This window comes from Bombilactobacillus bombi (assembly GCF_013607485.1).
GTDB lineage: Bacteria > Bacillota > Bacilli > Lactobacillales > Lactobacillaceae > Bombilactobacillus > Bombilactobacillus bombi_A.
Genome location: NZ_SCHP01000005.1, coordinates 1 through 57,671, shown reverse-complemented (window position 1 = coordinate 57,671; position 57,671 = coordinate 1). Strand labels below are relative to the sequence as shown.

51 protein-coding genes and 1 pseudogene (1 of these 52 running past the window's edge) are annotated in these 57,671 nt (G+C 35.6%); 34 read left to right on the top strand and 18 right to left on the bottom strand.

Annotated elements, in window-relative coordinates:
* A protein-coding gene (locus tag EQ827_RS02515; RefSeq protein WP_181189406.1) for a YhgE/Pip domain-containing protein crosses the window boundary here: on the top strand, window positions 1-1,507 show its 3' portion. It extends 962 nt beyond the left edge of the window; 1,507 of the gene's 2,469 nt are visible here — the last part of the coding sequence; its start codon lies off the left edge, out of view; it ends in the stop codon at window positions 1,505-1,507.
* 81 nt (window positions 1,508-1,588) lie between these two features.
* On the opposite strand, the gene EQ827_RS02510 is transcribed toward EQ827_RS02515, so the two are convergent.
* On the bottom strand, window positions 1,589-2,284 hold the full coding sequence (locus tag EQ827_RS02510; RefSeq protein WP_181189405.1) for a GTP pyrophosphokinase: 696 nt from the start codon (window positions 2,282-2,284) through the stop codon (window positions 1,589-1,591).
* Between the two features lie 379 nt (window positions 2,285-2,663).
* Between EQ827_RS02510 and EQ827_RS02505 the strand changes: the two genes are divergently transcribed.
* Together EQ827_RS02505 and EQ827_RS02500 are read left to right on the top strand one after the other, a co-directional pair.
* On the top strand, window positions 2,664-3,851 hold the full coding sequence (locus EQ827_RS02505) for an amidohydrolase family protein (RefSeq protein ID WP_219912616.1): 1,188 nt from the start codon (window positions 2,664-2,666) through the stop codon (window positions 3,849-3,851).
* Window positions 3,835-5,184: a uracil-xanthine permease family protein gene (locus tag EQ827_RS02500; RefSeq protein ID WP_181189404.1), complete on the top strand. Its 1,350-nt coding sequence runs from the start codon at window positions 3,835-3,837 to the stop codon at window positions 5,182-5,184. The genes EQ827_RS02505 and EQ827_RS02500 overlap by 17 nt, the downstream gene beginning before the upstream one ends.
* Window positions 5,185-5,362: 178 nt before the next feature.
* Here the strand turns inward: EQ827_RS02500 and EQ827_RS02495 are convergent, their stop codons facing one another.
* The 4 genes from EQ827_RS02495 to EQ827_RS02480 form a co-directional block, all read right to left on the bottom strand.
* Window positions 5,363-6,133, bottom strand: a complete 771-nt coding sequence (locus EQ827_RS02495) for a class II aldolase/adducin family protein (RefSeq protein ID WP_181189403.1) — start codon at window positions 6,131-6,133, stop codon at window positions 5,363-5,365.
* 214 nt (window positions 6,134-6,347) lie between these two features.
* On the bottom strand, window positions 6,348-7,712 hold the full coding sequence (locus tag EQ827_RS02490) for a PTS galactitol transporter subunit IIC (RefSeq protein WP_181189402.1): 1,365 nt from the start codon (window positions 7,710-7,712) through the stop codon (window positions 6,348-6,350).
* Between the two features lie 36 nt (window positions 7,713-7,748).
* On the bottom strand, window positions 7,749-8,066 hold the full coding sequence (locus EQ827_RS02485) for a PTS galactitol transporter subunit IIB (protein WP_181189401.1): 318 nt from the start codon (window positions 8,064-8,066) through the stop codon (window positions 7,749-7,751).
* On the bottom strand, window positions 8,066-8,533 hold the full coding sequence (locus tag EQ827_RS02480) for a PTS sugar transporter subunit IIA (RefSeq protein WP_181189400.1): 468 nt from the start codon (window positions 8,531-8,533) through the stop codon (window positions 8,066-8,068). Before EQ827_RS02480 ends, EQ827_RS02485 begins: the two co-directional genes overlap by 1 nt.
* A gap of 156 nt (window positions 8,534-8,689) precedes the next feature.
* On the opposite strand from EQ827_RS02480, the gene EQ827_RS02475 reads away from it, so the two are divergent.
* The 5 genes from EQ827_RS02475 to tnpA all read left to right on the top strand — a co-directional run bounded on the left by EQ827_RS02475 (window position 8,690) and on the right by tnpA (window position 13,676).
* Complete coding sequence (locus EQ827_RS02475; protein WP_181189399.1) at window positions 8,690-9,433, top strand: DeoR/GlpR family DNA-binding transcription regulator; 744 nt, start codon at window positions 8,690-8,692, stop codon at window positions 9,431-9,433.
* Between the two features lie 13 nt (window positions 9,434-9,446).
* A complete protein-coding gene (locus tag EQ827_RS02470; RefSeq protein ID WP_181189398.1) occupies window positions 9,447-10,394 on the top strand; it encodes a 1-phosphofructokinase family hexose kinase in 948 nt (315 codons plus the stop codon).
* A 257-nt stretch (window positions 10,395-10,651) separates the two neighbouring features.
* Entirely contained in the window at window positions 10,652-12,115 is a 1,464-nt protein-coding gene (locus EQ827_RS02465; RefSeq protein ID WP_181189397.1) for an FAD-dependent oxidoreductase, read from the top strand.
* Between the two features lie 79 nt (window positions 12,116-12,194).
* Window positions 12,195-12,965 carry a (S)-acetoin forming diacetyl reductase gene (locus tag EQ827_RS02460; RefSeq protein ID WP_181189396.1) on the top strand — a complete coding sequence of 257 codons (771 nt, stop codon included), beginning with the start codon at window positions 12,195-12,197 and terminating at the stop codon, window positions 12,963-12,965.
* A gap of 240 nt (window positions 12,966-13,205) precedes the next feature.
* On the top strand, window positions 13,206-13,676 hold the full coding sequence (gene tnpA, locus EQ827_RS02455; protein ID WP_181189423.1) for an IS200/IS605 family transposase: 471 nt from the start codon (window positions 13,206-13,208) through the stop codon (window positions 13,674-13,676).
* 134 nt (window positions 13,677-13,810) lie between these two features.
* Here the strand turns inward: tnpA and EQ827_RS02450 are convergent, their stop codons facing one another.
* Complete coding sequence (locus tag EQ827_RS02450; protein WP_309109325.1) at window positions 13,811-14,641, bottom strand: aldo/keto reductase; 831 nt, start codon at window positions 14,639-14,641, stop codon at window positions 13,811-13,813.
* Window positions 14,642-14,775: 134 nt separating this feature from the next.
* Between EQ827_RS02450 and EQ827_RS02445 the strand changes: the two genes are divergently transcribed.
* A complete protein-coding gene (locus EQ827_RS02445) occupies window positions 14,776-15,243 on the top strand; it encodes a hypothetical protein (RefSeq protein ID WP_181189395.1) in 468 nt (155 codons plus the stop codon).
* Window positions 15,244-15,270: 27 nt separating this feature from the next.
* Here EQ827_RS02445 and EQ827_RS02440 read toward each other — a convergent pair whose 3' ends face one another.
* On the bottom strand, window positions 15,271-15,969 hold the full coding sequence (locus EQ827_RS02440) for a GntR family transcriptional regulator (protein WP_181189394.1): 699 nt from the start codon (window positions 15,967-15,969) through the stop codon (window positions 15,271-15,273).
* 197 nt (window positions 15,970-16,166) lie between these two features.
* Here EQ827_RS02440 and EQ827_RS02435 point away from each other — a divergent pair, with 197 nt between their 5' ends.
* The 4 genes from EQ827_RS02435 to EQ827_RS02420 are packed head-to-tail and all read left to right on the top strand — an operon-like array spanning window position 16,167 to window position 21,136.
* A complete protein-coding gene (locus EQ827_RS02435) occupies window positions 16,167-17,801 on the top strand; it encodes a mannitol dehydrogenase family protein (protein WP_181189393.1) in 1,635 nt (544 codons plus the stop codon).
* Window positions 17,802-17,815: 14 nt separating this feature from the next.
* A complete protein-coding gene (uxuA, locus tag EQ827_RS02430; RefSeq protein WP_181189392.1) occupies window positions 17,816-18,892 on the top strand; it encodes a mannonate dehydratase in 1,077 nt (358 codons plus the stop codon).
* A gap of 15 nt (window positions 18,893-18,907) precedes the next feature.
* The gene (locus EQ827_RS02425; protein ID WP_181189391.1) at window positions 18,908-20,239 is read left to right on the top strand and encodes a gluconate:H+ symporter; all 1,332 of its coding nucleotides are present in this window, start codon (window positions 18,908-18,910) and stop codon (window positions 20,237-20,239) included.
* Between the two features lie 15 nt (window positions 20,240-20,254).
* Window positions 20,255-21,136 carry an aldose 1-epimerase family protein gene (locus EQ827_RS02420; RefSeq protein WP_181189390.1) on the top strand — a complete coding sequence of 294 codons (882 nt, stop codon included), beginning with the start codon at window positions 20,255-20,257 and terminating at the stop codon, window positions 21,134-21,136.
* 50 nt (window positions 21,137-21,186) lie between these two features.
* On the opposite strand, the gene cls is transcribed toward EQ827_RS02420, so the two are convergent.
* From cls to EQ827_RS02405, 3 genes are read right to left on the bottom strand one after another with little or no spacing between them, the layout of a single operon-like run.
* Window positions 21,187-22,647 (bottom strand): cardiolipin synthase, encoded by a 1,461-nt coding sequence (gene cls / locus EQ827_RS02415; protein ID WP_181189389.1) that lies wholly within the window; start codon window positions 22,645-22,647, stop codon window positions 21,187-21,189.
* A 59-nt stretch (window positions 22,648-22,706) separates the two neighbouring features.
* Window positions 22,707-23,099: a hypothetical protein gene (locus tag EQ827_RS02410; RefSeq protein WP_181189388.1), complete on the bottom strand. Its 393-nt coding sequence runs from the start codon at window positions 23,097-23,099 to the stop codon at window positions 22,707-22,709.
* A gap of 13 nt (window positions 23,100-23,112) precedes the next feature.
* Window positions 23,113-23,940, bottom strand: a complete 828-nt coding sequence (locus EQ827_RS02405) for an alpha/beta hydrolase (RefSeq protein WP_258231777.1) — start codon at window positions 23,938-23,940, stop codon at window positions 23,113-23,115.
* A gap of 81 nt (window positions 23,941-24,021) precedes the next feature.
* Here EQ827_RS02405 and EQ827_RS02400 point away from each other — a divergent pair, with 81 nt between their 5' ends.
* Both EQ827_RS02400 and EQ827_RS02395 read left to right on the top strand, forming a co-directional pair.
* Window positions 24,022-24,678, top strand: a complete 657-nt coding sequence (locus tag EQ827_RS02400; RefSeq protein ID WP_181189387.1) for a ribonuclease H family protein — start codon at window positions 24,022-24,024, stop codon at window positions 24,676-24,678.
* 68 nt (window positions 24,679-24,746) lie between these two features.
* Window positions 24,747-25,616, top strand: coding sequence for a CAP domain-containing protein (locus EQ827_RS02395; protein ID WP_181189386.1), 870 nt, complete (start codon window positions 24,747-24,749; stop codon window positions 25,614-25,616).
* Between the two features lie 106 nt (window positions 25,617-25,722).
* On the opposite strand, the gene EQ827_RS02390 is transcribed toward EQ827_RS02395, so the two are convergent.
* Window positions 25,723-26,664: a DUF1002 domain-containing protein gene (locus EQ827_RS02390; RefSeq protein ID WP_181189385.1), complete on the bottom strand. Its 942-nt coding sequence runs from the start codon at window positions 26,662-26,664 to the stop codon at window positions 25,723-25,725.
* Between the two features lie 213 nt (window positions 26,665-26,877).
* Here EQ827_RS02390 and EQ827_RS02385 point away from each other — a divergent pair, with 213 nt between their 5' ends.
* The 5 genes from EQ827_RS02385 to EQ827_RS02365 all read left to right on the top strand — a co-directional run bounded on the left by EQ827_RS02385 (window position 26,878) and on the right by EQ827_RS02365 (window position 33,157).
* The gene (locus EQ827_RS02385; RefSeq protein ID WP_181189384.1) at window positions 26,878-27,933 is read left to right on the top strand and encodes a D-alanine--D-alanine ligase family protein; all 1,056 of its coding nucleotides are present in this window, start codon (window positions 26,878-26,880) and stop codon (window positions 27,931-27,933) included.
* 121 nt (window positions 27,934-28,054) lie between these two features.
* The gene (nagA, locus tag EQ827_RS02380) at window positions 28,055-29,212 is read left to right on the top strand and encodes an N-acetylglucosamine-6-phosphate deacetylase (protein WP_181189383.1); all 1,158 of its coding nucleotides are present in this window, start codon (window positions 28,055-28,057) and stop codon (window positions 29,210-29,212) included.
* 191 nt (window positions 29,213-29,403) lie between these two features.
* Window positions 29,404-30,675, top strand: a complete 1,272-nt coding sequence (locus tag EQ827_RS02375; RefSeq protein ID WP_181189382.1) for an MFS transporter — start codon at window positions 29,404-29,406, stop codon at window positions 30,673-30,675.
* A gap of 25 nt (window positions 30,676-30,700) precedes the next feature.
* Complete coding sequence (locus EQ827_RS02370) at window positions 30,701-32,140, top strand: glycoside hydrolase family 32 protein (RefSeq protein WP_181189381.1); 1,440 nt, start codon at window positions 30,701-30,703, stop codon at window positions 32,138-32,140.
* 42 nt (window positions 32,141-32,182) lie between these two features.
* Complete coding sequence (locus EQ827_RS02365) at window positions 32,183-33,157, top strand: LacI family DNA-binding transcriptional regulator (RefSeq protein ID WP_181189380.1); 975 nt, start codon at window positions 32,183-32,185, stop codon at window positions 33,155-33,157.
* A gap of 135 nt (window positions 33,158-33,292) precedes the next feature.
* Here EQ827_RS02365 and EQ827_RS02360 read toward each other — a convergent pair whose 3' ends face one another.
* Window positions 33,293-34,060 carry a tyrosine-protein phosphatase gene (locus tag EQ827_RS02360; RefSeq protein ID WP_181189379.1) on the bottom strand — a complete coding sequence of 256 codons (768 nt, stop codon included), beginning with the start codon at window positions 34,058-34,060 and terminating at the stop codon, window positions 33,293-33,295.
* Between the two features lie 96 nt (window positions 34,061-34,156).
* On the opposite strand from EQ827_RS02360, the gene EQ827_RS02355 reads away from it, so the two are divergent.
* Genes EQ827_RS02355 through EQ827_RS02345 form a run of 3 tightly spaced genes read left to right on the top strand, consistent with a single transcriptional unit; the run spans window position 34,157 to window position 35,770 of the window.
* A complete protein-coding gene (locus tag EQ827_RS02355) occupies window positions 34,157-34,924 on the top strand; it encodes a glycosyltransferase family 2 protein (RefSeq protein ID WP_181189378.1) in 768 nt (255 codons plus the stop codon).
* The gene (locus EQ827_RS02350) at window positions 34,917-35,297 is read left to right on the top strand and encodes a YueI family protein (RefSeq protein WP_181189377.1); all 381 of its coding nucleotides are present in this window, start codon (window positions 34,917-34,919) and stop codon (window positions 35,295-35,297) included. The genes EQ827_RS02355 and EQ827_RS02350 overlap by 8 nt, the downstream gene beginning before the upstream one ends.
* Before the next feature lie 17 nt (window positions 35,298-35,314).
* Complete coding sequence (locus EQ827_RS02345; RefSeq protein WP_181189376.1) at window positions 35,315-35,770, top strand: 8-oxo-dGTP diphosphatase; 456 nt, start codon at window positions 35,315-35,317, stop codon at window positions 35,768-35,770.
* A 13-nt stretch (window positions 35,771-35,783) separates the two neighbouring features.
* On the opposite strand, the gene EQ827_RS02340 is transcribed toward EQ827_RS02345, so the two are convergent.
* Window positions 35,784-38,099, bottom strand: a complete 2,316-nt coding sequence (locus EQ827_RS02340) for an HAD-IC family P-type ATPase (protein WP_181189375.1) — start codon at window positions 38,097-38,099, stop codon at window positions 35,784-35,786.
* Window positions 38,100-38,187: 88 nt separating this feature from the next.
* On the opposite strand from EQ827_RS02340, the gene EQ827_RS02335 reads away from it, so the two are divergent.
* The 4 genes from EQ827_RS02335 to EQ827_RS02320 all read left to right on the top strand — a co-directional run bounded on the left by EQ827_RS02335 (window position 38,188) and on the right by EQ827_RS02320 (window position 42,184).
* Window positions 38,188-38,832 carry an HAD hydrolase-like protein gene (locus EQ827_RS02335; protein ID WP_181189374.1) on the top strand — a complete coding sequence of 215 codons (645 nt, stop codon included), beginning with the start codon at window positions 38,188-38,190 and terminating at the stop codon, window positions 38,830-38,832.
* Window positions 38,832-39,752, top strand: a complete 921-nt coding sequence (locus EQ827_RS02330; RefSeq protein WP_181189373.1) for an alpha/beta hydrolase — start codon at window positions 38,832-38,834, stop codon at window positions 39,750-39,752. The genes EQ827_RS02335 and EQ827_RS02330 overlap by 1 nt, the downstream gene beginning before the upstream one ends.
* 256 nt (window positions 39,753-40,008) lie before the next feature.
* A complete protein-coding gene (gene fba / locus EQ827_RS02325) occupies window positions 40,009-40,875 on the top strand; it encodes a class II fructose-1,6-bisphosphate aldolase (protein WP_181189372.1) in 867 nt (288 codons plus the stop codon).
* 205 nt (window positions 40,876-41,080) lie between these two features.
* Window positions 41,081-42,184 carry a glycerol dehydrogenase gene (locus EQ827_RS02320; protein ID WP_181189371.1) on the top strand — a complete coding sequence of 368 codons (1,104 nt, stop codon included), beginning with the start codon at window positions 41,081-41,083 and terminating at the stop codon, window positions 42,182-42,184.
* Window positions 42,185-42,502: 318 nt separating this feature from the next.
* On the opposite strand, the gene EQ827_RS02315 is transcribed toward EQ827_RS02320, so the two are convergent.
* Window positions 42,503-43,867, bottom strand: coding sequence for a hemolysin family protein (locus EQ827_RS02315; RefSeq protein ID WP_181189370.1), 1,365 nt, complete (start codon window positions 43,865-43,867; stop codon window positions 42,503-42,505).
* A 113-nt stretch (window positions 43,868-43,980) separates the two neighbouring features.
* A complete protein-coding gene (locus tag EQ827_RS02310; protein WP_181189369.1) occupies window positions 43,981-45,474 on the bottom strand; it encodes a glucosaminidase domain-containing protein in 1,494 nt (497 codons plus the stop codon).
* A 177-nt stretch (window positions 45,475-45,651) separates the two neighbouring features.
* On the opposite strand from EQ827_RS02310, the gene EQ827_RS02305 reads away from it, so the two are divergent.
* From EQ827_RS02305 to EQ827_RS02280, 6 genes are all read left to right on the top strand, one after another.
* Window positions 45,652-46,377 (top strand): GntR family transcriptional regulator, encoded by a 726-nt coding sequence (locus EQ827_RS02305; protein WP_181189368.1) that lies wholly within the window; start codon window positions 45,652-45,654, stop codon window positions 46,375-46,377.
* 90 nt (window positions 46,378-46,467) lie between these two features.
* A complete protein-coding gene (locus EQ827_RS02300; protein WP_181189367.1) occupies window positions 46,468-48,834 on the top strand; it encodes a phosphoketolase family protein in 2,367 nt (788 codons plus the stop codon).
* Between the two features lie 270 nt (window positions 48,835-49,104).
* Window positions 49,105-50,127: a BMP family lipoprotein gene (locus EQ827_RS02295; protein ID WP_181189366.1), complete on the top strand. Its 1,023-nt coding sequence runs from the start codon at window positions 49,105-49,107 to the stop codon at window positions 50,125-50,127.
* Between the two features lie 11 nt (window positions 50,128-50,138).
* The gene (locus EQ827_RS02290) at window positions 50,139-51,686 is read left to right on the top strand and encodes an ABC transporter ATP-binding protein (protein WP_181189365.1); all 1,548 of its coding nucleotides are present in this window, start codon (window positions 50,139-50,141) and stop codon (window positions 51,684-51,686) included.
* Between the two features lie 28 nt (window positions 51,687-51,714).
* On the top strand, window positions 51,715-52,749 hold the full coding sequence (locus EQ827_RS02285) for an ABC transporter permease (RefSeq protein ID WP_181189420.1): 1,035 nt from the start codon (window positions 51,715-51,717) through the stop codon (window positions 52,747-52,749).
* Between the two features lie 7 nt (window positions 52,750-52,756).
* Entirely contained in the window at window positions 52,757-53,716 is a 960-nt protein-coding gene (locus EQ827_RS02280) for an ABC transporter permease (protein WP_181189364.1), read from the top strand.
* Between the two features lie 1,083 nt (window positions 53,717-54,799).
* Here the strand turns inward: EQ827_RS02280 and EQ827_RS02275 are convergent.
* Window positions 54,800-55,108 carry an AtuA-related protein gene (locus EQ827_RS02275; protein WP_181189363.1) on the bottom strand — a complete coding sequence of 103 codons (309 nt, stop codon included), beginning with the start codon at window positions 55,106-55,108 and terminating at the stop codon, window positions 54,800-54,802.
* A 1-nt stretch (window position 55,109) separates the two neighbouring features.
* Complete coding sequence (locus EQ827_RS02270) at window positions 55,110-56,450, bottom strand: acyclic terpene utilization AtuA family protein (RefSeq protein ID WP_181189362.1); 1,341 nt, start codon at window positions 56,448-56,450, stop codon at window positions 55,110-55,112.
* 210 nt (window positions 56,451-56,660) lie between these two features.
* Between EQ827_RS02270 and EQ827_RS02265 the strand changes: the two genes are divergently transcribed.
* Window positions 56,661-57,542 carry a LysR family transcriptional regulator gene (locus EQ827_RS02265; RefSeq protein WP_181189361.1) on the top strand — a complete coding sequence of 294 codons (882 nt, stop codon included), beginning with the start codon at window positions 56,661-56,663 and terminating at the stop codon, window positions 57,540-57,542.
* Window positions 57,543-57,554: 12 nt separating this feature from the next.
* Here the strand turns inward: EQ827_RS02265 and EQ827_RS09305 are convergent.
* Window positions 57,555-57,671: pseudogene (locus tag EQ827_RS09305) on the bottom strand (IS982 family transposase); the annotation flags it as partial.

Sequence of the window (57,671 nt, the reverse complement as noted above, 5' to 3'; positions counted from 1 at the left end):
TGGTGCTAACTTAAAAGAAGCTGGTACAACCTTACAAAATATCAGTCAAAGTGCGGGCGCAACATCAGCAAGTGATCCGCAAGCTGCGGCTAATGGTATTGCCCAAGCTGTTATCAATGCCTTAGGTCCCGATACTTTAACAGCTGATCAACAAGCAACAATTACCAGCACCGTTCAACAAGCAGTTGCACAGTCCGCTAGCCAAGGTAATCAAACTGATATAGCAGCGGCTTTACAAAGTGTGGCCGCTAACTTACAGAATGCGAGTGCTGCCGATCAGCAGATTGCTGCTCATTTACAAGAAATTCAACAAGCAGCACCACAATTACAGCAAGTTAATACGCAAATTACGCAATTACAATCAAGTGTCGCTCAGTTAGCTAAAGCTTCAAGTGTTGCTTTGCCAGGAGCTAATCAAGCTATTAATCAATTGAATTCTGGTTTAGCTAATATTCAAGGTGCTGTTAATGGTACCAGTTCTCAACCTGGTTTAGCAGGTGGCGCGCAACAATTGTCCTCAGGTTTAAACCAAATGAATCAAATGGTGCCAAATCTGACTTCTGGAATTAGTCAATTAAGTTCTGGTGGGGATCAATTAACTAATGGTATTCAACAGTTAGCTAATGGTACTTCAGCTTTGCAGGCCAATTCTGCAGCTTTAACAGGTGGTGCCCAACAATTAGCTAATGGTAGTGATCAATTAGGCTTAGCCTTAAATGATGGTGCCCAACAGGTTAACGGTATTAAGGTTAATTCCAAAAATATTGACATGTTTGCTGCACCAACTAAATTACAACATCGTAATTACAGCTATGTGCCCAATTATGGTCATGCGTTAGCTCCATATGTACTATCAGTAGCCTTATACGTTGGCGCTTTAGTCTTTAACTTTGCTTACCCAATCCGTAAAGTATCACAAACAGGTAAGTCGGCAACACAGTGGTTCTTAAGTAAAGTTAGTGTCGGAGCAGTTGTTGCTTTAGCAATGGGAATTATTGAAGCTGGCTTAATTATGGTTGGCGGGTTAAAAGTTGACCATGTTGTTCAGTTCTTTGTGACGGCGATAGCCTTCTCCTTCTGTGCTATGTTTTTAATTATGCTCTTATCTATGACTTTTGATAATCCAGGACGTTTTGTAGCAATGGTTCTCTTGATGTTACAATTAGGTGGTTCTGGTGGTACTTTTCCAATGGAAGTTACTAATCGCTTCTTCAACATTATTCATCCATATCTACCAATGACGCACTCAATTATGGCCTTTCGGGAGGCAATTACGTCCGGCTTAGGTACTAGTACCTTTACGAATGCGGTACTTGTCTTAATAGCAATTACACTAGTATGTTTGGCCTTATTGTGGTTAGCAATGGTGGGATTGCAAAAGATCCATTTAAATGGCATTTCGCAATTGGATGACAATCAAAAATTGCAAGCTGTTGAAGAATATGATACACCCAAACATTTAGCTGTTGACGATACTCAGCGGATTGAAACTGGTAACGAAGAATAATTAGAAGTTTTATAACTGTTTAATCTATTAAAAAATCCGTAAAGGTTTGAAATATAACCTTTACGGATTTTTTGTTTATATTTATTCTCCTTTTTCAATATCTTTAGATATTTGCTGCATACCAACTTCAATATCATAAAGCTTTTGTGAGTAATCTTTTAGTTTAGCGGCATGTTGGTTAGCGGTATCTTTACTTTGAAAATTCTTATAGCGTAATTTATGTTCTAGGCTAGACCACATTTCCATACCAATGGTGCGAATTTGTATTTCTACAGGAACATCTTTATGAGTGTTGTTGGCTAAGAAGACCGGCACAGTTACTACTATGTGGACACTGCGATAGCCGTTTTCTTTGGGATGGTTAATATAGTCTTTACGCTTGAGTAATTTAACATCGTCTTGATCGATTAAGGTTTGTTCCACCTGAAAAATATCATCTAAATAGTTAGTAATAACGCGAATACCCGCGATATCAAGTATATTCTTATTAATACTTTCAATGGAAAAATCTAAGTTTTTGCGTTCTAATTTTTCAAATAAACTGACAGGACTTTTAATCCGTTCTTCAATAAGGTGAACAGGATTATGCTGATGAATCAAAGAAAATTCATCATCTAAATTTTCTAATTTGGTGCCAATCTCCTTAATAGCTGCCCGTCGCAGCATATAGAGGTAGGTTAGTTGCTTTAAATCTTGGATTTGAGCTTGTAAGGGTGAGTCTTTTAATTGAGATTCCAGTTGTGTGACATTAAACAGATTATTACGTTCTAGTATCATAAAATAACCTCCAAATATAGTGTTTATTATATAGCTTTTTAGTGCTAAGAACTTTAATTATTACATAAAAATAAGAACTGAAATTACTGAAAAATTAAAATTATTACTTTTATCTTGGAAATAATTTGTTACAATGTTAATATCACGAACATAAAATAAATTATTATAAATATAGTTCGCTAAAAAAGGAGGAAGAATAATCGAATTTGCAACTGTTATCCAAGGGAATTATTTCACATCTGTAAGTCCTGATGAGGTTGAATATCAAGAAAATGTTTTACTTTGTATTGATCATCAAGGCTATATTGCACAAATTGTTCAGCCGTCAAATTCTGACTATGAAGCAATTAAAACTGCAGCCAATAAGGCTGATTACTTAATGCAGCTATCTAATGATCAGCTCTTACTGCCAGGATTTATTGACCTGCATATTCATGCGCCTCAGTGGCCTAATGCTGGGGTAGCTTTAGATCTTCCTTTAGAAGATTGGTTAAATGTTTATACGTTCCCTTTAGAAAGTAAATTTCAAAGTTCGGATTTTGCTAAAAAAGTCTATGAGGACCTAGTACAGGAATTGCTAGCTCAGGGGACCACTACAGCACTTTATTTTGGTTCAGTTCACAATGCTGGTAATTTAGAACTGGTTAAAGCTTGTCTGAAATACCAACAGCGAGGCTTTGTTGGTAAAGTTGTGATGGATAACCCTCAGCAAACACCTGCTAATTATCGAGATGAATCTGCGGCTCAAGCATTAACAGATACCAAAACTTTTATTAATAGTGTATATGAATTAAATAAAAAAGCGCGTATTGCTGTTACTCCAGTAATTACACCTCGCTTTTTACCAAGTTGTACTTCTGAGGCTTTGGCAGGATTAGGGCGGTTGGCCAGACAATATAACTTACCTATCCAGTCACATTGTAGTGAAAGTGATTGGGAAAATGGGTACGCTCTTCAGCAATACCATCAACGAGATGCGGCTGTTTTAGATCATTTTGGTTTGTTAACTGATAAAGCAGTAATGGCACATGGAACGTTATTAAATGAAGCAGATTTAGACTTGTTTCACCGTCAAGAAGTCAGCCTAGCCCATTGCCCTATTTCAAATGTTTACTTTGGTAATGCGATTTTACCCGCGAAACAGATTTTAGAAAGAAATAATAAAATTGGTTTAGGAACTGATATTTCGGGAGGATTCAGTCCTAGTATTTATCAAAATATTCGTCAAGCTATTATTTCCTCTCATCAGCGTTATGAAGGGGTAGATGCGCAATTAGATCCACAAACTCGAGGTACAAAAGCACCTATGCTGACAATGCAAAATGCTTTTTACATGGCAACAATTGGTGGAGCCTTGAGTTTACACGTGCCTACTGGCCAGATTAAAGCTGGTTGTTATGCAGATTTGCAGATTGTACATCAAAATTGGAAAACTTTTCAAACGGAAACACCACAATTACGCTTTGAAAAATTGCTGTATCAAACGGATAAAGCAAATATTGATCAAGTATTAGTCCAAGGAAAAATTGTTATAGGTAAGGAGAAATATTGTGAAAACCACAAATAATGATTTGATTTATGGTCCCGAAGACAATTTGCCACTTTTAGAATCAGGTTTATTAGGTTTACAACATGTTTTAGCGATGGATGTGTACGTTCCGCCTTTAATTATTGCTGGATTATTATCAATGGGAACCGTCCAAAAAACAGGATTTTTGCAGGTGGCATTTCTGGCCTGTGGAATAGGGACTTTAATTCAAACAGGCTTGTTGATGAAAATGCCGATGTCACAAGGACCATCGTATGTACCTGTGGGAGCAGTAGTGGGCGTTTATTTAGCTAATGGCGGCGCTCATGGAGGAATGGCGACAGTAATTGGAGCTTGTGTTGTCGGAGCATTATTATTAGTGGCTTTGGGAGTTAGTGGAATCTATCAAAAAATTGTTAATAAATTAGTTCCACCTATCGTTGGCGGCACTATTATTGCTTGTGTAGGACTTTCATTATTGCCTTCAGCACTCAACGATAATATATTTCAAGCTTCAGGCAATGTGAATCAAAATATGATTTTAGCTGGAATTACCATGTTCGCTCTTCTATTAGTAATCATATTGAGTAATTATTTTGCACGTTTGCAAAAGTTTTTAAAAGCAAGCTCGATTGTCATTGCCATGTTTGTCGGAACCTTAACTGCTGCTAGTATGCACTTGTTTAGTTGGAAGAGTATTCAAAATGCAGCGTGGTTTTCTTGGCCACATTTTACAATTTTACATTATGGTATTAATTTTTCAGCAAGTGCCATCTTAACTTTTGTTATTATTTACATTGTGTTAACTACTGAAACAATGGGTACGTGGTTTGCTATGAGCAGTGTTACAGCATCAAAAATTACTAAAAAGCAATGGGATCGTGGACTTATCGGTGAAGGACTTAGCTGTTTAATCGCCGCTTTATTAGGAAGTACACCGATGACGGGTTATTCTACCAATGCAGGTGTAGTGTCGATTACTGGTGTTGCAAGTCGGAAAGTGTTTTTAGCAGTAGGATTTTGGTTTATTATATTAGGATTTGTTGGTAAATTATCCGCCTTTTTAGCAGCGATACCAAGTGCGGTAATTGGTGGTATTTTTTCAATTATATGTATTATTATCATGCTTAATGGCCTTAAATCTATTCCGAAAGCTGATGGTAATCAAATTTATATTATTGGTATTCCTATGGTCTTAACTTTTGCTTTGGTATTGATACCAGCCAAGATTATTAATCAGGCACCACAATTTTTGCAATACTTTTTAAAGTCCCCGATTACGATTGCAGCTTTAGCAGCAATCATTTTAAATCTTGTCTTGAATTGGCAGCCACAAATAATGAGAAATAAAGTCAATTTGCAAGATGAATAATGGAATTAAGGCACATGTACAGTATTAATTTATAAAAGTTCCTTAATTACACAAATATTGTCCGGAATTTTTAAAATTCCGGACAATATTATGCGTATAACTTATCTAGATGTTGTATTTTTATAAAAAATAGTATATGGTCTTATTGTATAAGTTTTTTAGAAGGTGATTATATTGGTTAGTCACCTTTTTTATTTTGGGAAGTTTTATGATTATAGAGTGCTTTCCCTTCTCTAACATCTTCTAAAGTACCAATCTTAGTATCTTCAGAGTAATAACCATCTAAAATACCAATTTTTTGGAAAACGGTTTGATCATAGGCTACTTGTGCATTATATTCAGTAATATCAACGTCGGCTAAAGACTTATGCAGAGCAGTCAATGGGTCCATATCTTTTCCGCCTGATGTGAATAAGGTGCCATGAGAATTCAGTAAAAAGCCATTACGTAAAGCTTTATCTCCTAATTTTTTAATTTCATCTGCAACATATTGTGCTAATTCTTCAGTACACATTGGATGCCAATCTAGAGTTTTGATTTCTTTTAATTTCTGTGTGGCTTCGGTAACATTAGGCATGTTTAAACCACTTGTTGCCCAAAACATAGCTCGATCAGCATGAGAGTGAAATACACATTTAATGTCTGGATTAGCATCGTAAATTGCTTCATGCATGTTAATCTCTCGTGTAACTTTACCATTTCCTGAGATAACTTTGCGAGTATGAGGTTCAATTACTAAAATTTGATCAGCTGTTAAATGTCCTAAATATGCTTCTGACATCATAGTAGGAGTCATTACATAATAATTATTGCCCGTTTCATCTTGAACTTTGATACTAATGTTGCCACCAACAATATTAGTATCACGTCTTTCCATTACTTCACGAACTACTTTTGCTAGATCTTCTCTTTCATATTCAAATGGAATGCGTCCTGCTGGAAATTTCATAATAAATTTAAATACCTCCTAATTTTTGTCTATTTTCTTTTTTTATTATTGGGAAATAAAACAGATGTTCCTTTTCGATCAATAAGAAGTCCTAATATAATTACAAAAATATTTAACCAATACCATTTACTAATAATTGCAATAATGAATATAGCAAAAGTTATAAATGCAATAAAAGTCCATCTTGTTTTACTATTCATTATTAGTAACCTCTTTAATTTTTTTCAGTAGTTGGATGTTTATACTTTATTGAAGGTATTGGATTTTTCTTAAAGTAACGATAAAGAAGGAAAAAGAGTACCAATAGTACAACTAATCCACCAATAGCTAAGATGTTGCCCTTGCCTGCCCAAGCCATTAGGAATCTTAAATCAGGAGCTTCTATAGAACTCCAGGAAACCTGAGATCCTTGAGGCACTTTAATAGCTTTAGATTCTTTGGCTAATTTTGTAAAAATATTTGCAAAATAAGAAGCTCCATATAAGAACAATGGTTCATAGATAATTCCTAATACTAACATTCTTAGTAAATTCCCACCTGTTAGTAAAAGACCTCCGACGCCAATACAATAATTGATTACACCAGCAATAGGTAAGATCGTATTTCCAGGAAGAATAGCAGCAAAAATTATTGAAATAGGAATCATTAATACCATTGTTACCCATAATTCAGTACTTTGTCCTAAAATAGGCCAATCTAATCCAATTACAAAGGTTCTATTTTTGACATGTTTTTTCATAAAATCACTCATGGTAGAACCAAAGGGTGTTAAAGCATCCATAAAAAACTTAGCCATTACTGGGAAAATAGCCATAACAGCTCCAACAGTGACTGAAAGGTTAAGGGCGTCTCCTATGTTATATCGTCCAGCTAGCGCTAGTATCAAACCAATAATAGCTCCCATTACAACTGGTTCACTTAAGACACCTATTTTACGCTTAAGAGCTGAAGCATCCCATTCTCTATTAAAAAGTGGAATATAATCCATTAATTTATTGACTGGGAACATCAATATAGCTGTAAATGCTTCAATGTGAGTAACAGTAACACCTTCATATCCCAACATATCAGCTATTTCTTTACTCCACATATCCCCTAATTTCAAACAAATAATTACCTGAATGCCCCCACATATGAATCCCCAAATTAGACTTCCTGAAATTTGATAGACCATATATGCTGTTAATGCAATACCCCAGACGTTCCACATATCTGCATTCATAGTATCTGTTAATTTAGTTAAAAGCATAATTAAGTTAATTACAATTTCAACAAGAAAGAAAACAAATGCTAAGGTCCAGCCCCAAGTAATTGCTGCTGCACCTGTCCATCCAAAGTCCACAGCAGGCAAATTTATACCTGTATATTTTGCTAGAGATTTGGCCGCTGGACTAACTGTTTGGGTTAGTTGATTTATTGCCATGGACATTCCAATAAATCCAGTACCAAGGTATAACCCAGACAAAAATGCTTTTGATGGTTTCATGCCAAATATTAAGCCTAAAATAATAATTAAAATAGGAATCAATACTTGGGCACCAACTCCTAAAATTGCTTGTACAATTGAATTCCAATCCATAATTAATCACCTCAACTTGTTTAAGGAATGGATATATTAAGCTTTGATAACAATATTAGCAACTTTTTGGTTAGCTTCATCTTGCCCCATACCTGTTAGCCAAGGTAAACCTACCATTCCTACTACGTTATGGTCGTCTAATACTTCTTGCAATTCATCATCAGCAGGAGCAATACCAACGTAGATAATAATGCTAGGATCATTTTCTATTGTTGATTTAGCAGTTTCTATAGGTTTTGGTGTTGCCTTGGCTTTATCACTTAAATCTTTATCATTTAAATAGTCGTTGATTTTATTAGCTACTTGAGGACTCGTTGCCACACCTGAACCACAACAAACAAGAATTGTTTTCATTATTTTTCTCCTAAAATTTTTTTCTTTACCAATTTATACATGGCATTTTCGTTATTAGTGCATAAAAATTTATTAGCAAATATGTCATCTTGAAAAGCCGCCATAATATTTGCTAAAAGTTCGGGTTGCTTTTTACTATCTTTAATTCCTAAAAACAAAAAATTGCTGGCGTCCATTTCAATAGAATCACCCATTTGCCTAAGTGACAAAGGATGCCGAGTTCTGGCAATATATATAAATGGTTTTTCGATATATAAACTATCTACATGTGGTAATGCTAAAGAAATGTTTTTAAATTTTAATCCAGTTGGATATGATAGTTCGCGTTTTGCTAAATTAGATATGTACCCCAATTTTGCAAATTTTGATTCAATTACACGGCTCCCTATTAAATCAAATAATTGTAGCTCTTCATTAACATCAATTGATAAATCTATCAAATTTGGTTGAAACATATTGTTTTCCATAATTTCCCTCCTTTCTTTGGATACGATTACAGTATAGCATTATTTATAACAATGTCAACCATATGTAAACAAAGTTAAACAAAATATATCTTAAAATGTTTATCTTTGTTATAATTTAAACCATAAGTAACAAATATTAATAAAAGAAGTGATAAAATGGGATTACAAGAAGAGCGTCTAAGTAAGATACATGCTTTAGTTGACCAATCTGGTTTTATGTCTACTAATGACATTGCTAAAGCTTTACAAGTTTCGTCGATGACTATAAGACGTGATTTAAAGAAATTAGAAAATGATGGTAAATTAACAAGAATATATGGAGGAGCCCAAAGTAATAAACAGATTGAATTTTCCACAAATGAAAAATTAAAACGTAATATTACAGAAAAAAAGGAAATTGCTCAACATTTGGCAACACTAATTCCTGATAATTCAACAGTTTATTTAGGAGCTGGGACAACCATTCTTTTAGCCGTTCCTTATTTATCTAAGAAAAAGGCAACTTTTGTAACAAATAGTCTACCTGCATTTACGGAACTTATTAATAGCGATTGTCGTATATTTCTAACAGGCGGTGAATTACATCGCAATACTGAAGAATTTTTAGGAAAAAAAGCCGAATCGATGTTTAAAGGATTGAATTTGGATTTTGCGATTTGTTCTACTAACGGTATTAATAATAATCATGTAACTACTAGTATGATGAGCGAAGGTAATATCCAGAACATAGCCTTTGATCACGCACAAACATCAGTTATTGTTGCAGATCATACAAAACTTAATCATTCAGATATTATTACTTTTCAAGACTTATCTAATTTTGATTTTTTTGTGACAGATAGTGGCATTAATGACATAGATTATAAAAAGTATTCACACTATGTAAAAATTATTCATTAGAGGAGAAGATTAAATGATATTAACTATTACAATTAATCCATCAGTAGATCGTTTATACAGTGTAAAGCACTTACATGTAGGAACTTTGAATAGAGTGCATTTAGTAAAAAAAATGGTAGGTGGAAAAGGAATTAACGCGGCAAGAGTTGCGTCTGAATTGGGTAGTAAAGCTATTGCAACAGGTTTTCTCGCAGGACAAAATGGTGAATATATTTTAAATGAAGCTAAGAATGATAAATACATTTCTGATTTTATTCAAATCGCTGGTGAAACGCGTAATTGCTATACTATTATTCAAAATGATAAATTAAAAACAGAAATTAACGAATCTAATACACAAATGAATCTATCCGATTTAGATCGTCTTTTAGATAAAATAAGATTAATTATAAATTCACAAAAAATAAACGTTGTTTCTATCAATGGTAGCTTCCCAAATAATTTACCGGTAAAATTTTATAGTAGTATCATGGAAATTATTAGAGCTATAAATCCGTCTATAAAAATTATTTTAGATACTTCCGGCACTGCTTTAAAAGACGTCTTAAGGGGATCAAAACAACCTGATTATATTAAACCTAATGAAATAGAACTTGCAGAGTTGCTTAATCAAAAAGTTACTACAAATCCTAAGAGATTAAAAGAATATTTAGAAGATACCTTGTTTAATTCTTTAGATAATATAATTGTATCTCTGGGAGGAGATGGAGCAGTAACTAAACATCATAATAATTATTACTATATTAATTTTGCTAAAGTACCAGTTATAAACACTGAAGGATCAGGTGATTCACTAGTTGGTGGATTATTATATGCTCTAGATAAAAATTTTGATTATCCAGACATAATTAAATATGCAATAGCCGCTGGTACTGCCAATGCTATGGAAACTAAAACTGGATTCATTAAGCAAAATAATGTTATGAAAGTAATGAAAACAGTTACTTTTAAAAAATTATAATAGATTGATTAATTTATTTGTTTTACTTGGTGAAATTAAAAGTGCATTTAACTAATAGAACTCAATTTAACTCCTGATAACATAGTTGGTTAAAATAGTAACTATGTATAGGGAGTTTCTTTGGATTTTTTAGATTAATATAAAGTCTGTAAAGTATAATTAAAATTGCTATTTTAGCAATTGACAATCTCAATATGTGATACTAAAATAATTTTGTAATATTTATTAATAATTTCACAATATCAAGGAGAATTATCATGGCAATTACTAAAGAAGCAAATTATGATTTAGTGATTATTGGAGCTGGTGCAGCAGGTTTTACTGCTGCTTATCAAGCAGCACACCGTGGCTTGAAAAAAGTTTTGTTGGTTGAAAAGGGCCGGCATACTGGCGGTAGTGGTGAATATATTGAAGGCGCTTTCGCAGTAAATTCTAAGCTGCAACAAGAAAAGGGCGTAAATATTGATCCTGAAGATGTTATCAATGAAGAGCTTGATTATTCACATTATGAAGCTGATGTAACTACTTGGAAACAATATGTTGCTGAAAGTGGAAAAATCATTGATTGGTTAGGAGACTTAGGCGCAAAATATATTGATGTTAAGCCGCTAGGATCTGGGGAGCGTACTTGGCACTTATTTGTCGGTTTAGGCAAAGAAGTAATTCATGGTGTTTTAGAACCAAAGGTAAAAGACTTAGGTGTTGAAATTATCACTTCAGTATCTGCTAAAAGTTTGAAAAAAGATGCAGATGGTAAAATAACAGGTGTTGTATTAGAAAGTGAAGCTGATCATTCAAATACAGAAGTTCAGACTAAAGCTGTTATTATTGCTACAGGCGGATATTTGAATAATAAAGAATTAATTGCCAATGAAACTGGCTATGACAGTGAACGTTTAATACCAGTAAACTCAGGTAAAAACACTGGCGATGGCTTAAAATTGGCTTGGGATATCGGTGCTCGTAAATATCGGATGGGGATGGCTATGCTTTTTGGCGGTTACTTAAAAGATCCTCTCACCCCGGCATTTGTTTATCGGTATTCTCAATTAAATGGTACCGCTGCTGAACAATCTTTACTCTGGGTTAATGAGAGCGGGAATCGTTTTGTAAATGAAGAAGTAGTTGATAATTTTGCCTATGCTGGTAACGCCTTGTTCACACAAAATAAAACCTTTAGTATCGTAGATCAAAATGCAATTGATCATTTGATGAATAATGGTTTACAACGGCCAATGTCTACTTGGCACACAGATTTAACTAAGTTAACTGATTTGCAAAAAAATATTGATGAGGCCTTGGATAAGGGATTACCTTATATTTATAAAGCAGATACTATTGAAGAATTGGCTGAAAAAATTAAGGCTCCTAATTTACCAGCTACAGTTCAAAAATATAATGAATTTGCAGATAAAGGCGAAGATGCTGACTTTGGCAAGCAAGCTAAATACATTCTGAAAGTCAACAAAGCTCCTTATTATGCTATGGAATTAGGTGTGGGTGCCTTTTGTACTATGGGTGGCTTAAAGGTTAATACTAACAATGAAGTCTTAGACACTAATGGCAGCGTAATTCCAGGTCTGTATGCTGCAGGTAATGACGCCGCAGGTAACTTGATTGGTGATACTTACGGACCTAATATGCCAGGTACTGAAGCTGGCTATTCATTCTATTCTGGTAAGCATTCAGCTGACTGTGTAGTTGATTATTTAAATAAATAAACAAGATTATAGGAGCGGGGCAATTACGGCCCGTTTCTTTTTTATTAAAAGATTTAGTTTTAACTAGGAGGATCTTAAAATGACTAATAAAGTAGCCTTTGTCACTGGAGCAGCCCAAGGTATAGGGGCTGCAATAGCTAGAAGATTGAGTAAAGATGGATTTAGTATTGCTGTGGCTGATTTAAATATTACAGGCGCTCAACAAATTGCCCAAGAAATTAATCAAACTGGTCAAGCTGTGGCTTTAAAGGTTGATGTTGCAGATCGGCAGCAAGTGTTTGACGCAGTAGATAAGACTCAGAAATTATTAGGAGATCTTAATGTGATGGTCAACAATGCTGGCATTGGGCCAACAACTCCTCTTGAAAGTATTACTCCAGAACAATTTGCTCAAGTGTATAAGATTAATGTTGGAAGTGTCTATTGGGGCATTCAAGCCGCTGTAAAAGCTTTTAAATCTCAAGGACATGGTGGAAAGATTATTAATGCTTCCTCTCAAGCAGGACAAGTAGGAAGTCCTAATTTAGGTCTTTATAGTGGTACAAAATTTGCAATTCGTGGTATTACCCAAGTAGCCGCTAAAGACTTAGCAAAGGATGGCATTACAGTAAATGCTTATTGTCCAGGAATTGTAAAGACGCCCATGCTGAAAGATATCGCGCATAAAAAAGCTCAAGTTCAGGGTAAAGATGACGCTTGGATGATGGATCAGTATGCTAAGAATATTACTTTAGGACGTTTATCCAATCCAGAAGACGTTGCTGCTTGTGTTTCTTATTTGGCAGGTCCTGATTCTGATTACATGACCGGACAGGCACTTTTAATTGATGGCGGGATGGTATTTAACTGATACCGCGTTGTTATTACTAATTTTTGTATGTATAAGAAAATTTTCTTTATTAAGATGATTATTCATTAAATGTTTAATGGGACTGGAATGATACTTTGATTCCAGTCCCATTATATTAATATGTTAAATAAACCACAAGTTTTACTTGTGGGGGACAGAAGAGCTTTAGCGAGAAAAACTTCCTTTCGATATAATAGTTTTCGGCCACCAACCAAAACTACCCGAAAGGAAGTTTTTGCACTGTCAAAAGACGATAATAGCTTAGCACACACTCGCTGGAATTGTAAATATCACATCGTGTTTACGCCTAAATACCGGCGAAAAGTAATTTATGGAAAATTAAGAGCAGATATTGGTCGCATCCTGAGAAGATTGTGTGAACTTAAAGAAGTAGAAATCATCGAAGCTCACGCCATGCCTGACCATATTCATATGCTAGTTAAGATACCACCAAAAATTAGTGTTGCCAGTTTTATGGGATATTTAAAAGGAAGAAGTGCCGTCATAATTCATGAACGGCATGCTCATCTGAAATACAAATATGGCAATCGTAGCTTTTGGGCCAGAGGATATTATGTCAGTACCGTTGGGTTAAATCAAAAGACAATTGAAAAATATATTCGAGAACAAGAAGCAGAAGATCGCTTACAAGATACAATTAGTAAAAGAGAGTACGTTGATCCATTTTCCAAGATTAAACCACAAAAATAATGAGAATAGTCGCGGTTGGTAGGCTTTTGTTGGGCCCCTTGAAGGGGCTTTTTGTGTGGGACAAGCCCTTCTAGGGCTAATAAAAAGCCACCAGCTATGCTGGTGGATGATTACTGTGACTGTAAAAATAAAGCTTAGAATTCCTCATATTCTGCAGGATCTTGGTTTTGCAGACGGCCATTAGGACGATCTAAATTAGTAATTGTCTGCATTTGTGCTTCAGATAATTCAAAATCAAAAAGGTTAAGATTCTCAATTTGCCTGGCGGTATGGTTAGATTTAGGTATTGGCAACACTCCTAATTGAAATTCCCAGCGCAAGATCACTTGGCTGATACTGCGTTGAACCTCAGCAGCAATACCTGCAATAATTGGGTCCTTTAAGACGGAACTTGCCCGCCCTAAGGGACTCCAAGCCAAGGTGATTATGTGTTTTTGTTGGTCATATTCACGTAGTTGTAGTTCAGAAAAATAGGGATGTAACTCTATTTGATTAACAGCAGGAATAACGCCTGTTTCGGTGATTAAACGATCAATGTGTTCCGGCAAAAAATTGGAAACCCCAATTTCTCTTACTAAGCCTAATTTTTGAGCTGTAATTAAGGCTTGCCAAGCTTCTACATAGAGATTTTCCTTGGGATTAGGCCAATGAATTAAATAGAGATCATAATAGTCTAAACCAGCCCGATAAAGTGATTCTTGAATAGTGGTCAAGGCTTCATCATAATGGTGGTGGCGTCCCGGTAATTTAGAAGAAATAATAATTTGCTCCCGCGGAATACTACTACGGCGCACAGCTTCGCCAACGGCACCCTCATTTTCATAATTAAATGCAGTATCAATTAAGCGATAGCCCACGTTTAACGCACTGTTAATGGTATTCACACCACTGGCTCCGTTGAGCTTATAGGTGCCAAAACCGACAGCGGGTAAATCTAACCCCTTTAGAGTTTGTAATGATGGTATTGCCAAATAAATCTACCTCCCTTTACTTCTATTTTCCAGCAAACGATTGCAAAGTGCAATTATTATGAATTAAGAACTATTTTACTTCAAATTAAGTAAATCATGGTAAAATTCAATTAGTGGAGGTCTAATATATGACAGGACTATTAATCTTCTTAGATGTTATGTTTATCGCAGTCTTTATTTTTAATTTATACTGGCAGGCGCAAATTATTGTTCCTGCTAAATATAAAATTTCTTGTGTTATTTTAGCGACTATTTTTGCGATGTGGGTTTGGGCTGGGCCAATTAGCTCTTGGTCGTATATTATTATGGTAGCGTCCTTTTTGACTATCACTCTAATGCAAGGTACTGGTGGAATAGGTTCCAAACGCTTAGTTACTAATGGTTTTTTTGCAACGGTGATTAATTATCAAAGAATTTCTCATGTAACGCTGATTCCAGTTCAGATCCTAAATTCCTCTCCGCAGGTTATTTCGGTTTTTACCACCTCTAATCGACAAAATATTCAAATGACCTTTAATCGTTCAGTTGATGAATTGAAAAAAGAATTAAGGCGCGTGATTCCTAAGAATATTGAAATTGAAATTTCACAGTTATAGATGTTATTGAGGAAGCGAATAATAAGTTCATTCACTTCTTCTTTTGTCTGTAGGAATATTAGTAAAGTAATCAGGGAAGGCTTTTAAAAGATCATCTTCTTCATCGAGCATTAAATGCAAATGATTAGCAATTAGGCGGCGTGCTTCTTCGGGTTCATGATTTTTTACAGCGTTAAGAATTTGCATATGCTCTTTAATGAGCCCTTCCCAAGGTAATTCTTCCACTTTAAGGCGCAGCATCCGAAATCGATTTAGTTGCATATTGATAGTCTGTAGCCAATCCCAGACTTGCTGTCGATTAGTCATTTGATAGAATTCGCGATGAAAAGCCTCATCTTCTGCGAAGAATTTTTCAAACTGACGTTGCTGAGTAAAGAATTTTTGGTTGGCAACGATAGTATTTAGTGTATTAATTGCTAAAGGATTATTGCTGGCTGCGGCTTCTTTAATAACTCTAGTTTCAATACTTTCACGAACAAAACGAGCACTGGCAGCTACTTGCAAATCAATTTTGGTGATATAAGTTCCTGATTGTGGCACGGCTTCAATTAATCCTTCTTGACGTAAATGTAAAATTGCTTCACGCACTGGTGTCCGACCAATGTTTAGTTCATTAATTAAGTCTCTTTCAGAAATTTTTTGCCCTGGCTTATAAGTAGTGTTAATTATTTTTTTTAATATGATAGTGTAGGCTTGTAAATTAAGATTCATAGATGAATTGAGCAATAAGACCACTCTTTTCTTTTATAGTATTTATTTAGTATAGCGCTCTTTAGGGAAGCAGGGCAATATTGAGTTACCTTCTTCAGGATACTAGTGAAATTTATTTCAAAAAGCCTTGACATTCACTTAGAAAGCGAATACATTATAAATGTAAAACTAATATATTAGTGTATCAAATTTAAATTACAAAGGAGATTTATATGGTTAAGCTTACAGATGATTATTTGAACCAGGCAAATGAATTTACCAAGTCAAAAATTAAGCTTCCTAAGTATGACCAAACTGCCATAACAAAAAAAGCTCAAGAAGAACCAGTCTGGGTACATTTTGGCGGTGGTAACTTATTTCGGTGTTTTCATTCAGGTATTGCTCAGCAATTACTGAATAATAATCACATGACTAGTGGAATTGTCGTTGCAGAAACTTATGATGAACAAGTAATTGATGAAATTTATCAAGCTTATGACAATCGTATTTTAAGTGTCACAATGAAAAGTGACGGCTCTTTTGAAAAGGAATTAGTAGCTAGTGTGGGAGCCAGCGTTTATTTTAATCATGAAAATGAGACGGGTTGGAAATATTTAACTAATGTTTTTGAAAATCCTACTTTGCAGTTAGCAACTTTTTCGATTACGGAAAAAGGTTATTCTTTAACAGACATTCAAGGTGATTTAACACCGGCAGCACAAGCGGATATTAAAAATGGTCCTGAAGCTCCAGTAACGAATATGGGAGCAGTAGCCCATTTGTTATATGCGCGTTATTTACGAAACCAAGCGCCAATTGCCATGGTCAGCACAGATAATTTTTCTCAAAATGGTGAAAGATTAAAAAAGGCTATTTTAACAATTGCCCAAGGCTGGAAAGACAATAGGTTAGTGGAATCAGGTTTTCTTGATTATTTACAAGATCGGCAAAAAGTCACTTTTCCTTGGAGCATGATTGACCGTATTACGCCTAATCCTGCTGAAACAGTAGCTGAAAAGTTGAAAGCTGATGGATTTGAAGATTATCAAATTGTACATACGCGCAAACATACGAATATTGCACCTTTTGGTAATACCGAAGAAGTCCATTATTTAGTCATTGAAGATGATTTTCCAAATGGTCGGCCACCATTAGAAGAAGCTGGAGTTTTAATGACTGATCGGCAGACAGTTAATGATGCAGATCAAATGAAAGTTACAGCTTGTTTAAATCCACTTCATACTGCTTTAGCAATCTTTGGCTGCTTGTTGGGCTATAAGTCTATTGCTGAAGAAGTTGCTAATCCAGATTTGTTAGCGCTTATCAAAAATCTTGGTTATCAAGAAGATCTTCCCGTAGTTAAAGATCCAAAGATTATTAATCCTAAGGACTTTATTGATCAATTAATCAATAAGCGGCTACCTAATAAGAATATTCCTGATACTCCACAAAGAATTGCCAGTGACACTTCACAAAAAATTCCTATTCGTTATGGCGTAACCATTCAAAGCTACCTTGATGACTCTCAACGAAGTGTCGATGATTTAGAATTTATTCCATTAATTTTGGCAGGTTGGTGCCGTTACTTAATGGGTGTCGATGACCAAGGTGAGACCTTTACACCAAGTCCTGATCCAATGTTAGAACAGTTACAAGATCGAGTAGCAGATATTAAATTGGGAAAAAATACTGATGTTCATCAACATTTACAGCCAATTTTAAATAATAGTGAAATTTTTGGTAATGATTTATATGCTATTAACTTAGGTAATAAGGTAGAACAATATTTTGCGCAGATGATTACGGATAAAAACGCTGTCAAACAAACTATTAAAAACACAGTTGCTACTAAGGGCTGCTATAAGTAAGGAGAGACTGTTTAATGAAGAACATGGGTTTTCGCTGGTATGGATCAAAAGATGATGCCATTACTTTACAAAACATCCGTCAAATTCCTGGGACGACACAAGTAGTAGGAGCGCTTTTTGATATTCCCGTAGGAGAGGTTTGGCCAAAAGAAAAAATTGCTTCCTTGAAAAAAGAGGTCGAAGATGCCGGTTTAAAGTTAGAAGTTATTGAATCGGTTAATATTCATGACGATATTAAAATTGGATTACCTAGTCGCGATCAATATATTGCTAACTATCAACAAACAATTCGTAACTTAGCAGAATATGGTATTAAGGTGATTTGTTATAACTTTATGCCAATCTTTGATTGGGTAAGAACTGATTTACATTTTAAATTACCAGATGGTTCGACTGATTTAGCATTCGAACACAAAAAAGTTGAAGGCAATCCTGAAGATATTTTAAATTCGGTGCAAGAGAATTCCAATGGTTATATCTTGCCTGGCTGGGAGCCAGAACGTTTGGCACAGTTAAAAGAATTATTTGCTGCATATAAAGATGTTGATGCAAAAAAATTAACTGCTAATTTAAAATATTTTTTGGATGCTATTGTTCCTGTATGTGAAGAGTGTGATGTCCGGATGGCGATGCATCCAGATGACCCCCCGCGTCCGCTTTTTGGTTTACCACGGATTTACAAGAATCGTGAAGATATGTTAACTATTGAGCAATTACATGAATCACCATATAATGCTTTTACGATTTGTACAGGTAGTTTGGGAGAAAATCCAGAAAATGACGTCCCAGCAATTATCCGCGAATTTGTTGCTAAGGATCGGGCACCTTTTATCCATGCCCGCAATATTAAATTCATGGGTAATGAAGGTGATTTTCATGAATCTGCCCACTTATCGTCTGAAGGATCTTTAGACATGTATGAAATTATGAAAGCTTTATATGATACTGGTTTTGATGGCTATATACGTCCTGATCATGGACGTGATATTTGGGGAGAAAATGGACGCCCAGGCTATGGCCTTTATGACCGTGCTTTAGGAATTACTTATTTAAATGGATTATGGGAAGCAATTGCAAAAGATAATAAATAGAGGAAGTGAAATCAGATGGCAATGTTAGATATTCTATGGGTTTTTATTGGTATATCTTTGTTAGTCTTTTTAATAGTTAAAGTGAAAATGCACAATATTCTTGCATTAATTATTTCTGGATTGTTTATTGCTTTTGCTGAAGGGATGAAAATTGGACAAATAGTGCCAACAATACAGAAGGGGATTGGCGGAGTTTTATCTACCCTTGCTTTAATTGTCATTTTTGGAGCAATCATTGGTAAATTAATGACAGACTCTGGGGCATCACAACAGATTGCAGATACTATTGTTAGTAAAATGGGAACCAAAATGCTTCCTTTTGCCTTATTAATTATTGGGACTATTTTTGGTATGTCTATGTTCTATGAAGTTGCTTTTCTTATAACTGTTCCCCTAGTAATAAACATTGCCAAAGAAGCTAAAATTCCATATATGCGATTAATAGTACCGACTATTGCTGGTGCAACTATGGGTCATAGTTTATTTCCTCCTCAACCAGGACCTATGGCTTTAGTTTCTGCCTTTAATGCAGATATTTCTCAGGTTTATATTTGGGGTTTTGTGGTTATAATACCGACAATTATATGTTCAGGTGTATTAGTTAGACGTTTTATACCTGGATTAGATGAGATGCCACTAGGTAACGTCATGAAACCTGCTCCTAAAAAGCCAAGTAATGAATTACCAAGTTTCGGTGTAAGCTTATTAGTGCCACTTCTACCAGCAATATTAATGATCATTTCTTCAGTTATAAAATTAATGGTTCCAGCAAGTAGTTTTATCAATAAATTTGCTTCTTTCATTGGAAGTGCCGAAATTAGCATGCTTATAGCAGTATTAGTCGCTATGATAGTATTTGGATACGCTAGAAATATTAAGGGATCTGATATAACAAATAAAATGACTTCAGCAATAGAAAGTATTTCAAATGTTTTAATGGTAATTGCAGCTGGTGGAATTATGAAGCAAGTTATTATTGATTCTGGTATTGGAAATACAATTGTGCAATTAGTAAGCAAGTTTCCTGTATCTCCCTTCATTTTAGCTTGGATTATCACTGTTTTAATAAGAATTTTAACTGGACAAGGTGCTGTTGCTGCTATAACGGCAGCAGGAATAGTAGCCCCTATGATTACAGCATTTCATGTTAGTCCCGTACTTATGGTGCTTGCCTGTGCTTGCGGTAGTAATACTATTACTTTAATGTATGATGGTGGATTTTTACTATTTCAACAATCATTTGGAATTTCTATGAAAGATACATTCAAAACATGGGGAGTGCTAGAACTGGTTAATTCAGTAGTGGGATTATTAATGGTTCTTTTGTTAAGTATTTTTATAAAATAGGAGATTAATCATATCATGATTAAAATTGAAAATAATCATTACCAGGTTGAAATTGATCCACATGGCAGTCAAATAATTAAAATGATTAATAAAGATTATAATTTTAATTATTTATGGAATGGCTCGGAATGGCCTAAACACGCTCCTCTGCTCTTTCCTGCTATTGGCCGTTCAAATGATGATCAGTATTTATTAAATGGTCAAATTTATACAATGCCGCAACATGGATTTGCTGCTGATCAAGAATTTACGGTTGTTAGTCACACAGATGATAGATTGGTTTTAGAACTACAAAGTAATTCAGAAACTAAAAAATTATATCCTTTTGACTTTAAGTTACAAACAATTTATCAATTGTTGAGCAGTGGGCTATCAATTGGTTTTATAGTTAGCAATTTAAGTAATGATAATATGCCTTTTGCATTAGGCTCGCATCCAGCATTTAATGTTCCTTTAGCTGGGCAAGGTAGCTTTGATGATTATTATGTGGAATTTGTTGGCAACCAAGAACCTCTAAAAATTTGTGAAATCATTAAAAAGCCTTATCCTTATCGAACAGGTAACTTAGAAACAATTGCAACCAAAAATAATCATCAACTAAAACTTAATCACGATATTTTTGCTCCGGGTTTGAGAATTATTAATAATCAAGATATTTCAGAAGTTATTTTACATTCACCGAAGAGCAAACACTCAATTTCTTTAATGATTTCTGATTTTAAAAATGTTTGTCTTTGGACTAAAGAGGATCAAGATTTACCATTTCTCTGCATTGAGCCATTTAATGGTCTTCCTGATATTTATGGTAAACCAGCTGATTGGTATAAAAAAGAAGGTAATTTAATTCTTAAACCTCAGCAAGAAAAGCGTATTCAATATGAGATGAAACTATTATAAATAAAAAGCTAGAAACGGAGAAAAACTCTCTTTCTAGCTTTTTTAATTTTTCACAGTATTGGTGACAACAAGCGTGAAAATAGCTGCTTAAATCTGAGCCAGTGGGATTGTTGTGCAATCATTTCTTTAGTCAAAAGTGTACTTTGCTGCATGTCGTCTTGGAAAATTTTAGTCATTTGGCGGCTAACATTTTTATCATAGAAAAAGGCATTAGCTTCAAAGTTTAAGCTATAACTACGATAGTCTTGATTCATAGAGCCAATCGAGCTTACGGCATTATCAAAAACTGCTGTTTTGGCATGAAGGAAGCCATTATTATAAATATAAACTTCAATACCATGACGAGTCAGTAAATTAGCATAAAATTGAGTAGCACGGTAAATAAAGGGATGATCCGGCATTTGGGGAATCATAATTTTGATTTTAACTCCTGAGCGCGCAGCTACCAACAAGGCGTCAATCATAGAATCATCAGGAATAAGATAGGGAGTTTGAATAAGGATACTTTTACGCGCATTCATGACTAAGCTCATGAAGCCTCCCTTTAAGGTGTCAAATTCACTATCCGGTCCATCAGAAACAATTTGAATAGGAGTAATACCGGTAGAATGTTTTAATGTAGTGGGGAAATAGCGCTCTTGAAAGAGGATCTTTTGATGATGTTTATCGACAGAAGCATTCCAATCTAAAATAAAACGTTCCTGCAAAGATAACGCCGCATAGCCAAAGATTCGGACGTGTGTATCACGCCAGTAACCAAATTTAGGTTTTAAACCAAGGTATTGTTCACCAATATTAAAGCCGCCAGTCCAGCCAATACAGCCGTCAATGACTACAATCTTGCGATGTAAATGGTAGTTCAAGCGGTTTTTAGTAATTGCATTTTGAGAAGTAATAAAGGGCATTACTTGCCCGCCAGCAGCGATAAGAGGAGCAAAAAATTTTTTGTTAGCACCAGGAGAACCCCAACGATCATAAATTACCCGTACTTCAACACCAGCTTGCGCTTTTTTAGTCAGTAATTTAACGGTCTTTTTTCCTAGGCTATCATTAATAAAAGAATAATATTCAATGTGGATAGTTTCTTGTGCTTGTTCAATATCTTGAAAGAGGGCAGCAAATTTAGCTTTGCCATCAGTAAAGATTTGGGTATTATTGTGAGTGGTAATTGGTGCATCTTCGTGACTATCAAAGAATTCCGCCTGGCGTTTCACCGAATTGGTAGTTTCATGATCTGTATGGGGGCGCTTATGGGCTAAATCTTTTTTAACTATGTCTTTTAAGTGATCTAACCCAATATGTTCCACATGACTAATTGTAAATAAGTTTTCTTGTGCAATGCCTCGTCCAAAAAAAGCAAAAATAAAAAAGCCGATGATTGGCAATAATATTAAAACAATTAGCCAAGCTAAAGTTGTCGGAATGCTACGTTGCCTGTGAAAGACTGTAATAATAGCCGCCAAGGTGTTTAAGAGAATAATAATGAGAAAAATTCCAATAATCCAGTTCATAACTAACTCCAAAATTTATAATAATATTAGTTTACCGCAATCTGCTTCATTTAGTAGGGTTACTTTAAAAAGTTTTTTAATTGGGCAGCAGCGTCGGAGTTCTCAGCAATCTGAGAATTAGGGATATGAAGTTGATGTTTAACAAAATACGCCAAGCGCGATAGAATTTCTTCGGGAACTTTGTCAGAAAATTGCAGTTTAATGGTCATATGTTCGTCACTAATTGCACTTAGTTTGATGATACCGATTAGTTTTTCAGAATTTTTAGGAGTAACTCCCCAGATTAAACCAACATTAGCCATAATGTCTTGCATTGCTTTAATAGCAAATCTGGCTGAAGTGGCAGTATCTACCTGCAAAAAATCTTGTATTGCCTGGCCGGAAAGGTTGCTTAAAAATTCCCAACGATAATTTTCAGTAAAAATAGGATGATAATTACGTAATTTTTCCATTATTAGCTTCTCCTTAATTGTTGGTATAAACGAATTGATTAATAGTCTGTAAGACGTGTTTGTCATCATGCAGCTGCGAATGCTCACCACTAGTGCCTAGAGCGTTATATTCAATGAACTCTTGAACTTGAGGTTTGAGAATATATTTAATGGAACGCGCCGAGCTCACAGAAACGTATTTGTCAGTATTAGAAGAATCATTAATATTGCCATAAATATTTAACACTTTAGCCTGATGGGGAAATTTGATGCGATTAATATAAGTCCACAGATATTTCGGAGTCATGAAAGCGGGTTTACCTTCAGGGCTTAAGGGATTAATATTGGGCAAATCTCCAAAGGCAACAATGCCATCAAAAGGGCCAGCCACAAGAGCTAGGCGATTAACCTTAGGCAGTGGTTTATTGTATGTATTAATCAGAAATGAAACCAAGGCTACAGCACCTAAAGAATGACCGACAGCATTATAAGTTTGAAAATGATAGCGCTGATATAAGTCACTTAAAATCTGATTAAACCAGCGCTCAATGGTTCCAGAGGGAATCCAGCGGTCTTTAAAAACTAATTGAACGATAGGGAATTTTGAAGTAGTCCAATAACCGGAATAATGAATTTTGCTGCTCCAATCAACGGTTGCCCTTAAAAAGGCTGGTGATTGGGTAAAATTTTGGGCGGAAGCGACCATTTTTTGAGTAGTATAATCGCCTCCGCGAAAGCCATGAACATAAAATGTGGGAATTTGTTCTTTACTAGATTTAACGGAAACTGCAGCAGGCAGTTTAGAAGTGGGTATATAAGCCGAGTGTTGCCGCCGAAATTTTTTTTGCTGCCACATTCCCATATATTCAAGCTCCTTGCTCTTTAATGTTCTAAAAGTTATCATACAATTATTCAAATTTTAATTCTAGCGCAAGGTGAAAAAATGAAAAAGTATTATGCTGTTAAAAAAGGCCGACGGCCAGGAATTTATCCTACTTGGCCCCAAGCTCAACAACAAGTCCAAGGCTTTAAAGGGGCAATTTTTAAGGGCTTTTTAGATTTAAAAAGTGCGCAAAATTTTATGCAGGATAATGCTGCTTCTAGTACAAATGCGACCGCATCTGCAGCAATTTTGTTATATACGGATGGCGGTACCCGCAATACAGGTAATTTTGCGGGCGGACATGTTAAGACTAGTGACAAAGCAGCTTGGGCATATTTAATTCAAACACACACACACAAATATCAAGCGAGTGCGGGGCAGCGCGGAGCAACTAATAATCAAATGGAATTAACGGCAGTCTTAAAGGGCCTACAAAAACTGCACCAGCTTCATTATGAGCAGCAGGCGATTGTCTTAGTGGCAGATTCACGATATGTTTTAGATGCTTTGCGGCAAGGCTGGCTGCAAAATTGGCAGCGGCGCGGCTGGAAAAAAGCAAATGGTCAACCAGTGTTAAATCAAGCGTTGTGGCAGCAAATTTATCAAGAATTACAAGTCTTTCAGCATTTAGAGTATCGCTGGACTAAAGGCCATGCCCAAGATATAAATAATAATTTTGTGGATCAGTTATTAAATCAAACAATGGATCACATGTAAAAGCGTAATTATTTTCTAGGGTAAAAAGAATTATAATGATAAAATTAAGATAGGAGGGAAGTGAATTTATGCAAAAAAAACATCCTTGGCAATTAATTATAGCTAGTTTGATTTGTACGTGGGGATTGATTGTGACGGCTCATTATACTCAAGCGGCAACATATAATTATCCTGTTGTTTCCGTGACCCAAACCCCTTATGCTTATTTGTATAATAACAACGGTGAACGTATCGTCGACCGACTATTATTAGCTAATAGTGATTGGCGCGTGGGCAGTGTACGTTATGTTGATGGTGGTTCAGAGAATTTCCATCATCAGCTCATGTATCAAGTTTCAACTAATGAATGGCTACGTGGTGACCAAAGTCGAGCTAATTTTGACCCCCAAACAGGTCAATTAATAACGGCTGCGGATAATCACGATCACACAGCTTTAATAGAAGCTATGTTACAAGAATTGAATCGCTTACGTGTGCAAAATGATTTAGCGCCTTTAAAGATGAATGCTGAATTAAATATGTTTTCTCAGCAACGGGCGGCCCATTTACAGCAGCAGGGTTATCTTAGCCATCAGGGGTGGTGGTTTGAAAGTCACCCTTATGGTTATGCTGCCGAAAATATTGAAACGGCCTTTGACTTACATGATATCAACAAAACGGCAGTGAATGCGATTGAAGAATTTTATGATGATCCAGGTAATCCTAATTTAGGTCATCGTAAGAGCATGCTTAATCCTTACTTTAATGAAGTAGGAATGGGCATTGTTGCTGACGGATACGGTCGGTTCTATATCGTACAGACCTTTTTAAGATCAACTTTTAGGCCGGAAGACGCTAAGGGTATTGAAGACTATGAAAATTATGTTCAAATAGTCGGTGAGCGCGCACCTTATATTTCTCATTACGATAAGGCTGGGCAAGCGATTATTAAGCATTGATAAAATAGTATTTATGGCTCTATAAATTAAGGGAGCAAGGACATTAACGGTCCTTGCTCCCTTGTCTTATAAATATTATTTCAAAAGTTAAAATTTAACGTTATTTTTAATGGAATAAGTTACTGAAGAAATTCACGATACTATTCCATAATTGTTGGAAAAAGTTTTGATTTTGAGGGGTATTAATCTTATTAAAAATACCTTGAGCTTTGCTTTTAATAGTATCGCTTAATTTGCCAGCTTGTTGGCGAAAGTCGCCATTTTTTAAGGCTCCAGAATTACGAACTTCGATTAAAATATTAATGATTTGCTGTTTTTGATTGTCAGAGAGAACATTTTGTAAGTTGTTATCTTTAATTGTATTATTGACAATATTAGTAATTTGATTGTTAGTTATGTTAGGACCAACTTTGGCCATGTCACTTTTGGCTTGCGCCACAGCATTGTTTAGTTGGGCATCACTATAACCTTTTTGTCCTTCATTTTGCTGAGTTATTTTACTTAGGGTACCCATCTCATTTTGTGCAGCGGTAACTTGTTCTTGGTTAAGAGTATCGCCATTTTGATTAAAAGCCGCATAGACCCCTGCAAGAGCACCAGAGCCATCGATTGGTATGGCCGAAGTGACGTAGATATTGGCATCAGTGACGCCGGCAGTTAAAGCCGCATTACGATATTGATTAGCAGTGATAGTAGTAATATTATTTTTACCATTGTAGGGCACTATTTCTACATTGATTCCGGAACCGCGATCAGTCTTTTCAATGAGGGCCGACGACCAAACCCCGGATGCATTAGTAAAGTTGCTGCCGGCAGGGTTCAGATATTTAACTAAGGTGGCCCCGTTAATCGTCAATTGCTGAGAATTGTTATTATGGATTTTAGCTGATAAAACATCGATTGTTCCCTGGCGTTGATCAAAAGTGAGTGAAGAACCTAAAGTCATAATAGGCGTTTCCCAACTATCAGCTTTCACATTTACTGAAGTTATAATAAAAATTAAACTCGCTAATAATACAGTCGTTAGTGCATTAAACAGTTTTTTCATTTTTGATCTCCTTTGTCAGTTGACATCCTAAATTAATTATAGCAGGCCTGCCTGCAAAGCTCTATTAGGATGCGAAAAGTTTAACCAATTGTACTTAAAAAAGCAATTATTAACTTTTAGTTCGTAAACTTAACTGTGAGCTTAACTTTTATGGTAAACTTAGGGTTCTAGGATTACGGATAAATTGGAATTTTAAAATGAAGGAGAACAGCGATGAAGATAGTAGTTTTAGCCGGTGGGCGTAGTACTGAACGCAACGTTTCTTTATCTTCAGGAGTCAAAATTACGAATGCTTTACGTTCTAAGGGCCACGAAGTAGCCTTAGTTGACCTTTTTCTAGGTAAAGAAATTGCTGATTCACAAATTGATAGCTTATTCACTACTGAGTCAGAATCTGAGGATCTCAGCAGCATAAGTGACGAGGTACTTACAGACGAAAAGATTAATGCGCTGCGTCCAGGAACAAGTAAAGCTTTATTTGGTCCGAATGTTTTAAAAATTTGTCAGCAAGCAGATATAGTTTATTTAGGATTACATGGTGAAGATGGCGAAAATGGTAAAGTGCAAGCTGTCTTAGATTTGTTTGAAATTCGTTATACTGGTAGTGATACATTAGCTTCAGGTCTAGCAATGAATAAAAAGTTTTCAAAAGAAATTTTTCAACAAAATCAAATTCCCACAGCTAAATATATCGTGGCTACTGCTGCGGATATAGCAGTTAGTGATATTCCCTTTGATTTTCCGGTAGTTGTAAAGCCGGCTAATGGGGGTTCAAGTGTGGGAACGCATATTGTACGTCACCCAGATCAATTAACAGATGCTTTAAGTGACGCTTTACGCTTTGATGATGAAGTTTTGATTGAAGAATACATTCAAGGCCGTGAGTTTTCGGTTGCTATTATTGATGACCAAGTTTTACCGCCAGTAGAAATTGTGGTTACTAGTGGCTGGTATGACTTTGAACACAAGTTCCAAGATAATGATGTGACTCACTTTATTACGCCGCCGCAAATTACTGCTACAGTTCAAGAACAAATGCAAAGTTTAACTAAAAGAACTTTTACTGCTTTAGGTATGCAAAATTATGGCCGGATTGATTTTCTAGTGGCTGATGATAAGGCTTATGTTATGGAAGCTAATTCTTTACCAGGAATGACCCCTCGATCATTAATTCCGCGGGAAGCGGCAGTAGTTGGGATTAGTTATGAAGACTTGTGTGAAAAAATCGTTCAAAGCAAATTGCGTCTTTATGAACAAAAGAAAAAATAATTAAATAATAAATCCAATTCTACTGTCTAAGGATTGGATTTTTTGTTTGAGAAACTATTGTCAAGAAAGCCGTGAGCGCGTACAATTTAATTGGAATATACCAATTATGGAGGCCAAGTTAATGAAATACTTACACGCAGCTAAATTCTTTTTGCATAATACTACTGAGAGTGGCGGATTTTTAGAGTTAACAGATGATGGCAAATTTGGATGTTACTTGCCAGAAAGTCAGCAACCCCAAGGTGAAATCATAGACTATAAAGATAGTTGGATTGCACCAGGATTAATTGATACGCATATTCATGGCTTGTTAGGTCATGATGTGATGGATAATGATGCACAAGGTATAAATGCCATGGCTGAGGGTCTCTTGAAGTGTGGTGTGACTTCGTGGCTGCCCACAACAGTTACTGGTTCTAAAGAACAATTAAAAGACATTTGTGCAACTATAGCACAAAATCAAGCTCATTTCACCGGGGCTAAGGTTGCGGGTATTAATTTTGAAGGGCCGTTCTTTACCCCAGAACATAAGGGTGCCCAAAATCCTAAGTATTTTGGAGATCCTGATATTGATACTTTTGAAGAATGGCAAGAAGCTGCACAAGGACTTTTGCGGCAAATTACCATTGCTCCAGAACGTAAGGGCGCAGTTGAGTTTACTCAAGCAATCAGCCAAACAGGTGTAGTTGTATGTTTGGGTCATAGTTCTGCTACATTTGAACAGGCTAAGGCTTGTGTAGAAGCAGGGGCGACTACTTTTACTCACACTTATAACGCTATGAGTCCTTTGAATCACCGAGCACCAGGTATGGTGGGTGCAACTATGAGTTTAGATGGCGTTAATGCCGAATTAATCTGCGACGGACATCACGTTAATCCTTATGCAGCCAAGATTTTAATTAAGGTTAAAAGTCCAGAACATATTGTTTTAGTGACTGACTGTATGTCTGCTGGAATGATGCCTGATGGTGATTATATGCTCGGAGAATTGCCTGTTGTAGTAGGTAATGGTACAGCTCGTTTGAAAGATGAAACTCACAACTTGGCTGGCAGTATTTTAAAACTTAATGATGCTGTGAAAAATGTAGTTGCTTGGAATCTTGTTACGCCTGAACAAGCAATTACTATGGCTACTGCCACACCAGCTAAAAGTGCCGGAATTGACCAAAAAGCTGGTGCTATTTTGCCAGGTAGAGCAGCTGATTTTATTGTTTTAGATCAGCAAATGAATTTACAGGCTACCTATCTTGATGGTCAGATGCGTTATCAAAATCAGTAATTATTTAAAAAATATCTGTAATAAAAGCGATGGCCAATTTATGGCTATCTTTTTTTATTTAAAATAACCTTATTATTTTCTACTAACCGGTTGACACACAAAAAGAAAACGCTATAATAGCAATTGTAAACGTTTGAATACAATAATGTACTAACCGGTTAGCATAAAATTTAAAAATCGAGGCAGTGAAGATGAAACAGCTATCTAAAACTTTAAAAAATCCTTCATATTTACAAAGTTCACTAACACTTTTATTGTTTTTTGCTTCTTGGGGTGTTTGGTGGTCATTTTTCCAGCTGTGGCTAACGTCCACTAAAAATGGTTTAGGATTATCAGGAAGTGCGGTTGGAACAATTTATTCAGCCAATTCCTTTATTACGTTAATTTTGATGTTTGTTTATGGTACCTTACAGGATAAATTGATTATTAAGCGTTATTTACTTATTTTTTGCGCTGTATTAGATGCATTAATTGGACCATTTTTTGTGTGGATTTATGCACCGTTATTACATCATAACTTTTTCCTTGGTATAATTGCAGGCTCATTTGTTTTATCAGCAGGTTTTTTGTCGGCTTCGGGTATTTTTGAAGCAGTAGCTGAAAAATTAAGCCGCCGCTTTGATTTTGAATATGGTCAAGCGCGGGCTTGGGGTTCCTTTGGTTATGCAGCAGTTGCTTTGTTGGCCGGATTCTTGTTTACAATTAATCCACAATTAAACTTTTGGGCGGGCTCAATTTTTGGCGTTTTATTATTAATTGAACTATTGGTCTGGACTCCGAAAGCGGAAAAGAAAGCTGATCTTGCTGATGAAGTTGATGAAGAATCTAAAACGCCTAAATTAAGAGATATGTTAGGCTTATTAAAAATTAGAGATTTATGGTTAATTATTATTTTCATTATGTTTACGAATACTTTTTATACAGTTTTTGATCAACAAATGTTTCCAGATTTTTATACTAAATTATTTGCCACCGCAGCTTTAGGTCAACATATGTATGGTATATTAAATTCAGTTCAAGTGTTCTTTGAGGCTTTGATGATGAGTCTAGTTCCAATCCTAATGAAAAAAATTGGTGTAAGAAATGCCCTTTTATTGGGTGTAACGGTAATGTTTATTAGAATTGGTGGCTGTGGCTTGTTCCATGATCCAGTAACTATTTCTTGCATTAAAATGCTGCATTCGCTTGAAGTACCGCTCTTTTCTTTGCCTATTTTCCGTTATTTCACTTTGCATTTTGATACGAAATTATCGGCAACTTTATACATGATTGGTTTCCAAGTGGCGTCACAAATTGGCCAAGTCATTCTCTCGAACCCATTAGGTTCACTGCGGGATCATATTGGTTATAGCAGCACGTTCCATATTATTGCCTTGACAGTATTGGCTGCTGGAATTTATGCTTTCTTTGTTTTAAAGAAAGATACTCAAGATGTCAATGGTGATCCTTTTGTTCGGTCTTAATTTTAAATAAAGTGAGGTTTTAATAATGACACAAACTCCAATTCAATTAACTAATCAACGCTATCGTTTAGGTTATCATTTGATGGCACCTTCTGGTTGGATTAATGATCCTAATGGCTTTTGTTACTTTAAAGGCTATTATCATATCTTTTACCAATATCATCCTTATTCTGCTGAATGGGGCCCAATGCATTGGGGGCACGCTCGCAGTAAAGACTTGTTGCATTGGCAGACTTTACCTCTTGCTTTGACGCCAGGAGATGCTGAAGATCAGAACGGTTGTTTTTCCGGCAGTGCTATTGTGAAAGATGGTGTGCTTTATCTGATTTATACAGGTAATAATTATTATGATGATAGTGATTCAGACAACTACTGGCAAAATCAGAATTTAGCTTATAGTGAAGATGGCATTCATTTTACAAAATATGAACATAATCCAATCATCAAAACTCCACCAGCAGATAATACTAAGAATTTTAGAGATCCCAAGGTTTGGGAACATGATGGGAAATACTATGTGGTTATTGGCAGCCAAGATCAGCAAGGCTTAGGAAGATTATTATTATACAAATCAGCCGATTTAAAATCCTGGCAATATTTAGGAGCAATTGCACACTCTGCTGAAGTAGCAACTGAAGGGTATATGTGGGAGTGCCCAGACTTATTCCACTTAGATGGCCAAGATGTTTTAATGACATCACCTCAAGGCATTGAAAAACAAGTAGATAAATATTTGAATTTATATCAAAGTGGTTATTTCTTGGGTCACCTCGATTATCAAAAACCATTATTTCAGCGCAGTGGTTTTCATGAGCTAGACCAAGGGCACGACTTTTACGCTCCTCAAACAATGTTAGCCCCTGATGGTCGGCGCATATTGATTGGCTGGTTGAATATGTGGGAAAGCAAGATGCCTGAACAACAAGATGGTTGGGCAGGAGCCTTAACTTTGCCCCGGGAATTAGTTTATCGTCAACACCAGCTTTATCAACTACCAGTAGCAGAAGTTTATTCTTTACGTCAGCAGCAATTAATGTCTACTCGTTTAGAAGTTCAAAAAGAACAAGTTTTGACACAAGGACATTCCCAATTAGAATTAAATATCCAAACTGACTTAACACAATTGCAAGGTGCAGGTTTTTCTCTGAAGTTTACTGACGCTAAGACGCAAGCCTTTATTGCTTTAGAATATCAACAGGCTAATAATTGCTTTGTTATCCGGCGTTCTGATCGCTCAGATGTCCGGCTTTCACAACTACGAGTAAGTGCAGATTTGAAGGTACAGATTTTTGTAGATACAAGTTCCTTAGAAATCTTTTTAAATGACGGCGAATCTGTCATGACCGAACGCTATTACTTTGATCAAGCTCCGACAATAACATTGGCAAGTGCGCAGAATAATACTTTTGATTGCACAATCTATCAATTAGATCCGCAAACGAACAATTACCAAATCAAGGAATAATTAGGTTATAATAAAATAAATATTCATTGATGAGGTAAAGTTGTGCCAAAGCTAGAAGATGTTGCAAAACGGGCTCATTTATCCAAAACTACGGTTTCGCGTGTTTTAAATAAGCGGGGATATCTGAGTCAAAAGACCATTGATAAAGTTTATCAAGCTATTGAAGAATTAGATTATCATCCCAATGTGGTTGCTCGACAATTATATAAGAATAAAACTGATTTAATTGGTATCTTATTGCCGACAGTTGCTAATCCTTTTTTTGGAGAATTAACAGCGGCTTTAGAAGATCGTCTCTATCAGCAGGGTTTTAAGGTCTTGATTGGTAATTCGATGAATAACCCCCAAAAAGAAGCGGATTATTTGCAGCAATTATTGATTAAGCAAGTTGATGGCCTTATTGTTGGGGCTCATAATCAAGGTATTCAGCAATATCGACATCAGGGATTACCGGTAGTGGCAATTGATCGGGTGATGAATCAAGATATTCCAGTAGTTGCTTCGGATAATTATCGCGGGGGACAAATGGCGACGCAACGTCTAATCGAACATGGTGCTTGTAAAATTATTCATACTAACGGGCCTCATGATTTAGCCACCCCGGCCCAACGGCGCCGGCAGGCCTATGAGGACGTGATGCACGCTCATAATTTACAGCCGATCACTTATGAAGTGGACTTTAATGTTTCCACCCAAGTTAAAGACCAAGTTTTCAGAAGAATTTTTGAAGAACATTCTAATGTTGAAGCTATTTTTGCTTCTAATGATACGGATGCTGTACAAATTATGCAGTTAGCTTCCCAGTATGGTCGCCATGTTCCGGAAGATTTATTGGTAATTGGCTACGATGGTACTAAAATGGTGCGTGAATTGGTGCCGCAATTGACGACAGTCGTTCAGCCTATTGACAAAATGGCGCGCACAGCCGTTGAAATTTTACAAAAACGGCTGCATAAAGAACCTACCGACAAAGAATATTTATTGCCGGTAACTTTATGGGAAAGCCAAACGGGCTGAATAAGATTTGATATTAATTAAAAGGCACAAAGGGCTGGGACAATATTGTCTCAGCCCTGATTTTATATATAAATACCAAGTTTTTAGTACGCAACTTCTAATGATGGTTAGCGAGAATTTTTTGAAATAAATGTTTTATTGATTAGAATTTTGGGGTTCAGTATAGAGTTCACGTAGTCTATGATAGTCGTTGCTTGATAAGCCTAAAACCTGTTCGCGAAAATTTTCCCAGCTTTGATAAATTCCTAAAATTGCAGCGGCAACTGCTTTAACAGCTGCTTGATCAGCTTGAGTAAAATTCATCTTCTGAATAGTTGTGTCATTAGGATTGTTTAAAACTTGGGCATCAACTTGATTTTGATACATCAAGTTGGAAAGTAGATAATCTTGGGTGATATATTCAATTGGTACTTGCATCAGCAATAGAAATAAAATTGCCATAATCCCGGTTCGATCTTTTCCTGCTGAGCAATGGAATACCACCGATTGTCCTTCTTGGTTATTACGCAATAAAATAGCAAAAAAACTACGAAAAGCTTTTTGAGTATAGTGATCTAGCACTACTTGCTGATAGATTCCGGGTAATTCATCATAACGTTTAGCAACAGGCAAGGCTTGATAAAGTTTATCATCAATTCCCTGTGTTGAATATAAAGGCAGGTGAATTGAAGTTAAAAAATCTGCCTTTGGATCAGGCCACTGCTGGCGTTCATAGTCCGAACGTAAGTCAATACAATAGCGAAGGCCATAATCTTTGAGTTGTTGCAGTTCAGGAGCAGTCAGTCGTGATAAATAGGCAGCACGTAAGATTTTATGGCTACGGATTTGGCGGTGATCACTTGTAGGATAGCCGCCTAATTCGCGAAAGTTATAGGTATTAGAAAAATTAAAAAATCTTTGCATGATAAGACCTCCAGTAATTTGTTTGTTTAAAAAATTGTGTTCAGTTTCTAGATAAGGTAAGGTAGTAATAATAGTTTAAATAAATTGGGTGAGTATATGCAATTATTGTCCATCATTATGCCATTATATAACGAAGAACGCTTCTTAAGCCGTTGTTTAAAATCTTTAGAAGCACAAGTTAATTCACATTTTGAGGTCATCATGGTCAATGATGCTTCTACTGATCAAACTGCAACGATTGCGCAGTCTTTCATTAAGCAAAATCCTAATTTTCGAATGGTAACGCAAGCTCATAATTGTGGTATTTCTGCTGCTCGCAATCGGGGTATTCAAGAAGCTCAAGGCCAATTAATCACTTTTTTAGACGGGGATGATTGGCTGGAGCCCCAGTATACAGATTTCTTCTTAAAAACTTTCCAACAATATCAAGTTGATATGGCAGCTTGTGGTTATTATAAGGAATCACAGCGAGGAACGATTAAGGTTTGGGGTAAACACGTTCAAGGGTTGATTAATCGGACGGAAATGATTCGGCATTTGACTAAAATCTCAGGCCAAATTATGGGATATACTTGGAATAAAGTTTATCGTTTGGATTTAATCAAGCAACATCATTTGAAGTTTGAAAGTGATTTATCTTTGATGGAAGACCAAGTTTTTAATATTCAATATGCAGCCAGTGCGCATAACTTTTATGTGCAGCCTATACCCTTATATCATTATTGGCAGCATGTCAAAAGTGCTACTCATACGTATGACTTGGAAAGTGCTAAAAGTATTGGCCTGGCTAATTACCGGATTGTAAAGACACTTTTAGATTTAAAAAATAATATTAATGAAACCGAGGACAGTACTCATGACTGAATTAGAAGATTACCTGAAACAGAATGTTTTTGGAAAACCGCAATTAAAGCCTGATGAAAAAAGAAAATTTTTAGGTAATTTTCAAGAACGAGTTGCATTAGCGCTAACAGTAGCTCAAGTACGTAATACCGCAAATTTGCCATTGGTAAAGCGTGTGTTGCAGCGTTATCCCCAGTATCATTTGTTCATTAATGGGCGTTTGTCGAGTACTTATCGGGGGCCGCTTTTATCGTTAGCGGTGAGCTTAAATTATCAATTTACAATTATTGAACAAGCTAATGTTCGCAGTAATACGCGGCCACTAGCTGACAATGATATGGGATTAGTTATTGCCGATGATCGCCATCGCATTACGCATCCTGTCTTAATTTGAGTTAGGAGGGCTAATAAATGAGTCGCGCACGTTTAATAACTTTAACTAATATGTGTATGCTTACTAATAAGCAAGGTCAGGTTTTAGTACAAAATCGGCAAAAACCAACATGGCCGGGGATTACTTTTCCTGGCGGTCACGTTGAAAAAGGTGAATCTTTACAAGCGGCCATGATTCGCGAAATTCAAGAAGAAACGGGTTTAACTATTCAACGACCACAATTATGCGGTGTTATGGACTTTACTACGCCCGCTGGCGAAGGTTATATAGTCTTATTGTATAAAGCTCATCAATTTAGCGGTGAATTGCAATCTTCTAAAGAAGGACCCGTATTTTGGCTGGATCCGGCAAAATTGAAGCAATATCAACTAGCACCCGACTTTTGGGAGATGTATCAAGTCATGATTCGAGATGACTTATCAGAACTATATGGCACAGGCGCCGGCAAAGATTGGCAGACACGATTTTTATAAAATTTAATTATACTTATTTTTTAAAAAACAAGCGCACGATAATTTCACGGGTTAGTAGATATAATGGATAAAATAATATTAGAATAATCAAAGCGTCTAAATTGACGGAATTTTGCCAGAGATTGAGGATTCTAAATGGGTGTCCCCAAATAGTAAAGACAAAGATGTTGATAGCAAATAATGCTAAAAAGATGAATAAAGTTCCCCGATTAATCGGTCGCGCGATAATCCATAAAGCGGCAAAGCCAATTAAGCTAATTGCTAAAACTGCCAAAGTGGAAGTTTGGGCAAAATTCAGGTGTCCCCAATGTCCATAGCCGACAATCCCGACTACTATCAGGGTAATATCTAAGGCTGCTGGCAATGCTACTTGCATGACATTGCGGAAAAAACGTCCCGCTGGTGGAGAAAAATCAGGCCGCAAGGCTAATAAGAAAGTAGGAATGCCGACAGTTAGGGCATTAATAGGTGTCATCTGGGCTGGATAGAAAGGGTAGCCGGTATGCAAGAAAATGAAGAGTACGGTTAGCATAACTGAATACATAGTTTTGATAAGATATAAGGCGGCTACCCGTTCAATGTTATTAATAACTCGGCGGCCTTCATTAAGAACATAAATCAACGAATCAAAGTTTTTGCTTAATAAAACAAAATCGGCCGCATTTTCGGCTGCGTCACTGTTGCCAGCAATCGCAATACCACAATCAGATTGCCGCATTGCTAGAACATCATTGACGCCATCACCAGTCATAGCTACTTTATGTTTTTGATTTTGTAAGGCTTGAATTAATTTTTGCTTTTGTTCAGGTAAAGTACGGCCAAAGACAGTATACTGCTGGGCGATTTTTTCCCAATGGGGATGACTGCCAATAGTTGACATGTCTATTGCCTGCTGACTATGGGGGAGATTAACTTGCTGGGTGATATTTTGCACTGTCGCCGGATCATCCCCAGAAATAACTTTAATAGCTACTCCTTGTTGCCGTAAATATTCAAAAGTATTAGCAGCAGTTGAACGGACTTCATCACTAATTAATAAAAAACCGACTAATTCAGGTTGTAAAACTTTTTGGTCAATCGGTTTTGCAGATTGTACCAGTGCCAAAACTCGATATCCTTGTTGAGCAAAGCTATGAGCAATAGCAATTTGTTCATTATCGTCTAATAAAAATGAGGGTGCTCCAATCGCTAGATGCTGTCCATTTTGCCAATTAACCGCTGCCCATTTGCGTGCTGAAGAAAAAGCAATAATACTAGCAACTTCTGGGAGCTCTTGTGGTGGTGTGGTGGCTTTTAAGATGGCCTGAGCGGTTTCATTATGTTCCTTAGTAGCCAGCATTAGTTGCTGACAAAGGGTTAAAATTTGGTCTTGGTCTAACTTATTAGCAATAATTTTTTGTAGCTTTAAGTTGCCGGTGGTAATGGTACCTGTTTTATCCAAGCAAAGAGTATCAACGCGTGCTAAGGCTTCTAGAGCTGTCATGGACTTAACTAGGACTTGCTTATGGGTTAAATGCATGGCGCCCACGGCCAAAGCAACTGAGGTCAAGAGTACTAAGCCTTGAGGAATCATTCCGATAATTGAAGCGGACGTTCCTAAAATGGCTTGATTAAGATTATGTTGTTTATAGAAGGTAACTGCAAACAAAATAGTTCCGAGAGGAATAATAATATAAGTAAGAATTTTAATGATACGGTTAATAATGTGCATTAATTGGGAAATATCATGCTTTTGCTGACGGGCATTATGGGCCAATTTATTGGCAAAGCTATGATTGCCAACTGCGGTCAATTCGACTAAAGCTTGGCCGCTTAAGACTAAACTTCCTGACAGTACCTGATCGCCAGTTTTTTTACTGACAGAATTAGATTCCCCAGTGAGATTAGCTTCGTCGATTTCAATATGCGCACATTGACGAATTAGGCCATCTGCCGGTATTTGTTCGCCTCTTTGAATAATGATTAGATCATGTAAAACCAAATTATCTTGGAATATTTTTTGAACTTGGCCATTCCGCAATACTTGGATCTGCTGGCGATTTAAAAAAGTTAAGTGATCTAATTGCTTTTGAGCCTTAATTTCTTGATAAGAGCCAATTAAAAAATTGGCCACTACTGGCCCCAAAAAGAATAAATTTTCATAACTGCCAGTAAAAAAAATAATTACTGCTAAAAACAAATTGATAAAATTAAACAAAGTAAAAAGATTTTTTGATAAAATCATAGTTACTGATGTAGAATTATTAGCAACTTGATTAGTATTACCATATTTAATTTGTTGTTGAACTTCCAGGTCTGTCAGACCAGTGTTGACATCAGTTGCTTTCATGAGCCACCTCAGTTAAAAGAATATTGATCAAGCTTATCATAACGTTAATATTATTTTGTAAATTTTTTGTGAAGAGGAAGAGAAATTGGTGCAAAATATTTTATTTGATTTAGATGGAACTTTAATTGACAGCGGCGAAGGAATTATGAATGCCTTGCGCTACTCCTATCAAAAAGAACATTTGTCTGTCCCTTTAGACACAGTGTTGCGGAAATTTATTGGGCCGCCCTTGGCTGAAAGCTTTGAAAAATATAACGCTATTGATCCTAAAAGTGAATTAGCTACGCGGTTAATCGCAGATTTTCAGGAATTTTATGAGCAGACAGGATGGCAGCAGTTAACACTTTATCTGCAAGTTCAAGAGTTATTAATTCAATTACAAAATCTAGGCAAAAAAGCTTATATTACGACTGCAAAGCCAGAACCTTTCGCTAAAAAAATCATCCACCATTTACAGTTAGATAACTACTTTCAAGGTATTTATGGTGCTGACTTAAGTGAAACCATGCATAAAAGTGATGTCATTGGTGCGTGTTTAAAAACAGAACATTTGACGGATCCCAAAACTTGCGTGATGGTCGGCGACCGGGATACAGATGTTATTGGTGCAGCGGCTAATGATGTTGCTACCATAGGAGTATTATATGGTTTCGGTACGCAAGAAGAACTGCAGCAAGCTGGAGTAATTGCTACTATTGAGCAACCCTTAGATTTATTAACGCAGATCGGCTAATGACGATGAAAAAGTTCTTTAAACGTCTATTAATATTTTTAGTAATCATTTTTATTCTAGCAGATTTGGGTGTGGCCTATTATTTATTTGATTTTGCTTTTTCTAAAACTGGTTTTAGTGCTAAAGGTAGTAATCACCCTTTAACTAGTGCACAAGTTTGGGCTAAAAAGCAAAAACAAACGACCTGGCGGCAGACAAGTTCTGATAAACTGCACTTAAAAGCTCGTTATTATCCAGCCGTTCACCCGACAAAAAAGACCATTGTGGTTGTGCATGGCTTTGGTGATAATAGTCTCACTTTAGGAAATTATATTCGCTTTTTTCATCAAGCAGGCTATAATGTCTTAGCCCCTGATAATCGCAGCCATGGCCGCAGTCAGGGGAAATATATCGGCTTTGGCTGGCAGGATCGTCAAGATATTCAAGGTTGGCTGCAACAGCTCATTCATCGCCAAGGTAGTAAAAGCCAGATTGGTCTATTTGGCGTCAGCATGGGTGCATCGACAGTGATGTATTATTTGGGATTGCATGTGCCACCGCAAGTGAAAGTGGCCGTTGCTGATTGTGGCTATGCCTCGATTAATGGTGAATTAAGCTATGAATTAAAACAAATGTTTAATTTGCCGAGTGTTCCCTTAATCCCGACAGCCAATTTGTATACTCAAATGTTTGCTCACTATAACTTATATGATGGCAACACATCTCAGACATTAAAACAAAATCAGGTGCCTTTACTCATTATCCATGGCACTAAAGATACTTTTGTACCAACAGCTAATGCCCAAATTAATTATCGAAATGATGCTGGCCCCAAGAAATTATGGCTAGTCAAGGGTGCTAAACACGCACAGTCTTTTCAAAAGCAGCCGGAAAAATATCAGCAACAGGTACTATCCTGGACAGAAAAATATTTAGATTAACTTTCTAACGAAATTGCCCGTTAATCAGGTGCGTCTTTTCAGAAACAACAGCTTTTCTTAATTTGTAGAGGCACTAAGATTTTTAGTTCTGAGACTAATTTAGACTTAAACAATTGATAATTTGGCTATTGGCAGACTTATTTCCATAATTTTGAAAACAAAATCGTTTACATCATGTGAATAGGTGTTCAAGATTCAGAAATTGCGGTAAAATAACTTATGTAGAAAATAATGTTTCTTTTTTAGGAGGACAAACATGGCGTTAGTAAACGGCAATGAAATTTTCAATAAAGCACGTGCAGGTAAGTATGCTGTTGGAGCTTTTAATACAAATAACTTGGAATGGACTCGGGCAATCTTAGGTGCTGCTCAAGAAACCAATACTCCAATTTTAATTCAAACTTCAATGGGCGCTGCTAAATATATGGGTGGCTATGAATTATGCTTACACTTAGTTCAAGACACAATTAAATCTATGGGTATTACAGTTCCCGTTGTAATGCACTTGGACCATGGTAACTATGAAGCTGCTAAAGAATGTATTGAAGTAGGTTACAATTCTGTAATGTTTGATGGTCATGACTTGCCATTTGATGAAAACTTAGAGAAGACTAAGGAAATCGTTAAATTAGCTCATGCTAAAGGTATTTCTGTAGAAGCAGAAGTTGGTTCTATTGGTGGTACTGAAGATGGTATTACAGGTGCTGGCGAATTAGCTAGTGTTGATGAAGCTAAGACTTTAGCTGCTACAGGTGTTGACTACTTGGCTTGTGGTATTGGTAATATTCATGGTGTTTACCCTGCCAACTGGAAGGGCTTGAACTTTGACCGTCTCCAAGAAATTGCTGCTGAAGTTAAAACTCCTTTAGTATTGCATGGCGGTTCCGGAATTCCTAAGGAACAAATTGTCAAAGCTATTTCTTTAGGTATTTCTAAAGTTAACGTTAATACTGAATGTCAACTTGCTTTTGCAAAGGCTACTCGCGAATATATTGAGGGTGGTCATGACGAAGATATTGACGCTAAAGGCTATGACCCACGTAAATTGTTAGCTCCTGGTGCTGAAGCTATTAAAGAAACTGTTAAGTCACGTATTGAATGGTTTGGTACACCTTCTCTATAATTTATAAATTTAACTAATAAAGACTCTGACTTTTGGTCAGGGTCTTTTTTTATAAGTACAATTCCTTGTTGTGGTATCGGTTTCACAGACTATGATTCATTAAATGGCATTATAAAGAAGGTGAGTTTGAGCGATTTATTAACAATTTAATTTTTAATTATTAGCATTATTGCTAATATGCGTTTTACTAAAAGGAGATTTAGTGATGACAAAAATATTTACAAGCCCTAGTACTTATATTCAAGGTGAAGGGGAATTATTTAAGAGTGTAAAGTATTTAGAAAAATACGGCAAAAAAATATTATTATTATCTGATAATACAGTTCTTGGCGTTGTGGGCAATAAATTTAAAGATTATTTGACAGATAATAACTTTAAAGTAGAAATAGCTACCTTTAAAGGAGAAGCCTCCGAATCAGAAATTAATCGGGTATCCACAATTGCACAAGAAAAAAATTCCGAGATGATTGTTGGTCTTGGTGGTGGTAAAACTATTGATTCCGCAAAGGCTATTGGGGATAATCTTAATATTCCTGTCATCATTGCCCCAACAATTGCTTCTGCTGACGCACCTTGCTCCAGACTGTCAGTCATTTATACTGATCAAGGGCAATTTGATCACTATCGCTTTTATGATAAAAATCCCGATTTGGTCTTAGTAGATACCCAGGTAATTGCTGGTGCTCCTGTAAAATTATTAATTTCTGGAATTGCGGATGCTTTGGCTACAAATGTTGAGGCTAGTGATGTTCGGCGAGCCAAGACGAATAACATGGTAAATGGTCAGCAAGCATTGGCAGCCAAGGCTATTGGTCAAGCTTGCGAAGATAACTTGTTTGCCTATGCCAAATTAGCAATTGCTGCCAATAAAGCTCATGTTGCAACCGAGGCTCTAGATCGCATAGTAGAAGCCAATACGTTATTAAGTGGTTTAGGCTTTGAAAGTGGTGGGTTAGCAGCGGCCCATGCTATTCATGATGGATTTACTGCTTTGAAAGGTGACATTCATAAACTCACTCATGGTCAAAAAGTAGCATATGGGACATTAGTAGAATTAATTTTAAACGGCAGCAATTATCAACGCTTTGAAAAATTTCTTAAATTTGATTTGGAGTTGGGACTGCCAACAACTTTAGCTGATTTAAATTTGGGTTCAGCTAGTGATGAAGACTTGATGAAAGTAGCTCAGCAAGCATGTGCTGAGGGTGATACAATGAATCGTATGCCTGGTGAAATAACCGCTACTGATGTTTTTGGCGCTATTAAAACAGTCGATGAATACAGCCGTGATTATCAAGATGTTAAATAAATTTATTTTGCTATATTTTAATGCTTGATGAATCTTAATCAAAGAATTGCGAAAAGATAGTTTTATAACTAATTTAAAAAGAGCTAATTGCCAAATGGCAAGGAGCTCTTTTTGATTTTTCAAGGCTATTGTGCTAATTATAGTTCATCATAAGTTCTTTATGTGAATTCAAATAGGTGATTGTTAGATGATTAACTAAATATTTCTGTAATTAAAGGGAAATCAACTCCGCTAGTTTCAGCAAATAGTTGGGCATTGATAATCTTATTCAATAAAAAAGACCAAGACAATGTTTTGTCTTGATCTTGGCTAATGTATTTAATCAGCTACTGACTCCAAAGTGGTATTTTTAGTTTTAGGAGCATTTTTATCAACGGTAACTTTGAACTTATTGATATAGGAATGCTCAAAGTCCGTCACTTCGAGAGTATATTTATCAACATGTAAGATACTGCCTAAATGCAGATTGGGATATTTATCAATAAAATAACCTGCTAAAGTAACAATATCAGTTTCTTTAAAGTCATCTATGTCCGTTTTGAAATAACGTTCAAAGTCATAAAGCGTCGTCTTACCACTAACGGCATAAGAACCATCTTCATTTTTAACAATGTATTCTTCTGATACATTATCAACCTCATCTTTAACAGTGCCAAATAATTCTTCATAGATATCTTTATCGGTCACAATTCCACTAGTACCACCGTATTCATCAACCACCACTACAATTGGTGTTTGTTTGGCTATCATTTGGTGGAGGACACTATGAATGGGCATTGTCTCTGGAACTGTCACAATTGAGCGTAATAAGCGACTAATTGGCAATTTGCCATTGACTTGTTTTTGCCGTACTAGATCATAAACATAGACATAGCCGAGAATTTTGTCCTTATCATTATCAGCAACTACCGGAAAACGGGAAAAGCCTTGTTGTAAGTAATCCTTGATTACTTCATCAACAGTGTCAGTAATATCCACCACATATAAGCGGGTTCGATCAATCATGATATCTTTTGCGACTTTATCATTTAAATCAAAAGCTCGTTGCATATAAATTAAATCGTTTTTGTCTAATTGACCGCTCGATACTGACGCTTGCGATAAACGCAAAATCTCAGATTGAGTAAAGACTTCACTTTCCGAATCAGCCGGTTTCATACCCAGCATTTTGACAATTCCCGTTGCCGAAACATTTAAAAGCCAGACAAAAGGATAGGCCAAGGTATGAAAAACATGTAAAGGTGTAACAGTTAACATTAAGATTTTCATAGGAAAATCAATGGCGATATTTTTAGGAACGATTTCCGTAATAACAACTTGCAAGTAGGTTAAAAGTAATAATGCCACAACCGAACTAGCTGCATGCAAAGAAGTTGAGGATTTTAAAGACATGCCCAAAACGTTATTAAAAAAGGCCTGCAATGTATCCTCGCCAATCCAACCTAATATCAAGCTAGTAACAGTAGTACCTACTTGAGTTGTAGAAAGATATTCATTAAGGTTATTGACCATGTAGAGGGCACGCTTTAATTTTTTAGTGTTCCCAGCTTTTTGCTCCAAGGCATCTTCTATCTGACTGGTTCTGGTTGTTACTAAGGCAAATTCAGCCAAAATAAAGAAAAACGCTAAAACAAAAATAACAATGATCCATATTAGATTAATAAATATCTGAGAGTCAGACAACTATTATTCCCCATTTCTGAATTGTTTTTATGTTAATTATACCAGTGATTAAAGTAATAGCCTATGGAGTTGTTCAATAATTGTCAAGGATTTTAAAGAAATAAAAGATATTTTTAATTTAAAATGGCCACATAACATGTGGTATGAGATGGAGTTAGATAATAGAGCCAAGTATAACCATCGCCAACAACTTTGCCGTTATAAAAAACATTTTGACCAGGTAAATATTGGCCGACAATTTCGCCCTTAAGATTGGGCTGAGTTCTAATATTAGTCAAGGCCTTAAAAGTATAAGTGCCATAGTTAGCCAGAGGAGCTGTAGAAGAACCCTGATTGTCCGCCGGCGCTTGCTGGTCAATAGGCACATAACAAGTAGCTCCCGAATAAGAAAGATACTGCAGCCAGGTATGACCATGAGCTTGAATTTTGCCATTATAAACTACTTGTTGACCGGCTTGATATTGTCCGACCACCTTATCTTGGATATTAGGATTAGTATAAATGTTAGTTGCAGTTTTAAAAGTATAAGTACCACTGGTTGAAGTAGGGGCGGCTGGTTTTTGCTGGGGAGCAGTAGCAACGGGTGCAGTAGTTGCCGGTGAGTCCACAGGCACATAACAAGTAGCTCCCGAATAAGAAAGATACTGCAGCCAGGTATGACCATGAGCTTGAATTTTGCCATTATAAACTACTTGTTGACCAGCTTGATATTGTCCGACCACCTTATCTTGAGTATTGGGACTGGTATAAATGTTAGTTGTAGCTTTAAAAGTATAAGTGCCGCTAGTTGTGGCAGAAACCGGGTCTGGTTTAGTATTAATAGGCTGAGCAGGGGTAATACTGGCACTATTCCCTAAGACTTCCTGGTCCCAGCTCTGCAAATTATTACTTTCAATAATATTAATCAAAGATTGAGCATAGGTAGAAGCAGTGGCATAGCCATCTTGCTGTAGCAATTGGGCTACTTGGCGGTAGTCACTAACTCCCAGTAAATTTTGATAACGGGAATTATTGTTGAGAAATAAGCCATGATCATTTATACTTTCAGCCCAGCTATTATAAGCACGAAATTGGGCATTAATAGTAACATTATTGCCATTAATCTCTTCGCCGCTTGGTAAAACTACTGATTGCCCATTATAAGAACCCTTAATCCCAAATAGATTATTGTAAGTTTGGGCTAATTGTGAGTTGCCCCAGCCGGATTCTAAAATTGCCTGTGCTCCTGTAATAGAAGGCAAAATGTGGTATTGTTGCCAGCCGTTGAGTGCTCCAGCTTTAATCTGACTTAAAAAATCTGCTTTAGAAATTGTTGGCGGTGTGAAGGTTGTAGCTGGACTTAAAGAAGCCGCCGTGGAGTTATCTGTTTCATCTCTTAGCAGACTAGTGATTGAAGAATTAGGCATTGCTTGCTTATTAGTGTCCGCAGCGGTAGAGTGATTCGACTGGTTGTTACTAGTAGGCAAATCTTGTTTAGCAGCTGGTTGATTGTTTTGGCTGTCAGTATTAGCAGGATTATCAGCAGCTTTCACGCTTTGAATAGGTAAAGTAGCCAAAATGGTTGTGGAAGTTAAAATTGTTGACCAAAATAAATTACTTTTTTTCATGAAGAGGATTGCTCCTTTAAAATACTCGAAAAAAATTTATAAACTAAAAATCGGCAATTTTTATTTATTAAGCTAAAGAAAAGATTAATAATCTTTAAAGTTTAGTTTATCATATAAAACTAGGTACTTCTATGTTATACAAACTATTAATTAATTATTATTGGAGAACAGAATTTAATGAAAAAACCTCTTTATGTAGCAGTGGCCAATACGATCAAACATAATATTTCTCATCAGCATTATACAGATATGAAATTACCGGATGAACGCACTTTAGCAGAGAATTTTTCTGTAAGCCGCAGTTCGATTAAACGAGCTGTGCAGCTGTTGGCAGATCAAGGAATTGTGTTTAAAAAACAAGGCTCTGGTAATTTTATTAATCCGTTATTTTTGCGGAATAAAACGGCCTTAGATTATACCGGTGATAACGTGGGTCTGACAACTTCTATTGTCACGAATGGTAAGCAGCAGCAAATTCAAGTTTTGAATTTGGATGTGATTAAACCTAATAAGGATATTAAGGAAAATCTTTTTTTAACGGACGATGATTTTGTTTATAGCTTTAAAAGATTGCGTAAATTAGACTCGGTTCCTATTTTAATTGAACAAAGTTATATTCCGGTGCGGGCTTTCCCACGGCTTTCTAAGTCTTTATTGGAGCATTCGCTCTTTAATTATTTAGAAGATCAAGAAAATACCATCATTAATCGCGCCTACTTGGACGTGACTACTGAGCCTTCTACTAGTGAAGATCAAAAACTTTTAAATTTAAAAGCCACCGAACCAGTGGGAATTATGGCAGGGATTTTTTTTGTGGACGATGGCACGCCCTTTGAATATTCGAGCATGCGTTTACACTACCGCTATTTGAATTTTTCGACGTTTGTTAATTTGGGTAAATAAAATTGGTGCGTTCCAATTATTTAAATGGTTGACAAATGGACTTATACGGTTTATAAATAATATGTAAGCAAATTATTGGGAGGTCAGCAGATGACAGATTACAGTAGTGCGGAATATTTTGATTTAATGCATAAATATTTTAATGCAGCTAATTATATTTCCGTAGGTCAATTATATTTAAAAGATAATCCTTTATTGAAGCGTCCTTTAAAAGCTAGTGATGTTAAGGTTCACCCCATTGGACACTGGGGAACTATTGCCGGACAAAACTTTATTTATAGTCATTTGAATCGTGTTATTAATAAGTACAATTTAAATATGTTTTATGTTGAAGGACCTGGTCATGGTGGCCAAGTTATGGTTTCTAACTCTTACCTTGATGGTAGTTATAGTGAGATTTATCCAGATATAACTCAAGATGAATCCGGTTTACAAAAATTGTTTAAACAATTTTCTTTTCCAGGTGGAGTTGCTTCTCATGCTGCACCTGAAACTCCCGGATCTATTCATGAAGGTGGCGAATTAGGTTATTCTATTTCCCACGGTGTTGGTGCTATTTTGGATAATCCTGATGTTATTAGTGCTGTAGTTGTTGGTGATGGTGAGTCAGAAACTGGTCCTTTGGCTACTTCTTGGTTCTCAAATGTCTTCATTAACCCGGTTAATGACGGTGCAGTGTTGCCAATTGTGAATTTGAATGGTTTCAAGATTTCTAATCCAACAATCTTATCACGTAAAACTGACGAAGAATTAACTAAGTACTTTGAAGGTATGGGTTGGGAGCCAATCTTTGTTGAAGGTGAAGATCCTGTTAAATTAAATCCTGTCATGGCTCAGGCTATGGATCAAGCAATTGAAAAGATCCAAGCTATTCAAACTAAAGCCCGTCAATCTGCAGCTGCTGATGCAACTCGCCCAGTTTGGCCAGTGATTATTTTCCGCGCACCGAAAGGCTGGACTGGTCCTAAGCAATGGGATAATGAACCTATTGAAAATTCCTTTAGAGCTCACCAAATTCCAATTCCAGTGGATCAAAATGACATGGAACATGCTGATGCTTTGGTAGAGTGGCTCAAATCTTATCATCCGGAAGAACTATTTGATGAAAATGGTACATTAAAACCTGAAATTCGGGCTTTGACACCTAAAGGTGAACAACGGATGGCAATGAACCCTATTACTAATGGGGGAATTGATCCGAAGCCATTAGCTTTGCCAGATTATCGTGATTATCAATTGACAATCGACCAACCTGGCAGCCATGATGCGCAGGATATGATTGAATTTGGTAAGTATTTACGCGATTTAATTAAGAAAAATCCAACAACATTTAGAATGTTTGGCCCAGACGAAACTATGTCTAACCGTTTGAACCACATTTTTGAAGTAACTGATCGTCAGTGGATGGAACCAATTAAAGAACCAAATGATCAATTCGAAGCTCCTGCTGGACGTGTATTGGATGCTCAATTATCAGAACATCAAGCTGAAGGTTGGTTAGAAGGTTATACTTTGACTGGTCGCCATGGGATTTTCACTAGTTATGAGGCCTTCTTACGTGTTGTAGATTCGATGCTAACTCAGCATTTCAAGTGGTTACGTAAAGCTGATGAACAAAATTGGCGCAAGAAATATCCTGCTTTAAATATTATTTCCACTTCCACTTCTTTCCAACAAGATCATAATGGTTACACCCACCAAGATCCCGGTATTTTAACTCATTTAGCTGAAAAGAAATCCAAGTATATTCGGGAATATTTGCCAGCTGATACTAATACTTTATTAGCTTTAGCTGATCGTATTTTGAATGATGAAGAAGTAATTAATTTGATTATTGCTTCTAAACAACCTCGTCCACAATTTTATTCTATGGCAGAAGCAGAAGAATTAGTTGATAAGGGATTAAAGGTTATTGATTGGGCAAGCAACGACCATGGTCAAAAACCAGATATCGTATTTGCTGCTGCTGGTACTGAACCGAACATGGAAACTTTAGCTGCTATTGATATCTTGCATCAGAACTTCCCAGATATGAAGATTCGTTTTATCAATGTAGTAGACTTGTTGAAGTTACAAGCTCCTCAACATAATGAACGTGGCTTAAGCGATGAAGAGTTTGATAACTTCTTTACCAAAGACACTCCAGTTATCTTTGCTTTCCATGGTTATGAAGATTTATTGCGTGATATCTTCTTTGATCGTCACAATCATAATATGTATCCACATGGTTATCGCGAAAATGGTGATATTACTACACCATTCGATATGCGGTTATTAAATTCGATGGATCGTTTCCACTTAGCTCAACATGCTAGCCAATTAGTTTATGGTGACAAGGCTAGTGACTTCAGTCAGCAAATGGATAAAAAGATGCAACAGCATCATGATTATATCCGTGAAACTGGTGAAGATTTACAAGAAGTACAAGATTGGAAATTTAAAGGTTTTAATAAGTAATACTAAAACTAAAAATATAAAAGCTACTCCTAGTAATTAAGGGGTAGCTTTTTTTATCATATAAAGATATTATCTAAAAAATTGTTAGTCATTAGTTATATTTAATGTTTCTTATTTGCCTGTTATTTGCTGCTTTTTATCACTTTTTTAGTAGTATATTAAGAATAATACGAACTATTTTTGTATTATTTTACATAATTGTATTGATTTAAGAAAATAACTATTATACTATTAATATAAACTATTAATTAAATTTTGGAGGATATTGTGATGAAGAGGCCAACTGCTGTAGCAGCAGTACTTATGACATTCGGTTTAATATTAGGGGGATGTGGCAATCATGGTCATCAAACGGCATCAAAAACACAACATACGGCTGCTTTGGTAACAGATGGTGGAGGAATTGATGACAAATCATTTAATCAATCCGCTTGGGAAGGCTTGCAGAAATGGGGCAAACACCGTCATTTAAAGAAGGGTATTGGAGGATATAATTATGTACAATCTTCTTCTGATGCTGATTTTATGCCCAATATTAATAAATTAATCAAGGCAAAGTATCAAACTATTTTTGCATTAGGTTATACGTTAAATACTGCAGTAGATACTGCAGCTAAACAAAATCCACAGACCAATTTTGCAATTATAGATTCCATTGTTCCACATCATAATAATGTAACTTCTGTTCAATTTAAAACTGAACAATCTTCTTATTTGGCTGGGGTGGCAGCAGCTAAAACTACTAAAACTAAGAAAGTTGGGTTTATTGGTGGTGTAAAGAGTAACGTTATTACAACTTTTGAAAGAGGATTTACTCAAGGTGTACATGCCGTTGATCCCAGTATTAAAGTGGATGTGAAGTACGTAGGAGCTTTCACAAAGGCTGATGTTGGTAAATCATTAGCGAGTGCCATGTTCAATAACGGTGCTGATATAATTTTTCATGCGGCAGGTGGTTCTGGTGCAGGTGTTTTTAGTGCTGCTAAGGATAACCGTAAGAATAATAAAAAAGTCTGGGTTATTGGTGTAGATCAAGATCAAAAAGCAGACGGTCAATATAGTGGAGGCAATGTTACTTTGGCTTCCGCTATAAAAAAGGTAGATACAGCTGTAGAAGATATAGCTGATAAAGCTGATCAGAAAAAGTTTCCTGGTAATAAAATTGTTACCTATGACTTAAAAGGTAAAGGAGTCGATTTAATTAATGATAATTTATCTGTATCTGCTCAAAAAGCTGTGCAAGAATATCGACAAAAAATTATTAAGGGCCAAATTATGGTAAAAAGTAAATAAAGGAAATGGCTATGGTACAAACAGTTGTAGAAATGCAGCATATTACTAAAAAATTTGGCAACTTAATTGCTAATAATGATGTATCTTTAAAAGTCCATCAAGGAGAAATTTTAGCATTATTAGGAGAAAATGGTGCCGGGAAGTCGACATTAATGTCAATCTTATCGGGGCTATTACAACCTACTTCTGGAAAAATCTTGATAAATGATCGAATAGTTAGTATTAAAGATCCTCAAACAGCTAAAGCATTAGGAATTGGTATGGTGCATCAACATTTTATGCTAATACCAGCCTTTAGCGTTTTAGAGAATATTATTTTGGGCGATGAACCGCATAATTATTTGGGTAAGATCAAATATATCCAAGCAAAGCAGATAATAAAACAAATGGCACAGAGATATCATTTGCAATTAGATTTAGATGCTAAAGTTGCCGATATTTCAGTTGGTATGCAGCAAAGAGTAGAAATTATGAAAGCTTTATATCGTAAAGCGGATGTTCTTATTTTCGATGAGCCTACTGCTGCTTTAACTCCTCAAGAAATTAAAGAATTAATGCAGACTTTTCGTATCCTAGCATCCGAAAATAAAGCAATTATTTTTATTACACATAAAATTAAAGAAATCAAAGAAGTCGCAGACTATTGCACTATTATTCGCTCCGGTAAAGTCATAGAAACTGTTAAAGTCAGTCAAGCTGGAGAAGAGCAGCTGGCAGAAATGATGGTCGGACGTAAGCTCCAAAATAATGTACAAAAACAACCTGTCAAACAGCAAAAATTAATTTTAAATGTAAAGCAATTAACTGTTCAGAATAATGGTCGTTCAAAAATCTTGAATCTAAATTTACAGGTACATCAAGGAGAAATTGTTGGTTTAGCAGGAGTTGATGGTAATGGTCAAGAAGAACTCTTAGCTGCTTTAACAGGAATGAATAAGGTAACCTCTGGTTCAATTCAACTAAATGGACAAGAATTAGCTAATCAATCAGTTAGAAAGTTTGTTGAATCGAAGGTAGGATATGTTCCGGAAGATCGCCAAGCTGAGGGGCTTATTTTATCTATGTCAGTAGCTGAAAATTTAGCATTAAAAGAGTATTACCATGCACCAATGAATCATCGAGGCATTTTAAATTACAAATACATTAATTCTTTTGCTCAAAATCTTGTTAAAAATTATGGTATTCGTACACAAAACGTATATGAAACTGTAGCTTCTTTATCTGGCGGTAATCAACAAAAGGTTATAATTGCGCGAGAAATTCAAAATAATCCTGATTTATTAATAGCTGCTAATCCTACTAGAGGAGTAGACGTGGGAGCTATTGAATATATACACAGAAAAATTATTCAAGAACGTAATCAAGGTAAAGGAATATTATTAGTAAGTTTTGAATTAGATGAAATTTTAAAATTATCTGATCGGGTCATGGTAATTCATGACGGTCAAATTATTGGAGAGGTTGACCCTAAAACAATAACTGCTCAAAAGCTCGGGCTTATGATGGCAGGAAAAAAGATTGGTTCAGTGCAACAGGAGGTTACAAAAAGTGAATTGTAAAAAATATTCCGCGCTAGTATTTCCACTAATGTCAATTGTCTCCGGCTTTGTAGTAGGAGCTATTATAATGTTAGTGTTTGGATATGATCCTCTACAAAATTATGGGAATTTATTAGTAGGCTCCTTTGGTGGAGCTTATTCTATTGGCGAAACACTACGTAATATGACACCTTTAATTTTGACTGCTTTGGGTTTTGCGGTTTCCAGCAAGGCCGGATTTTTTAATATTGGTGGTTCTGGTCAGTATTTAATGGGGTGGTTTGGCGCAGTTGTAGTAGCTTTAAAATGGTCTTGGCTCCCAGGGTGGTTTTTGATCATTGTGTCTATTATGTCAGGTGCACTTTTAGGAGGTGTTTGGTCAGCAATTGCTGGATTGTTGCGGGCTTATTGTGGAACCAGTGAAGTAATTACAACTATCATGCTAAATTATGTAGCTTTATATTTTGTTAATTTTGCTGTTAAAAATTGGCTAGCTGCCCAGGGGCACGATAGTTCAGCTACAATTACTGCTAAAGCGAGTTTACGTAGTCCCTTATTAGCGTCTTTAACATCCAATTCAACATTACATTGGGGATTTATACTAGCATTACTAGTTTGTTTAATTATTTGGATTTATTTTAATCGAACCCGAGCTGGTTTTGAATTACGCAGTATTGGGTTAAATGAGCGTGCAGCTCAATATGCGGGTATGAATGTTCGCAAAACTATCATTTTGGCTATGTTGATTTCAGGAATTTTGGCTGGATTAGGAGGAGCTTTAGACGGTTTAGGTAATTTCCAAAATATATCCGTCTCTAACTCTTTGCCACAAGTCGGATATGATGGAATGGCGGTTGCAATTTTGGCTTCATATAATCCTTTGGGAATTATTCTCTCTTCATTGTTATTTTCAGCCTTACAAATAGGTGGAATGAGTATGTCTGTTTATTCTAATGCTCCCACAGAAATTGTTAGTATTGTAACAGGCTCGATAATTTTCTTTATTGCTATTAAATATGCTTTTGAAATAATTTTAAAAAAATATAAATTATCTTATCCAAAATTCAATATCGCTGGAAAGTGAGTTCACAATGAGTTTAACGACAATTTTAATGACAATTATCTCAACTACTTTAGTTTATTCGGCTCCATTAATTTTTACTGCTCTAGGCGGTACTTTTTCGGAACGTAGTGGTGTGATTAATGTGGGGTTAGAGGGAATGATGATTGTAGGAGCATTTTGCAGTACAATTTTTACTTTGAACTTGGCTCCTAGACTGGGGATTTTAGCTGCATGGCTGGCATTGCTGATTGGAGGGATTTGTGGATGCTTATTTTCTTTATTGCATGCTGTAGCTACTATTAATTTGCGTGCTGACCATATAATTTCTGGTGCGGTATTAAATATGATTGCTCCTGCAGTATGTGTTTTTTTGACTAGAATTTTTTATAATGGAAAGGGTCAAACGCCTGTTATTAATCAGGGCTTAGGCACTAGTACTATTAACGGTTTAAAACAAATACCTATTCTTGGAAAGATACTTTTTACTCAAACCTCAATTATCGCTTGGATTGCTATTATTATCGCTGTTATTTGCTGGTATGTACTTTACCGCACTGCTTTTGTCTTGCATCTACGATCTGTTGGTGAAAATCCAGCTGCAGCTGATACTTTGGGAATTAATGTGGATTATTATCGTTATTGGGGCGTACTTTTGTCAGGCTTTTTAGGTGGTTTAGGTGGAGCAGTAATGGCTCAATCCATTACGCTTAATTTTTCAGTTAGTACAATTTCTGGGCAAGGCTTTATGGCATTAGCGGCTATGATTTTTGGTAAGTGGGATCCGATTGGATCTATGGCAGCAGCTGTATTTTTTGGATTAGCGCAAAGCTTACCAATTATAGGAGCATATATTCCAGGATTAAGTCATATTAACTCAGTTTGGTTTCAAGTTGCCCCCTACCTGATCACTGTTATAGTTTTGGCAATATTCTTTGGTAGATCTGTGGGGCCAGCAGCGGATGGCAAAAATTATATTAAGAGTAAGTAAAAAAGATATTTAAGATGAATTGAAATATGAGAGTTGGTAGTTAAGCCTATGCAATTAACTAAATAGCAGATGTTTGTCAATCTCTGATATATTATTAGATCTAAATTTGGATGACTTATGTATAAACATTTCGTTTGTCCAACAATGTAATTTACTGTGACTAATTTAGAGTTTATATAATTAGTAAACACTAGTTTCGTATTTTATTGGTTTATCTTAGCTATATTTCAAGAAAAAATGTGGTATTGCAGTTTTAAAGGTAGTGTTAAAGTTAGCTGATTGCTTATACAATTAAGACGTTTTTTTAATTTGTTTGAAATAGTTTACATTGTAGAAACATCTGAAATAACTAGAATAATTCGTATCATAATATAAATATTTAACTGATAAATAAATCGTAAGATTGAATAATAAGTGCTCTGCAGTTATCTTTTAATTTCTTCAGAGTACTTTTTGAATGTTTATGATTAAAATAAGAGAAACAAATTCTATTACTGTGTTCTTTTCTTATAATTTAAGTTAATTAATATATTGGTTAAACTCATTATCAACGTTTTCTGTAATTAATCTATTGATCATTGGTGCGCTAGATTGCATTCAATTTTCTAAAAAATGGTCTCGACTTCAATATAATACATTTAGTTTGGTTTTAGTAAGCTGTTCTTGGATATAATTTTTATAATATTCTCATGTCAAGATGTAAGTGTATTTTCACTACTGTCTTCCGTTTTTTTGCTAAAATATCCAATTACACTATAAGATGGTATCAATCTTATTCACAAATTTTTAATGGAATATAAAACAGTTTAAATTATCAATAGTTTTATGTATGAAAAGAACAATTATATTTAAAAAATCTTTCATAAAACTCAGCCATAATAATATTCAAGAGAATCGAAGTTGAAGAAATAATGCCTTATATAAAAAGACAGCTTTAATAAAGGCTGTCTCAAATAAAATATTGTGTTTTTATTTCGATGATTTTAATACATATTAAAAAATTAGTTTTTAATTTTTAGATTATTTTTATTTAATATAATCTTGATGCAACACCCTTTATAGATTTTTAATAACTAATCGATACTATTTATCGGGTATATTCATTTCTAAAAGAGCACTACTAAATGACTTACCGTGGCGATCTATATTTAAAGAGTATGTTACCCCTCCTCGTAGTGCATTCTCAATTACAAAATTTAATGCCGGTAATTTAAAAAACTCATATCTCGTTACTTTAATGGGTCCTAATGGTTTAAACCATTCAGAAACTTTATCAGCAGTAACATATTTTTTTAATAAATCGAAATCTTCTTTCTTATAGGGAATTAAGGAAATAGTTGAAGTATTTCCTTTATCACCAGTACGTGAGTGAGCTATTTCAAAAAGTTTCATTTTAATTAACCTCCTTATATTCTATAGTAGTTTTTACATTGCTTTCAGGTATAGTAATTGAAGCTATAGCAACTATTTTTTGTATAATTGTACGAATTCCTCCACCAGCTGCCGGTCCATTAGTATACAAAGATTTATATTCTCTACTTATTTCATTTGCTGCTTCTTTAGTTTGGGTTCTAGCAGCTAACCTTGCGCGAACTTCATATAAAGGAGAATTGGGTGATAAAACGCCGTGATAAAGACTATTTACTCCTATATAATCATCTTGTATAGCATCTATAGGAATTTTAAGCATTTTCAATCTTTTTATTACTATTTCAGTTGCCAATTTTGCTTTGTCAAGTGAATTATGACCACCGTAATTTATTCCACATTCAGTTATATATCCATCTTCATATCCAATACTTACCTTTAATTCTCCAGTTTTAGATGTTCCTGTTGCACCAATTACATTTATTCCATCTTTAATCTGTTTTACTTGCACATTTGAAAAATCCGCTACCACATCTGGAGTGTAGTATTTAGTGGGATCCTGAATTTCATATATTAATTGTTCTTTTACAGTATCTTCGCTTAATAGTCCACCGGTATTAGGAAGTTTATGCATTATTATGTTACCATCTTCTTCTACATCAGCATAAGGGAATCCTAAATCCCATAGTTTGTCAACATCTTTATAACCTGGATCATCAAAATAACCTCCAGAAACTTGACCAGCACATTCTAATAAATGTCCTAATAAGGTTCCTTTTCCAAGTTTGTCATAGTCATTCATAGACCATTTAAATTCGTGTATTAATGGAGCAATAAACAATGAAGGATCAGCTACTCTACCGGTAATAACTATATCTGCACCATTATCCAAAGCTTCAACTATTTTTTCAGCTCCAAGGTAAACATTTGCAGATACAATTTTTTTATTTAATTCTGAAATTGGTTTTTTTGTTTCCATTGCAGTATATCTGCTAAATTTTGATATTGAATCTGTTATATCATCCCCAATTACAGTTGCAATTTTTAAATTGTGTAAATTCATTTCCTGAGCCATTTCAACTACTTTTCTAGTTGCAGCTTTAGGATTGGCGGCGCCCATATTTGTAATAACTTTTGTCGGATGTTGCTTAATTGCTGGTAATATTTTTTTAAAACGGTATTCTAATAAATCATTATATCCCTTATTTGGATCTTTTAGTTTTTGATTTTGTGCAATAGCAATGGTTCTTTCTGCTAAGCATTCGAAAGCAATGTAATCCAAATTCCCACGATTAATTAAATCAATTGCTGGCTCGATTCTATCATCAGCATACCCTGCACCAGAGCCGATACGAATCTTATTCATAATTAATTCCTCCTTAAAAAATTAGTTACTTAATATCTAATGTTATTATATTGACTTTAATTACTTAAGTTCAATGTTTTATATTTTTAGTAAAAGAAAATATAAATTTGTAAAGCTTAAACACCCAAATATATGAATAAGAAGCTAGCTTTACTTATTCTTAAAATTCATATATAGTGTGAAATATAAATATATAGGGAGGTAATATTTTTGAATATAACCCAATTAATTTATTTTATTGAAGTGGTAATATCAAATTTTAATGTAAGTGTGGCTGCACAAAAATTGCATGTGTCACAGTCAACTTTAAGTAAAGCAATACTAAATTTTGAAGAGACTCAAGATGTTAAATTATTTATACGACATGGCAAAAGATTAGTTGATTTAACACCTATTGGTAGAGTTTTTTATAGAGATGCTAGAAGGGTTATCCGCGATTATAAACATATGCTAATTCATGTTCAGAATAAAAAAAATGAGGGCGGTAAAATAAAAATTGGTATTGTACCTGCGGTTTTAGTAGCTTATTTTTCAACTATTTTACCTAGGTTTCAGTTGAAATTTCCCAAGATAAAAATAAAGGTGCATGTTATTGGTGGTGAAGAATTACAACAAGAACTCTTACTAGAAAAGATTGATTTGGCATATTTAGTTGCACCAATAAAATATGAATCATTAAACAAAAATGCTTTAGTATCAGGTCATGGAACTTTAGTATTTAATCCTAAACTAATTAATATTTCTTCTAATATTACAATTTCTCAAATTGCAAATTTGCCCTTAGTTTTATTAGATTCAACTTTTACTTTTCGTGAGCAATTAGATGATTTATTTGAATATAAAGGTAAAGTGCCTAATATAATAATGGATTCGAACTCTGAAAATTTTCTTCTCAATGTTTGCCGTTCTGAACCTTTAGTATCAATCTTGCCTAGTAGCATTTTAAAGGGTTATGATCTGCATGATTTAGATACGTTTGATATTAAACAATTGTCATGGGAGCTGGTTTCCTCAGTACTAATTAATCAGAATAATCCGTTGGTAGTGAAAGTGCGCCAATATTTTGATAATGAAATTATAAAAATGCAGTGAATACGCATGGTGCTAGTTAATTTTTCTGATAGTATCCACAAACAAACATTGTTCTAACCGCGTTTGAAATCCCGCTAGTGAACGCGCGCGATTGCGTTCAATATCAAAAAGATTGTTCCAGCTGGAGAA

Excerpts from the sequence above, each read along its gene's own strand:
- EQ827_RS02510 (WP_181189405.1), bottom strand. The coding sequence starts at position 2,284 with ATGATACTAGAACGTAATAATCTGTTTAATGTCACACAACTGGAATCT.
- EQ827_RS02505 (WP_219912616.1), top strand. The coding sequence starts at position 2,664 with ATGCAGCTATCTAATGATCAGCTCTTACTGCCAGGATTTATTGACCTG.
- EQ827_RS02495 (WP_181189403.1), bottom strand. The coding sequence starts at position 6,133 with ATGAAATTTCCAGCAGGACGCATTCCATTTGAATATGAAAGAGAAGAT.
- EQ827_RS02490 (WP_181189402.1), bottom strand. The coding sequence starts at position 7,712 with ATGGATTGGAATTCAATTGTACAAGCAATTTTAGGAGTTGGTGCCCAA.
- EQ827_RS02485 (WP_181189401.1), bottom strand. The coding sequence starts at position 8,066 with ATGAAAACAATTCTTGTTTGTTGTGGTTCAGGTGTGGCAACGAGTCCT.
- EQ827_RS02480 (WP_181189400.1), bottom strand. The coding sequence starts at position 8,533 with ATGGAAAACAATATGTTTCAACCAAATTTGATAGATTTATCAATTGAT.
- EQ827_RS02475 (WP_181189399.1), top strand. The coding sequence starts at position 8,690 with ATGGGATTACAAGAAGAGCGTCTAAGTAAGATACATGCTTTAGTTGAC.
- EQ827_RS02470 (WP_181189398.1), top strand. The coding sequence starts at position 9,447 with ATGATATTAACTATTACAATTAATCCATCAGTAGATCGTTTATACAGT.
- EQ827_RS02465 (WP_181189397.1), top strand. The coding sequence starts at position 10,652 with ATGGCAATTACTAAAGAAGCAAATTATGATTTAGTGATTATTGGAGCT.
- EQ827_RS02460 (WP_181189396.1), top strand. The coding sequence starts at position 12,195 with ATGACTAATAAAGTAGCCTTTGTCACTGGAGCAGCCCAAGGTATAGGG.
- EQ827_RS02445 (WP_181189395.1), top strand. The coding sequence starts at position 14,776 with ATGACAGGACTATTAATCTTCTTAGATGTTATGTTTATCGCAGTCTTT.
- EQ827_RS02435 (WP_181189393.1), top strand. The coding sequence starts at position 16,167 with ATGGTTAAGCTTACAGATGATTATTTGAACCAGGCAAATGAATTTACC.
- uxuA (WP_181189392.1), top strand. The coding sequence starts at position 17,816 with ATGAAGAACATGGGTTTTCGCTGGTATGGATCAAAAGATGATGCCATT.
- EQ827_RS02425 (WP_181189391.1), top strand. The coding sequence starts at position 18,908 with ATGGCAATGTTAGATATTCTATGGGTTTTTATTGGTATATCTTTGTTA.
- EQ827_RS02420 (WP_181189390.1), top strand. The coding sequence starts at position 20,255 with ATGATTAAAATTGAAAATAATCATTACCAGGTTGAAATTGATCCACAT.
- cls (WP_181189389.1), bottom strand. The coding sequence starts at position 22,647 with ATGAACTGGATTATTGGAATTTTTCTCATTATTATTCTCTTAAACACC.
- EQ827_RS02410 (WP_181189388.1), bottom strand. The coding sequence starts at position 23,099 with ATGGAAAAATTACGTAATTATCATCCTATTTTTACTGAAAATTATCGT.
- EQ827_RS02405 (WP_258231777.1), bottom strand. The coding sequence starts at position 23,940 with ATGGGAATGTGGCAGCAAAAAAAATTTCGGCGGCAACACTCGGCTTAT.
- EQ827_RS02400 (WP_181189387.1), top strand. The coding sequence starts at position 24,022 with ATGAAAAAGTATTATGCTGTTAAAAAAGGCCGACGGCCAGGAATTTAT.
- EQ827_RS02395 (WP_181189386.1), top strand. The coding sequence starts at position 24,747 with ATGCAAAAAAAACATCCTTGGCAATTAATTATAGCTAGTTTGATTTGT.
- EQ827_RS02390 (WP_181189385.1), bottom strand. The coding sequence starts at position 26,664 with ATGAAAAAACTGTTTAATGCACTAACGACTGTATTATTAGCGAGTTTA.
- EQ827_RS02385 (WP_181189384.1), top strand. The coding sequence starts at position 26,878 with ATGAAGATAGTAGTTTTAGCCGGTGGGCGTAGTACTGAACGCAACGTT.
- nagA (WP_181189383.1), top strand. The coding sequence starts at position 28,055 with ATGAAATACTTACACGCAGCTAAATTCTTTTTGCATAATACTACTGAG.
- EQ827_RS02375 (WP_181189382.1), top strand. The coding sequence starts at position 29,404 with ATGAAACAGCTATCTAAAACTTTAAAAAATCCTTCATATTTACAAAGT.
- EQ827_RS02370 (WP_181189381.1), top strand. The coding sequence starts at position 30,701 with ATGACACAAACTCCAATTCAATTAACTAATCAACGCTATCGTTTAGGT.
- EQ827_RS02360 (WP_181189379.1), bottom strand. The coding sequence starts at position 34,060 with ATGCAAAGATTTTTTAATTTTTCTAATACCTATAACTTTCGCGAATTA.
- EQ827_RS02355 (WP_181189378.1), top strand. The coding sequence starts at position 34,157 with ATGCAATTATTGTCCATCATTATGCCATTATATAACGAAGAACGCTTC.
- EQ827_RS02350 (WP_181189377.1), top strand. The coding sequence starts at position 34,917 with ATGACTGAATTAGAAGATTACCTGAAACAGAATGTTTTTGGAAAACCG.
- EQ827_RS02345 (WP_181189376.1), top strand. The coding sequence starts at position 35,315 with ATGAGTCGCGCACGTTTAATAACTTTAACTAATATGTGTATGCTTACT.
- EQ827_RS02340 (WP_181189375.1), bottom strand. The coding sequence starts at position 38,099 with ATGAAAGCAACTGATGTCAACACTGGTCTGACAGACCTGGAAGTTCAA.
- EQ827_RS02330 (WP_181189373.1), top strand. The coding sequence starts at position 38,832 with ATGACGATGAAAAAGTTCTTTAAACGTCTATTAATATTTTTAGTAATC.
- fba (WP_181189372.1), top strand. The coding sequence starts at position 40,009 with ATGGCGTTAGTAAACGGCAATGAAATTTTCAATAAAGCACGTGCAGGT.
- EQ827_RS02320 (WP_181189371.1), top strand. The coding sequence starts at position 41,081 with ATGACAAAAATATTTACAAGCCCTAGTACTTATATTCAAGGTGAAGGG.
- EQ827_RS02310 (WP_181189369.1), bottom strand. The coding sequence starts at position 45,474 with ATGAAAAAAAGTAATTTATTTTGGTCAACAATTTTAACTTCCACAACC.
- EQ827_RS02305 (WP_181189368.1), top strand. The coding sequence starts at position 45,652 with ATGAAAAAACCTCTTTATGTAGCAGTGGCCAATACGATCAAACATAAT.
- EQ827_RS02300 (WP_181189367.1), top strand. The coding sequence starts at position 46,468 with ATGACAGATTACAGTAGTGCGGAATATTTTGATTTAATGCATAAATAT.
- EQ827_RS02295 (WP_181189366.1), top strand. The coding sequence starts at position 49,105 with ATGAAGAGGCCAACTGCTGTAGCAGCAGTACTTATGACATTCGGTTTA.
- EQ827_RS02290 (WP_181189365.1), top strand. The coding sequence starts at position 50,139 with ATGGTACAAACAGTTGTAGAAATGCAGCATATTACTAAAAAATTTGGC.
- EQ827_RS02285 (WP_181189420.1), top strand. The coding sequence starts at position 51,715 with ATGTCAATTGTCTCCGGCTTTGTAGTAGGAGCTATTATAATGTTAGTG.
- EQ827_RS02280 (WP_181189364.1), top strand. The coding sequence starts at position 52,757 with ATGAGTTTAACGACAATTTTAATGACAATTATCTCAACTACTTTAGTT.
- EQ827_RS02275 (WP_181189363.1), bottom strand. The coding sequence starts at position 55,108 with ATGAAACTTTTTGAAATAGCTCACTCACGTACTGGTGATAAAGGAAAT.
- EQ827_RS02270 (WP_181189362.1), bottom strand. The coding sequence starts at position 56,450 with ATGAATAAGATTCGTATCGGCTCTGGTGCAGGGTATGCTGATGATAGA.